Origin of the sequence: Streptomyces sp. NPDC002055 (genome assembly GCF_040296705.1) — a bacterium.
Lineage (GTDB): Bacteria > Actinomycetota > Actinomycetes > Streptomycetales > Streptomycetaceae > Streptomyces.
The window spans coordinates 1-56806 of sequence record NZ_JBEOXS010000020.1; the positions used below are offsets into that span (position 1 = coordinate 1).

The 56806-nt window shown below is 71.1% G+C and carries 53 protein-coding genes and 1 riboswitch (1 of these 54 cut by a window edge); of the genes, 36 read left to right on the forward strand and 17 right to left on the reverse strand.

Annotated elements, in window-relative coordinates:
* Window positions 1-106: 106 nt before the first annotated feature.
* Entirely contained in the window at window positions 107-1303 is a 1197-nt protein-coding gene (locus ABT112_RS14760) for a bifunctional adenosylcobinamide kinase/adenosylcobinamide-phosphate guanylyltransferase (RefSeq protein ID WP_351509388.1), read from the reverse strand.
* 127 nt (window positions 1304-1430) lie between these two features.
* On the opposite strand from ABT112_RS14760, the gene ABT112_RS14765 reads away from it, so the two are divergent.
* Window positions 1431-1640 (forward strand): hypothetical protein, encoded by a 210-nt coding sequence (locus tag ABT112_RS14765; RefSeq protein ID WP_351509391.1) that lies wholly within the window; start codon window positions 1431-1433, stop codon window positions 1638-1640.
* A 98-nt stretch (window positions 1641-1738) separates the two neighbouring features.
* On the opposite strand, the gene ABT112_RS14770 is transcribed toward ABT112_RS14765, so the two are convergent.
* The 3 genes from ABT112_RS14770 to ABT112_RS14780 form a co-directional block, all read right to left on the reverse strand.
* Window positions 1739-3781 carry an ABC transporter ATP-binding protein gene (locus tag ABT112_RS14770; protein ID WP_351509393.1) on the reverse strand — a complete coding sequence of 681 codons (2043 nt, stop codon included), beginning with the start codon at window positions 3779-3781 and terminating at the stop codon, window positions 1739-1741.
* A gap of 274 nt (window positions 3782-4055) precedes the next feature.
* Window positions 4056-4766 (reverse strand): class I SAM-dependent methyltransferase, encoded by a 711-nt coding sequence (locus ABT112_RS14775; RefSeq protein WP_351509601.1) that lies wholly within the window; start codon window positions 4764-4766, stop codon window positions 4056-4058.
* A 113-nt stretch (window positions 4767-4879) separates the two neighbouring features.
* On the reverse strand, window positions 4880-5473 hold the full coding sequence (locus tag ABT112_RS14780; protein WP_351509395.1) for a DUF3043 domain-containing protein: 594 nt from the start codon (window positions 5471-5473) through the stop codon (window positions 4880-4882).
* Between the two features lie 385 nt (window positions 5474-5858).
* On the opposite strand from ABT112_RS14780, the gene ABT112_RS14785 reads away from it, so the two are divergent.
* The 5 genes from ABT112_RS14785 to ABT112_RS14805 all read left to right on the forward strand — a co-directional run bounded on the left by ABT112_RS14785 (window position 5859) and on the right by ABT112_RS14805 (window position 13045).
* Complete coding sequence (locus tag ABT112_RS14785) at window positions 5859-6653, forward strand: PspA/IM30 family protein (protein WP_351509603.1); 795 nt, start codon at window positions 5859-5861, stop codon at window positions 6651-6653.
* A 34-nt stretch (window positions 6654-6687) separates the two neighbouring features.
* Window positions 6688-6966, forward strand: a complete 279-nt coding sequence (gene pspAA, locus ABT112_RS14790; RefSeq protein ID WP_351509396.1) for a PspA-associated protein PspAA — start codon at window positions 6688-6690, stop codon at window positions 6964-6966.
* 420 nt (window positions 6967-7386) lie between these two features.
* Complete coding sequence (locus tag ABT112_RS14795) at window positions 7387-8937, forward strand: sensor histidine kinase (protein ID WP_502975346.1); 1551 nt, start codon at window positions 7387-7389, stop codon at window positions 8935-8937.
* Window positions 8934-9629 carry a response regulator gene (locus ABT112_RS14800; RefSeq protein ID WP_351509400.1) on the forward strand — a complete coding sequence of 232 codons (696 nt, stop codon included), beginning with the start codon at window positions 8934-8936 and terminating at the stop codon, window positions 9627-9629. Before ABT112_RS14795 ends, ABT112_RS14800 begins: the two co-directional genes overlap by 4 nt.
* Before the next feature lie 185 nt (window positions 9630-9814).
* Complete coding sequence (locus ABT112_RS14805; RefSeq protein ID WP_351509402.1) at window positions 9815-13045, forward strand: efflux RND transporter permease subunit; 3231 nt, start codon at window positions 9815-9817, stop codon at window positions 13043-13045.
* An 87-nt stretch (window positions 13046-13132) separates the two neighbouring features.
* Here the strand turns inward: ABT112_RS14805 and ABT112_RS14810 are convergent, their stop codons facing one another.
* The 3 genes from ABT112_RS14810 to ABT112_RS14820 are packed head-to-tail and all read right to left on the reverse strand — an operon-like array spanning window position 13133 to window position 14481.
* The gene (locus ABT112_RS14810) at window positions 13133-13348 is read right to left on the reverse strand and encodes a DUF397 domain-containing protein (RefSeq protein WP_351509404.1); all 216 of its coding nucleotides are present in this window, start codon (window positions 13346-13348) and stop codon (window positions 13133-13135) included.
* 21 nt (window positions 13349-13369) lie between these two features.
* The gene (locus ABT112_RS14815; RefSeq protein ID WP_351509406.1) at window positions 13370-13612 is read right to left on the reverse strand and encodes a DUF397 domain-containing protein; all 243 of its coding nucleotides are present in this window, start codon (window positions 13610-13612) and stop codon (window positions 13370-13372) included.
* The gene (locus ABT112_RS14820; RefSeq protein WP_351509408.1) at window positions 13609-14481 is read right to left on the reverse strand and encodes a helix-turn-helix domain-containing protein; all 873 of its coding nucleotides are present in this window, start codon (window positions 14479-14481) and stop codon (window positions 13609-13611) included. Before ABT112_RS14820 ends, ABT112_RS14815 begins: the two co-directional genes overlap by 4 nt.
* 274 nt (window positions 14482-14755) lie before the next feature.
* Here ABT112_RS14820 and ABT112_RS14825 point away from each other — a divergent pair, with 274 nt between their 5' ends.
* The gene (locus ABT112_RS14825) at window positions 14756-15265 is read left to right on the forward strand and encodes an ATP-binding protein (RefSeq protein ID WP_351509410.1); all 510 of its coding nucleotides are present in this window, start codon (window positions 14756-14758) and stop codon (window positions 15263-15265) included.
* 303 nt (window positions 15266-15568) lie between these two features.
* On the opposite strand, the gene ABT112_RS14830 is transcribed toward ABT112_RS14825, so the two are convergent.
* Window positions 15569-15829 (reverse strand): DUF397 domain-containing protein, encoded by a 261-nt coding sequence (locus ABT112_RS14830; protein ID WP_351509412.1) that lies wholly within the window; start codon window positions 15827-15829, stop codon window positions 15569-15571.
* The gene (locus ABT112_RS14835; protein ID WP_351509414.1) at window positions 15826-16047 is read right to left on the reverse strand and encodes a DUF397 domain-containing protein; all 222 of its coding nucleotides are present in this window, start codon (window positions 16045-16047) and stop codon (window positions 15826-15828) included. The genes ABT112_RS14830 and ABT112_RS14835 overlap by 4 nt, the downstream gene beginning before the upstream one ends.
* 129 nt (window positions 16048-16176) lie before the next feature.
* Here ABT112_RS14835 and ABT112_RS14840 point away from each other — a divergent pair, with 129 nt between their 5' ends.
* From ABT112_RS14840 to ABT112_RS14895, 12 genes are all read left to right on the forward strand, one after another.
* Complete coding sequence (locus tag ABT112_RS14840) at window positions 16177-16506, forward strand: ATP-binding protein (RefSeq protein WP_351509416.1); 330 nt, start codon at window positions 16177-16179, stop codon at window positions 16504-16506.
* A gap of 85 nt (window positions 16507-16591) precedes the next feature.
* Window positions 16592-17131 carry a hypothetical protein gene (locus ABT112_RS14845; RefSeq protein ID WP_351509418.1) on the forward strand — a complete coding sequence of 180 codons (540 nt, stop codon included), beginning with the start codon at window positions 16592-16594 and terminating at the stop codon, window positions 17129-17131.
* A 130-nt stretch (window positions 17132-17261) separates the two neighbouring features.
* Complete coding sequence (locus ABT112_RS14850; protein ID WP_351509420.1) at window positions 17262-17609, forward strand: VOC family protein; 348 nt, start codon at window positions 17262-17264, stop codon at window positions 17607-17609.
* A 257-nt stretch (window positions 17610-17866) separates the two neighbouring features.
* Window positions 17867-19120, forward strand: coding sequence for a cytochrome P450 (locus ABT112_RS14855; protein WP_351509422.1), 1254 nt, complete (start codon window positions 17867-17869; stop codon window positions 19118-19120).
* Window positions 19121-19232: 112 nt separating this feature from the next.
* A complete protein-coding gene (locus ABT112_RS14860) occupies window positions 19233-20552 on the forward strand; it encodes a cytochrome P450 (RefSeq protein ID WP_351509424.1) in 1320 nt (439 codons plus the stop codon).
* Window positions 20549-21619, forward strand: coding sequence for a polyprenyl synthetase family protein (locus tag ABT112_RS14865; RefSeq protein ID WP_351509427.1), 1071 nt, complete (start codon window positions 20549-20551; stop codon window positions 21617-21619). Before ABT112_RS14860 ends, ABT112_RS14865 begins: the two co-directional genes overlap by 4 nt.
* 10 nt (window positions 21620-21629) lie before the next feature.
* Window positions 21630-22751 (forward strand): terpene synthase family protein, encoded by a 1122-nt coding sequence (locus tag ABT112_RS14870; protein WP_351509429.1) that lies wholly within the window; start codon window positions 21630-21632, stop codon window positions 22749-22751.
* Window positions 22748-24106 carry a cytochrome P450 gene (locus tag ABT112_RS14875; RefSeq protein ID WP_351509431.1) on the forward strand — a complete coding sequence of 453 codons (1359 nt, stop codon included), beginning with the start codon at window positions 22748-22750 and terminating at the stop codon, window positions 24104-24106. The genes ABT112_RS14870 and ABT112_RS14875 overlap by 4 nt, the downstream gene beginning before the upstream one ends.
* Complete coding sequence (locus ABT112_RS14880; RefSeq protein ID WP_351509433.1) at window positions 24103-24297, forward strand: ferredoxin; 195 nt, start codon at window positions 24103-24105, stop codon at window positions 24295-24297. Before ABT112_RS14875 ends, ABT112_RS14880 begins: the two co-directional genes overlap by 4 nt.
* Window positions 24298-24628: 331 nt before the next feature.
* Window positions 24629-25294, forward strand: a complete 666-nt coding sequence (locus ABT112_RS14885; protein ID WP_351509435.1) for a LuxR C-terminal-related transcriptional regulator — start codon at window positions 24629-24631, stop codon at window positions 25292-25294.
* 157 nt (window positions 25295-25451) lie between these two features.
* Entirely contained in the window at window positions 25452-26669 is a 1218-nt protein-coding gene (locus ABT112_RS14890; RefSeq protein ID WP_351509437.1) for a phthiocerol/phthiodiolone dimycocerosyl transferase family protein, read from the forward strand.
* Between the two features lie 72 nt (window positions 26670-26741).
* Window positions 26742-27926, forward strand: coding sequence for a cytochrome P450 (locus tag ABT112_RS14895; RefSeq protein WP_351509439.1), 1185 nt, complete (start codon window positions 26742-26744; stop codon window positions 27924-27926).
* Window positions 27927-28148: 222 nt separating this feature from the next.
* Here the strand turns inward: ABT112_RS14895 and nadA are convergent, their stop codons facing one another.
* The gene (gene nadA / locus ABT112_RS14900; RefSeq protein ID WP_351509441.1) at window positions 28149-29336 is read right to left on the reverse strand and encodes a quinolinate synthase NadA; all 1188 of its coding nucleotides are present in this window, start codon (window positions 29334-29336) and stop codon (window positions 28149-28151) included.
* A gap of 406 nt (window positions 29337-29742) precedes the next feature.
* Between nadA and ABT112_RS14905 the strand changes: the two genes are divergently transcribed.
* Complete coding sequence (locus ABT112_RS14905) at window positions 29743-30099, forward strand: iron-sulfur cluster assembly accessory protein (RefSeq protein WP_351509443.1); 357 nt, start codon at window positions 29743-29745, stop codon at window positions 30097-30099.
* A gap of 181 nt (window positions 30100-30280) precedes the next feature.
* Here the strand turns inward: ABT112_RS14905 and ABT112_RS14910 are convergent, their stop codons facing one another.
* Both ABT112_RS14910 and ABT112_RS14915 read right to left on the reverse strand, forming a co-directional pair.
* A complete protein-coding gene (locus tag ABT112_RS14910) occupies window positions 30281-31900 on the reverse strand; it encodes a hypothetical protein (protein WP_351509444.1) in 1620 nt (539 codons plus the stop codon).
* Window positions 31901-32041: 141 nt separating this feature from the next.
* Window positions 32042-32257: a hypothetical protein gene (locus ABT112_RS14915; protein WP_351509446.1), complete on the reverse strand. Its 216-nt coding sequence runs from the start codon at window positions 32255-32257 to the stop codon at window positions 32042-32044.
* A 182-nt stretch (window positions 32258-32439) separates the two neighbouring features.
* Between ABT112_RS14915 and ABT112_RS14920 the strand changes: the two genes are divergently transcribed.
* Window positions 32440-33414 (forward strand): carbohydrate kinase family protein, encoded by a 975-nt coding sequence (locus ABT112_RS14920; RefSeq protein ID WP_351509448.1) that lies wholly within the window; start codon window positions 32440-32442, stop codon window positions 33412-33414.
* A gap of 277 nt (window positions 33415-33691) precedes the next feature.
* Here the strand turns inward: ABT112_RS14920 and ABT112_RS14925 are convergent, their stop codons facing one another.
* Window positions 33692-35374 (reverse strand): cysteine desulfurase/sulfurtransferase TusA family protein, encoded by a 1683-nt coding sequence (locus tag ABT112_RS14925; protein ID WP_351509450.1) that lies wholly within the window; start codon window positions 35372-35374, stop codon window positions 33692-33694.
* Window positions 35375-35757: 383 nt separating this feature from the next.
* Here ABT112_RS14925 and ctaC point away from each other — a divergent pair, with 383 nt between their 5' ends.
* The 4 genes from ctaC (at window position 35758) to ABT112_RS14945 (ending at window position 40205) form a co-directional block, all read left to right on the forward strand.
* Window positions 35758-36720, forward strand: a complete 963-nt coding sequence (ctaC, locus tag ABT112_RS14930) for an aa3-type cytochrome oxidase subunit II (protein WP_351509452.1) — start codon at window positions 35758-35760, stop codon at window positions 36718-36720.
* Window positions 36717-38450: an aa3-type cytochrome oxidase subunit I gene (ctaD, locus tag ABT112_RS14935; protein WP_351509454.1), complete on the forward strand. Its 1734-nt coding sequence runs from the start codon at window positions 36717-36719 to the stop codon at window positions 38448-38450. Before ctaC ends, ctaD begins: the two co-directional genes overlap by 4 nt.
* On the forward strand, window positions 38447-38845 hold the full coding sequence (locus ABT112_RS14940) for a cytochrome c oxidase subunit 4 (RefSeq protein WP_351509456.1): 399 nt from the start codon (window positions 38447-38449) through the stop codon (window positions 38843-38845). The genes ctaD and ABT112_RS14940 overlap by 4 nt, the downstream gene beginning before the upstream one ends.
* Before the next feature lie 121 nt (window positions 38846-38966).
* Entirely contained in the window at window positions 38967-40205 is a 1239-nt protein-coding gene (locus ABT112_RS14945) for a L,D-transpeptidase (RefSeq protein WP_351509458.1), read from the forward strand.
* 314 nt (window positions 40206-40519) lie between these two features.
* Here ABT112_RS14945 and ABT112_RS14950 read toward each other — a convergent pair whose 3' ends face one another.
* Window positions 40520-40921, reverse strand: a complete 402-nt coding sequence (locus tag ABT112_RS14950) for a hypothetical protein (RefSeq protein WP_351509460.1) — start codon at window positions 40919-40921, stop codon at window positions 40520-40522.
* A gap of 272 nt (window positions 40922-41193) precedes the next feature.
* Here ABT112_RS14950 and ctaE point away from each other — a divergent pair, with 272 nt between their 5' ends.
* The 6 genes from ctaE to ABT112_RS14980 all read left to right on the forward strand — a co-directional run bounded on the left by ctaE (window position 41194) and on the right by ABT112_RS14980 (window position 48746).
* Entirely contained in the window at window positions 41194-41814 is a 621-nt protein-coding gene (gene ctaE, locus ABT112_RS14955; RefSeq protein ID WP_351509461.1) for an aa3-type cytochrome oxidase subunit III, read from the forward strand.
* Between the two features lie 75 nt (window positions 41815-41889).
* Entirely contained in the window at window positions 41890-42699 is an 810-nt protein-coding gene (gene qcrC, locus ABT112_RS14960) for a cytochrome bc1 complex diheme cytochrome c subunit (RefSeq protein WP_351509463.1), read from the forward strand.
* Complete coding sequence (gene qcrA / locus ABT112_RS14965; protein ID WP_351509465.1) at window positions 42696-43763, forward strand: cytochrome bc1 complex Rieske iron-sulfur subunit; 1068 nt, start codon at window positions 42696-42698, stop codon at window positions 43761-43763. The genes qcrC and qcrA overlap by 4 nt, the downstream gene beginning before the upstream one ends.
* The gene (gene qcrB, locus ABT112_RS14970; RefSeq protein WP_351509467.1) at window positions 43760-45376 is read left to right on the forward strand and encodes a cytochrome bc1 complex cytochrome b subunit; all 1617 of its coding nucleotides are present in this window, start codon (window positions 43760-43762) and stop codon (window positions 45374-45376) included. Before qcrA ends, qcrB begins: the two co-directional genes overlap by 4 nt.
* A 179-nt stretch (window positions 45377-45555) precedes the next feature.
* The gene (trpD, locus tag ABT112_RS14975; RefSeq protein ID WP_351509469.1) at window positions 45556-46623 is read left to right on the forward strand and encodes an anthranilate phosphoribosyltransferase; all 1068 of its coding nucleotides are present in this window, start codon (window positions 45556-45558) and stop codon (window positions 46621-46623) included.
* 287 nt (window positions 46624-46910) lie between these two features.
* Window positions 46911-47028, forward strand: a riboswitch (SAM riboswitch).
* 194 nt (window positions 47029-47222) lie between these two features.
* A complete protein-coding gene (locus ABT112_RS14980) occupies window positions 47223-48746 on the forward strand; it encodes an aminotransferase class V-fold PLP-dependent enzyme (RefSeq protein ID WP_351509471.1) in 1524 nt (507 codons plus the stop codon).
* A gap of 167 nt (window positions 48747-48913) precedes the next feature.
* Here the strand turns inward: ABT112_RS14980 and ABT112_RS14985 are convergent, their stop codons facing one another.
* Together ABT112_RS14985 and ABT112_RS14990 are read right to left on the reverse strand one after the other, a co-directional pair.
* Window positions 48914-49195 carry an Lrp/AsnC family transcriptional regulator gene (locus ABT112_RS14985; RefSeq protein ID WP_351509473.1) on the reverse strand — a complete coding sequence of 94 codons (282 nt, stop codon included), beginning with the start codon at window positions 49193-49195 and terminating at the stop codon, window positions 48914-48916.
* A gap of 219 nt (window positions 49196-49414) precedes the next feature.
* Window positions 49415-50260 (reverse strand): rhomboid family intramembrane serine protease, encoded by an 846-nt coding sequence (locus ABT112_RS14990; RefSeq protein ID WP_351509475.1) that lies wholly within the window; start codon window positions 50258-50260, stop codon window positions 49415-49417.
* A gap of 175 nt (window positions 50261-50435) precedes the next feature.
* On the opposite strand from ABT112_RS14990, the gene ABT112_RS14995 reads away from it, so the two are divergent.
* The 5 genes from ABT112_RS14995 to ABT112_RS15015 all read left to right on the forward strand — a co-directional run bounded on the left by ABT112_RS14995 (window position 50436) and on the right by ABT112_RS15015 (window position 55988).
* Window positions 50436-50675 (forward strand): hypothetical protein, encoded by a 240-nt coding sequence (locus ABT112_RS14995; protein ID WP_351509477.1) that lies wholly within the window; start codon window positions 50436-50438, stop codon window positions 50673-50675.
* Window positions 50676-50695: 20 nt separating this feature from the next.
* Window positions 50696-52054: an NYN domain-containing protein gene (locus ABT112_RS15000; RefSeq protein WP_502975347.1), complete on the forward strand. Its 1359-nt coding sequence runs from the start codon at window positions 50696-50698 to the stop codon at window positions 52052-52054.
* 317 nt (window positions 52055-52371) lie between these two features.
* Window positions 52372-53397, forward strand: coding sequence for a C40 family peptidase (locus ABT112_RS15005; protein WP_351509481.1), 1026 nt, complete (start codon window positions 52372-52374; stop codon window positions 53395-53397).
* 226 nt (window positions 53398-53623) lie between these two features.
* Window positions 53624-54667 carry a C40 family peptidase gene (locus tag ABT112_RS15010; RefSeq protein WP_351509482.1) on the forward strand — a complete coding sequence of 348 codons (1044 nt, stop codon included), beginning with the start codon at window positions 53624-53626 and terminating at the stop codon, window positions 54665-54667.
* 58 nt (window positions 54668-54725) lie between these two features.
* Entirely contained in the window at window positions 54726-55988 is a 1263-nt protein-coding gene (locus ABT112_RS15015) for a hypothetical protein (protein ID WP_351509484.1), read from the forward strand.
* 44 nt (window positions 55989-56032) lie between these two features.
* Here ABT112_RS15015 and ABT112_RS15020 read toward each other — a convergent pair whose 3' ends face one another.
* A protein-coding gene (locus ABT112_RS15020; RefSeq protein WP_351509486.1) for a glycosyltransferase 87 family protein crosses the window boundary here: on the reverse strand, window positions 56033-56806 show its end. Its footprint extends 849 nt past the window's final position; only the last 774 of its 1623 coding nucleotides appear in the window; its start codon lies beyond the right edge, outside the window; the stop codon is at window positions 56033-56035.

Here is a 56806-nt window from a genome sequence, read left to right on the forward strand (position 1 = left end):
ACATCCCGAAGGGCTACTTCCGCATGCGCACCTACAGCACCATCGCTGCTACCGCCACCCTTGTCCTCGCCCTCGGCACACCCGCCCTCTCCCCGCCCACCAAGCGTCAGCGAAGCGGCACAGCCTGCCCCGCCACCACCACCAGCACCTGCTCGCACTCCGCCGCGAACCCCGCATTGAGCCGCCCGAGTTCATCCCGGAAGCGCCGCCCGGAAGCCGTGGCCGGCACCACCCCCGACCCCACCTCGTTCGACACGGCGACCACCCGGCGCCGGGTCGCCCGTACCGCCGCCACCAGCGCGTCCGTCCGCTCCCGGAGTTCCCGCCGTCCCCCTGCCGCCCAGCGGTCGTCGTCCCAGGCCCCGACCGCGTCCATGGCGTCCGTCAGCCACAGCGCGAGGCAGTCGATGAGCAGCGGCGGCCCCTCCTCGGCGAGCAGCGGCACCAGGTCGCAGGTCTCGACGGTGCGCCAGGAGCCGGGCCGGCGCTCCCGGTGGAGGGAGACCCGGGCCGCCCAGTCCTCGTCCCCCTCACGGGTGCCGCTCGTCGCGACGTACACCACCTCCGGGAAGGACTCCAGGCGCCGTTCCGCCTCCACCGACTTCCCCGACCGCGCCCCGCCGAGGACCAGCGTGCGCCGCGGCGGCGCGGGCACCGTGGGGTGGTCGCCCACCCGCATCGTCTCCCCGTCCGCCACCGCGCGGGCCCCCGCCGCGGCCAGCCGGCGGCGCAGTTCGGCGCCCGGTGGCACATCGTGGTCGAGGTGCACGGCGACCACCTCGGTCGCCTCCGTGACCGTGCCCGCGGCCCGCAGCCGGGCGAGCCCGTCGGGCCGCCCGACGACGTCGAGCACGACCGTGTCGTACGGTGCGAGCCCTTCCGGAAGGCCCGCCGGGGCGGCGCCCGGCGGCAGATACAGCAGCCGTTCGCCGTCCGCGCCGGTGACCACGTAGCCGGTGCCGGGCACGTCCACCGCGACGGCCCGCACCCGGTGACCGCTGATCAGCGCGAGCTCCCGCCCGTCCGGCACCCGGCCCGGCGCGGGCAGGCCGGCCGGCACCTCGACGGCGGGCCCGTTCTGCGGATGGGACAGCAGGACCTGCCGCACCCCGACGAGTGACTGCCCCGCACGGGCGGCGGCCAGCGCCGCGCCCGGGGTCAGGTCGAGCAGCAGCGCCCCGTCCACCAGCAGGGAGGTCGCGGCGCGCGCGTCACCGCCGACGGCGGTCGCGCACGCGGCGCAGGGGCAGTCGGGGCGGGGCAGCCCGCCGGGGGCACCGGTGCCGAGGAAAGTGAGTTCCACGCCCCGATCGTCTCGCGTCGCCGCGCCCCGGGCGCGCGGGGGCACCCCCAGACCTCCGAGCGGTGGCCGCCGCAGGCCCATTAGGCTGCGGGGGAGCAGCTACTCGGCGGGACTTGAGGAGGCGGACATGGCGTGGACGTGGCGGTTCGAGAAGTCCGACGGGACGGAGACCGTGCCGGCGGTCGAACCGGAGGAGTTCAGCACGCAGGGCGACGCGGAGTCCTGGATCGGCGAGGTCTGGCGTGACCTCCAGGAGGGCGGTACCGAACAGGTGACGCTGTTCGAGGACGGCACCGAGATCTACGGACCGATGAGCCTGCAGGCCGAGGACGCCTGAGCCGTTCCGTTCGGAGCACCCCCGGGCCGGTCCGCAGGGATCGGCCCGGGGAGCCCGGGTTCCGGAGCACCGGGGGCCCGGACCCCGTCAACAGTCCCTCAGCCCGCAGCCACCAGAAACTGCGTGGCCGCCAGTTCACCGTAGAGGGCGTCGGACGCGACCAGTTCCGCATGCGTTCCCACCGCCCGTACCGTCCCCGCCTCCATCACCACGATCCGGTCGGCCGCCGTCACCGTCGACAGCCGGTGTGCCACCACCAGGACGGTCGTGTGCCGGGCGGTCTCGGCGACGACCTCGCGCAGGGCCAGCTCATTGGCCGCGTCGAGCTGCGAGGTCGCCTCGTCGAGCAGCAGCAGCCGGGGCCGGCGCAGCAACGCGCGGGCGACCGCCACCCGCTGGCGCTCCCCACCGGAGAGCTGACTGCCGCGATGGCCGACAAGGGACTCCAGACCGTCCGGCAGCCGTTCGACGAGAGCGGTCAGCCGGGTGCGCGCCAGCACGTCCCGGATCTCCTCGTCGGTGGCGTCCGGGGCGGCGAACACCAGGTTCTCCCGCAGCGTTCCGGCCAGCACGGGGGCGTCCTGCTCGACGTAGCCGATCGCCGCGCGCAGCCGGTCCAGCGGCCAGTCGCGGACGTCCTCGCCGTCCACGAGCACCCGGCCGTCCGTCACCTCGTGGAACCGCTCGATCAGGGCGAAGACCGTGGACTTCCCCGCGCCGGACGGGCCGACGAACGCCGTCAGACCGCCGCCGGGCACCACGAAGGAGACGCCGTCGTGCACGAGGGGGAGCCCGTCGCGGTAGCGGAAACCGACGTCCTGGAACCGGACGCTCGCCGGGCCACCACCGGACGGCACCGGTCCGCTCTGGGACCGCACCGGTCCGCCCTGGGACCGCACCGGTTCGCCCTGGGACCGCACCGGGCCACCGCCGGACCGAATCGGATCACCCCCGGCCTGTACCGGATCACTCTCGGGCCGCACCGGTCCGCCCTGACGCGGCACACCCCCGGCCCGCTCCCGTCCGTCCTCGACAGGCCCCGACCCGCCGGTCCCGCCCGTCCCCGCCTCCATATCGAGCCGCCCCGCACCGAGCCGCCCCGCACCGATCCGCTCCACGTCGAGCCGCTCCGCCGCGGAGATCCGCGCGATGGCCGCGGCACCCATCTGGTACTGCTCGGCCGCCCCGACCAGCTGGGACACCGGGTCCGCCAGATGGACCAGGAACAGCAGGAACGCGATCAGCGTGGAGATCTCGATCGCGCCGGACGCCACCCGGGCGCCGCCCACGCCGAGCACCGCGAGGAAGGACGCCTGCACCGAGAACCCGACGGCCGACGAGGCGATCGCCTGCCATTTCGCCGACCGCACGCCGTGCCGCCAGGCGTCCCGCGCCGCCTCCTCCAGCCGCGCCGTCTCCCGGACCTCCGCCCCGGAGGCTTTGATCGTGCGGAAGGCGCCGAACGCCCGCTCCAGCACGGTGGAGATCGCGCCCACCGCCTCCTGGGTGCGCTCGGCCGCCCGGGAGATCCGCGGCAGCAGAAATCCCAGCGAGCTGCCGATCAGCCCGATCACTCCGAGGGTGACGCCGAGCAGGACGGCGTCCATCAGCGCCATCATCACCAGGGTGGCGGCCAGGCTCAGGGTGCCGGTGACCGCGGAGACCACCGAATGCGTGGTGACCTGGTGCAACAGCGTGGTGTCGGAGGTGACCCGGGACATCAGGTCGCCCGGCTGGGCCCGCTCCATCTCCGGGATCCGCAGCCGCATCAGCCGTCCCATCAGCCGCCGCCGGGCCGCGAGCACCACCGACTCGGCGGTCCGCTCCAGCACGTACGCACCGGCCGCCTCGGCCACCGTGCCCGCCAGCACCAGCCCGGTGAGTAGCACGAGCACGCCGACGAGGGGCCCGTCGTCGGCGAGCCGGTCGACCAGCGCCTTGGCGGCGAGCGGCTGGCCGAGCGCGGTCGCCGCGCCGAGCAGCGACAACACGGCACCCACGGCCACCGCGGCACGGTGCGGACGCATGTGCCCGTACAGCTCACGCCAGGTGTCCCGGGCGGACGGCCGTTCAGCCGGGGAGGCGGGGGAAGCGGGGGAAGCGGACGGGGGCAATGCCGAGGGGGTCTCGGCTGCGGACATGGTCACTCCAGGGCCGGGGGCTGCTGTCACCCCTCAGGACGCGACGGAGCACTGATCACCTGAGCCGCGCCGGGCACAGCCACCGGCCGACCCGACCCGACCCGACCCGATCCGCTGGGTCACGTTCCGGCGCCGCCGCCCGGCGCCCGCTCAGCCCCGCACGCCGCCCGGCGCCCGCACGTCCGCAGGCCGCCGCGAGACGCACCAGCCCCGCAGCCGCGCGAGCCCCCGCGCGCCCACGATGCGCGTCAGCCCCCGCACACCGCGAGGCGCATCAGCCCCGTACGCCGCAGAGATGCAGCAGCGCCGCCACCGCGCGGTACGGGTCGGTGCGCCCGGCCCGGTCCTCGGCGGCGAGCAGCCGTGCCAGCTCCTGGCCCGTCGGCGGCTCCTCGTCCTCCGCGGCCTGGTCGGTGAAGACCCGCACCCCGTACCAGGTGTCCAGCGGCGCGCCGATCCCGGCGAGGGTGCCGGTGAGCGCGTCCAGCCGGTCGGCACGGACCGGGAGGCCGATGCGGTTGGTGTACGCGGGGGAGTCGAAGGACGCCAGCGCGCCCTCCCAGTCGCGGGCCAGCCCCGGCCGCATCGCCAGCGCGTCGGCGTTCCGGACGAGCAGCGACAGCAGCCCGCCCGGCGCCAGCACCCGGGCGAGGCCCGCCAGGAACGGATCCGGCTCCGGCAGGTACATCAGCACCCCGTGGCAGAGCACCACGTCGAAGCTGCCCGGCAGGAAGTGCACCCCGGTCTCGCGGCCGTCGCCCTCGATGAGCCGCACCCGCTCCCGGATGCCCTCGGGCTCGGCGGCGAGCGCGGTACGGACGGTCGACAGCATCCGGGGGTCGGACTCCAGCCCGGTGATCCTGTGTCCCGCGCGGGCCAGCCGGAGCGCCTGCGTGCCCTGGCCGAGGCCCACGTCGAGCACCCGCAGCCGCTGTCCCACCGGGAACCGTGCCGCTATCTGCTCCTCGACCTGGCGGGCGACCAGCTCCTGACGGACGGTGTTCCGCAGGCCCCCGAGCCCGCCGAGCCAGCCGCTCGCCCCGCCGGAGCTCCACTCCACCGAGGGAAGATCCCCGGCTCCCTGGGCGGTCGCTGCGTTCAGGGCCGCTCTCCCCGCTTGACCTTCGGCTTGGGCAGCCGCAGCCGGCGCATCTGCAGGCTGCGCATCAGCGCGTACGGCACGGCGCCGCGGAGGTTCTCGCCCGGGAAGCGGGTGCGGAGCTGCTTCTTCATCCGGATCGCGACACCGACCGAGTCGAGCACGATCAGCACGATGACGACCAGCCACAGCAGCAGCGAGAAGTTCTTGACCTGCGGCGACGGCAGCATGCTCAGCACCAGGATGAGCACCGCGAGCGGCAGGAAGAACTCGGCGACGCAGAAGCGGGAGTCGACGAAGTCACGGGCGAAGCGGCGGATCGGCCCCTTGTCCCTGGCGGGGAGGTACCGCTCGTCGCCGCTGGCCAGCGCCTCGCGCTGCTTGGCCAGGTCCGCGCGGCGCGCTTCGCGCTGCCGCTTGGCGGCGTCCTTGCGGTTGGTCGGCGTGGACGCCGTGCTCCGGCGCTGCGACTGGGCGACGCTGCGCTTCGGAGTGGGGCGGCCCTTGGGCGCCTGCGGGTCACGGGGCTGCTGCGGGTCCGCGGTCATCTTGGTGACGGCGGCCTGCTCGTCGTTGGAACGGCTTCGGAACACAAAGCCCAAGGGTACGGGGTCCGGCCGCGGACCCCCAGCCCGCACGGCCACGATCCGGCAACGGCACCGGTACCGGGCCCAACGGTGACGGGACCGGCCCCCGCGGCACCGGCCCCCGCGGCACCCGCCCCTGCGGACGCCGGTAGCCGCCTCCCGGAGCCTCCCGGAGGCCGCGGCCCGTTCGCCGGTCAGCGCGGTCGCCTCCGCCCGAGGTCCGTCACCTACTCCTTGGGCCGGAGACGACGCTCGTGTGATCGTCCTGGAGGAGGAGCGCATCGGCTCCCGAACAGTGCGGTAATGGAGCCAGGGCCCGTACTGTTGGGTCTGTAGAACAGAGTGCTGAGTCCGAGCCCGAAGGGGGCGCGCGAGGCCCATGAGCGGTGTCATGAAGCGGATGGGGATGCTGTTCCGCGCGAAGGCCAACAAGGCCCTGGACCGGGCCGAGGACCCGCGCGAGACCCTCGACTACTCGTACCAGAAGCAGATCGAGCTGCTGCAGAAGGTGCGCCGCGGCGTCGCCGACGTGGCGACCTCCCGCAAGCGGCTGGAGCTGCAGCTCGGCCAGCTCCAGGGGCAGTCGTCCAAGCTGGAGGAGCAGGGCCGCAAGGCGCTCGCGCTGGGCCGCGAGGACCTGGCCCGGGAGGCGCTGTCCCGCCGGGCCGCGCTCCAGCAGCAGGTCACCGATCTGGAGACGCAGCACCGGACGCTGCAGGGCGAGGAGGAGAAGCTGACGCTCGCGGCCCAGCGGCTGCAGGCGAAGGTGGACGCCTTCCGCACCAAGAAGGAGACGATCAAGGCCACCTACACCGCCGCCCAGGCCCAGACCCGGATCGGCGAGGCCTTCACCGGCATCTCCGAGGAGATGGGCGACGTCGGCATGGCGGTCCAGCGGGCCGAGGACAAGACGGCCCAGCTCCAGGCGCGCGCCGGCGCGATCGACGAGCTGCTGGCCTCGGGTGCGCTCGACGACCCCACCGGCACGGCCAAGGACGACCTCACGGCGGAGCTGGACCGGCTCTCCGGCGGTTCGGACGTCGAGCTGGAGCTCCAGCGGATGAAGGCCGAGCTCGCGGGCGGCAGCGGCGGGCAGCAGGCCATCGAGGGCGGCGCGCAGAACGAGGGCGGCGCACCGAACCGGAACGAGCAGCAGGCCCAGGGCCACAGGTTCGACAAGCAGTAGATCCCCGCCGGGCAAGGCGTACCGGGAGGCCGTCGTGATCGTACGGATCATGGGCGAGGGGCAGGTGGAGCTGGCGGACAGCCACTTCGCCGAGCTCAACAAACTCGACGACGAACTGCTCACCGAGATGGAGAGCGGCGACGAGGACGGCTTCCGCCGGACCCTCGGGGCCCTGCTCGACGAGGTGCGACGGCTGGGCGAGCCGCTGCCGGACGACTCCCTGGAGCCGTCCGAGCTGATCCTGCCCTCTCCCGACGCGACGCTCGCAGAGGTGCGGGACATGCTCCGGGACGACGGCCTCATCCCGGGGTAGGAGCTCCCGGCCGGACCCCCGCCGAGCCCGACACCCGCCGAGCCCGGCGCCTGGCGCCCAGCGCCGGGGAGCCGGGGGAGCCCGGGACCGTGAGCCCGGCAGCCGGCCGGGAACGCCGGTCCGGCAGCCCAGGACCCTGGGGCCTCGGCGCCCGGACCCCGGCCTGCTGTGGCGCCGGACCCCGGCCTTCCGCGGCGCCCGGACCCCGGCCTGCTGTGCCGCCCGGACTCCAGCCTGCTGCAGAGCCCAGCCGCCCGCCTTCCGTGGAGCCCGGAGCCGGGATCTCCACCCCCGCCCGGGCCCCGGGTAGCGCCTTGATGCACGGACCGGCGCGCAGGGCGGCGCGCGCCGCTCGGAGCCGCGGGCCGGTCCCCGGGAGCGGACCGGATGGTGTCTGCGCCCCCGCGCGAGCACTTACCGTTGCTTGTCGTGACCTCCCTCGCCGTCGGACCGGGCCTCGCCCGTCCCCAGCGCTGGCTGCGTGACCACCCGCTCGCGCTCGACGCGGCGCTCGCGGCGGTCGTGCTGGCGCTCATCCTCCTCACCCTGGTGACCGACCACAGCCCCAGCGGGCCGCGGATCGGCGCGCGCACGCCCACCCCGTCGAGCGTCGGCCTCGCACTCCTCGCCTGCTCGGCCCTGGTGTTCCGGCGCCGGATGCCGCGGCAGGTGCTCGGCGTCACCGGGGCGCTGACCCTCGTCGAGCTGTTCACCGAGCCCGACGAGCGGGGAGCGCCGATCGCCCTGTCCGCGGCCGTCGCGCTCTACACCATCGCCTCCCGCACCGACCGGTCCACCACCTGGCGTGCGGGCGCGCTCACCGTGGTGGCCCTCACCGCCGCCGCGATGTACAGCGGTCCCGGGCCCTGGTACGACCAGCAGAACATCGGGATCCTCGCCTGGACCGGCCTGGCCGCCGCCATCGGGGACGCCGTGCGCAGCCGCCGGGCCGTCGTCGACGCCATCCGGGAGCGCGCCGAGCGGGCCGAGCGGACCCGCGAGGAGGAGGCGCGCCGCCGGGTCGCCGAGGAGCGCATGCGGATCGCCCGGGAGCTGCACGACGTCGTCGCGCACCACATCGCGCTGGTCAACGTGCAGGCCGGGGTCGCCGCCCATGTCATGGACAGCCGGCCCGACCAGGCCAAGGAGGCCCTCGCCCATGTCCGGGAGGCCAGCCGCTCGGCGCTGCACGAGCTGCGCGCCACCGTCGGCCTGCTCCGCCAGTCCGGGGACCCCGAGGCCCCCACCGAGCCGGCGCCCGGCCTCGGGGTGCTCGATCAGCTCGTCGACGGGTTCGCCCGCGCCGGACTGCCCGTCGACGTCGAGGTGTCCTCGACCGCCCCGGAGGGCCCCTGGCACAGCCGCAGCGCGGACCGGGCGGTCGCGGTCATCGGCGACCTCCCCGCGGCCGTCGACCTCACCGCCTACCGGGTGGTCCAGGAGGCGCTGACCAACACCCACAAGCACGCGGGCGACCAGGCCTGTGCCACGGTCCGGATCGCCCGGGCCTGGGAGGCGCTGGAGATCACCGTCCTGGACGACGGCACGGCCGTGGCCCCCGAGCGGGCCGCGCGGCTGACCGGCCGGGACGGCGCCCGCGGCGACATCCCCCGCGGCGACAGCGTCAGGACCGCCGCGGGGAAGGCCACCGGCGGGAAGACCACCGGCGGCAAGGGCACGAGCGCGAAGACCACCGGCGGCAAGGGCGACGCCGCCCGGACCCCGGGCCCCCGGGACGGCCGGGGTGAGAAGGGCGACGCCGTCCGGAGCCGGGGCGCCCGCGGCGACGGCCCGCAGCGGCCCGGCGGCGGGTACGACGGAGCCGACGACGAGGGCGGCGGACACGGCCTGATCGGCATGCGCGAGCGGGCCACCGCGCTCGGCGGCAGCTGCGAGGCGGGTCCTCGGTACGGAGGGGGGTTCCGGGTCCACGTACGCTTGCCGCTCACGACCAGGGAGGGGGCGACGTGACGATCCGGGTGCTGCTCGTCGACGACCAGACGCTGCTGAGGAGCGCGTTCCGGGTGCTCGTCGACTCCGAGGACGACATGCAGGTGGTCGGCGAGGCGTCCGACGGCACGGAGGCGGTGCGGCTCGTCCGCGAACTCACCCCCGACGTCGTCCTCATGGACATCCGGATGCCCGGCACCGACGGCCTCACCGCCACCCGGGAGATCAGCGCCGACCCGGCCCTGGACGGCGTCCGGGTGGTCATGCTGACGACCTTCGAGGTCGACGAGTACGTCGTGGAGTCGCTGCGCGCCGGTGCCTCCGGCTTCCTCGGCAAGGGCGCCGAACCCGGGGAACTGCTCTCCGCGATCCGGGTCGTCGACGCCGGTGAGGCGCTGCTCTCGCCCGTGGCGACCAAGGGCCTGATCGCGACCTTCCTCGCCCAGGGGCCCGCGGGCGACGGCCCGGGCGGCACCGGCCGGCGCGCCGCCGACGGGGAGCGGCTGGCGGCGCTGACCGGCCGGGAGCGGGAAGTGCTCGTCCTCGTCGCGGGCGGGCTGTCCAACGACGAGATCGCCGAACGGCTCGTCGTCAGCCCCCTGACGGTGAAGACCCATGTGAACCGGGCGATGGCCAAACTCGGGGCCCGCGACCGGGCCCAGCTGGTCGTCATCGCCTACGAGTCGGGGCTGGTACGCCCAAGGGTGGAGTGACGGGGGAGAGGGCCGTACTGCGCCTGCGGTACTCGCCCGGAACGAGAACCGACCTGCGAGCGAGGAAAACACCCTCGCCGATGGCTGATCGTATAAGCGGGCCGTAAATGGCCCCGCCGGCCGGAGAGACTGCCCGGTCGCCGAGCCGTCCTGCCGATCAGCAAACAGAAGAGAGTTCTCCACCCATGTCCTGGCTGTCCAGAATCAGCCTCGTACAGCGGGGTTTGATCGCCCTCATGGCGATCGTCGCGGTCGCCTTCGGTGCCGTCGCCATTCCCCAGCTCAAGCAGCAGCTGCTGCCTCCCATCGAACTGCCCATGGTGTCGGTGCTGGCCCCGTATCAGGGGGCGTCCCCCGATGTGGTCGAGAAGCAGGTCGTCAAGCCGCTCGAGGACACCATCGAGACGGTCGACGGCATCACCGGCGTCACCTCGACGGCGAGCGAGGGCTCGGCCGTCCTCATGGCCAAGTTCGACTACGGCAACAACACCGACCAGATCGTGGCCGATGTCCAGCAGGCCGTGAACCGGGCCCGTCCCGAGCTGCCGGACGAGATCGACCCGCAGGTCATCGCCGGTTCCACCGACGACATGCCGACCGTCGTCCTCGCCGCCACCTCGGACAAGGACCAGAAGACGCTGGCCGACCAGCTCGACCGGTCCGTCGTCCCCGTCCTCAAGGACATCGAGGGCGTCGGTCAGGTCACCGTGGACGGCGTCCAGGACCGCATCGTGTCGGTCACCCCGGACGACGCGAAGCTGGCGCGGGCGGGTCTCAATGCCGCGGCGCTCGGCCAGGTGCTGGAGGCGAACGGTGCGTCCCTGCCCGCCGGTTCCTTCAGTGAGGACGGCAAGAGCAGGACCGTCCAGGTCGGCGGCGGCTTCACCTCGCTCGACCAGATCAAGGACCTCAGGATCTCGCCCGCGGCCGGCGCCGGCGCCGGTGGCGGCGGTGGTCAGGGTGGCGGCCAGGACGCCGCGGCCGGTGCCCCGGCCCCGTCCGGCGGCCAGGCGGGCGCGGCCAAGCCGGTGCGCCTCGGCGACATCGCCACCGTCAAGGAGGAGGCCGACATCCCGGTCTCCATCACCCGGACGAACGGCCGCCCGAGCCTCGGCGTCGTCATGACGATGGGCCAGGACGGCAGCGCCGTCGCGATATCCGACGCGGTCCAGGACAAGCTGCCCGAGCTCCGCGAGAGCCTCGGCTCGGACGCGAAGCTGACCGTCGTCAGCGACCAGGGCCCGGCCGTCTCCAAGTCCATCGACAGCCTCACCACCGAGGGTCTCCTCGGCCTGGTCATGGCCGTCGTGGTGATCCTGGTCTTCCTGGTGTCGCTGCGCTCCACGCTGGTGACCGCGGTGTCCATCCCGCTGTCCGTCGTGATCACGCTGATCGTGCTCTGGTCCCGCGACCTGTCGCTCAACATGCTCACGCTGGGCGCCCTGACCATCGCCATCGGCCGGGTCGTCGACGACTCGATCGTGGTGCTGGAGAACATCAAGCGGCACCTGTCCTACGGCGAGGAGCGGCAGCACGCGATCCTCACCGCGGTGAAGGAGGTCTCCGGAGCGATCACCTCCTCGACCCTCACCACGGTCGCCGTCTTCCTGCCCATCGGTGTCGTCGGCGGCATGGTCGGCGCCCTGTTCGGCCCGTTCTCGCTGACCGTGACGGTCGCCCTGCTGGCCTCGCTCATCGTGTCGCTGACCGTGGTGCCGGTGCTCTCGTACTGGTTCCTGCGCGCCCCCAAGGGCACCGACGTCAGCGACCCGGAGGAGCAGCGCCGCGCCACCGAGGAGAAGGAGGCGCGCAGCCCGCTCCAGCGGATGTACGTCCCGGTCCTGCGGTTCGCGACCCGTCGCCGCTTCACCAGCCTGGTGATCGCCGTGGTGGTCCTCGTCGGCACCTTCGGCATGGCGCCGCTGCTCAAGACCAACTTCTTCGACCAGGGCGAGCAGGACACCCTCTCGATCAAGCAGGAGCTGAAGCCCGGCACCAGCCTGGACGCCGCGGACACCTCCTCGAAGAAGATCGAGAAGATGCTCGACGGCATCGACGAGGTGAAGGACTACCAGGTCACCGTCGGCTCCTCCGGCATCATGGCCGCCTTCGGCGGCGGCACCGGCGCCAACCAGGCGTCGTACCAGCTCAAGCTGAAGAACTCGGAGGACTCCGAGGCGACGATCGACAAGATCCGTGACGGCCTCGACGGGCTCGGCAAGAGCATCGGCGACACCACGGTCAACGTCGGCGACGGCTTCGGCAGCCAGGACCTGAGCGTCGTGGTCAAGGCCCCCGACGCCGACGCGCTCGAGAAGGCGTCCGAGCAGGTCCGCGGCGAGGTCGACGAGATCAAGGACGTCACCGACGTCCAGAGCGACCTGGCGCAGAGCGTCCCGCGGATCTCGGTCAAGGGCAACGACAAGGCCGCCCGGTACGGCTTCACCGAGGCCACCCTCGGCCAGGCCGTCGCCCAGGCGGTGCGCGGCACCACGTCGGGCAAGGCGATCCTGGACGACACCGAGCGGGACGTCGTGGTGAAGGCGGAGAAGCCCGCCCGCACCGAGGCCGAGCTCAAGAAGGTGTCGCTGGCCACTCCGGCCGGCGCGGTGAAGCTCGGTGAGATCGCCGACGTCCGGACCGTCCCCGGCCCGGTGCAGATGACCCGCATCGACGGCGCGCGGGCGGCGAACGTCACCGCCAAGCCGACCGGCGACAACACCGGTGCCATCAGCCAGGAGCTCCAGAAGAAGATCGACGCGCTCGACCTCCCGGAAGGCGCCACGGCGGAGATCAGCGGTGTCTCGGAGGACCAGAAGGAGGCCTTCGCCTCCCTGGGCCTGGCGATGCTGGCGGCGATCGCGATCGTCTTCATGCTCCTCGTCGCCACGTTCCGTTCGCTGGTGCAGCCGATGATCCTGCTGGTCTCCATCCCGTTCGCGGCGACCGGCGCGATCGGCCTGCTGATCGCCACGGGCACCCCGATGGGCGTTCCCGCACTGATCGGCATGCTGATGCTGATCGGCATCGTGGTGACCAACGCGATCGTGCTGATCGACCTCATCAACCAGTACCGGGCGCAGGGCTACGGCATCGTCGAAGCGGTGGTCGAGGGCGGCCGGCACCGGCTGCGGCCGATCCTCATGACCGCCCTGGCGACCATCTGCGCGCTGCTCCCGATGGCGCTGTCGATCACCGGTGACGGCGGCTTCATATCGCAGCCGCTGGCCGTGGTGGTCATCGGCGGTCTGGTCACCTCCACGCTGCTCACCCTGCTGCTCGTGCCGACGCTGTACGCGATGGTCGAGCTGCGCAAGGAGCGCCGCGCCAAGAAGAAGGCGGCGAAGCGGGGCACGGGGCCGGACCAGGCCGACGAGCCCACGCCCGAGCGCGAGGCGGAACCGGCCGGGGTGTAAACACTCCTGCCGCACCGGAAAACGGCGCCCGTCCCCGAACAGGGGGCGGGCGCCGCGGTGTTCACCCGCGCAGGTGAACAGGGCTTCCTAGAAGGGGAACTCTCCTGCCGAGACGTCGGCTATGAAGGCCCGCCACGCATCTCCCGAGAAGGTGAGGACCGGACCTTCACGGTCTTTGGAGTCCCGCACGTAGGCAGTCCCAGTGGCGGTTCCGGCGATCTCTACGCAGTCGCCCATCCCTCCGCTGTAGCTGGACTTTCGCCAGTCGGATGGCTTCTTCGGGGGTGGCAGCCTGTATGTCATCTTCCCGACCTCCGTCGCGGCTCAGTCGGCAATCGGTTGGGACGTTCGTTCAAACTCTCCTGCGGATACACCCGTAACGAAAGCCTTCCACGCGGCCTCCGTGAACGTCAGGACTGCTCCGTCCGGATTCTTGGAGTCACGGACCGGAACGGTCCCCTGAACGCCAATGGCGACCTCGACACACTCGTTGTTGCCCCCGCTGAAGCTGCTCTTACGCCATACCGCGTGTGACGTGCCGTGGGTGGCGGCTATCCCCTGGGTCATTGAAGGTGCTCCTTGATTGAGTTGATCAACTGCACCGAATCCGCTGGGGACAGCGCACTTGTTCGTACGTCGTCCCAGAGCGTCCGGTACACGGCAACATCCTCGGCCTTCTCCAACCAGATGGACCCCGACGGATTGTCCAACAGCGCCACGTCCAGGGAGCCGTCATCAGGGAAGGAGAGAAGCACGTACGGCCCGCCCATGCTGGCGTGTGCTCCGGTACGGAAGGGCACTACTTGCACGGTGACGTGCTCCTGTTGAGCCCAATGCGTGATGTGTTCGAGCTGCGCCCGCATCACATGAGGGCCGCCCACGTGTTGCCGTAGGGCGCCTTCCGCGATGACGGCCCATACTCGCAGAGGCTCCTCGGAGGTCAGTCGCAACTGCCGTTTGATGCGCACCGCTACGAACTGCTCGATCTCTTCCGGACGCTTCCACCAGCGGCTGGCCACTGCGAGTGCTTGAGCGTACTCGGCAGTCTGCAGAAGAGCGGGGACCGTCTGGCTCTGGAAGGTGCGGACGAGCGATGCCTCGGCTTCCATGGCGATGAAGTCGCGGTATGTATCGGCGAGAAGAGTGCCGTACTCGTTCCACCAGCCTGCACGGCGCCGACGGTTCGCGGTCCGGGCAAGCGACCCGAGGCGTTCCGATGTCGACTCGTCCGCTCCGTACATCCGAAGCATGGCGACCAGGTCTGGGTTGCGCAGTGGAACCCTGCCGTTCTCGATGCGGGAGACCTTGCCCTTCGTGCACTCCAGAGCTGCGGCCACGTCTGCAGTGGACAACCCCTTCTGCTCGCGCAATGTCCTGAGCTCACCGCCCAGTTGGCGACCCAGCACGGTGGAAGGCGGATAGGACGACGCAGCCATGCAGTACCCCTTCGGTGACTCTGGGTCATTCTGCTGGGTCTGTGCGCGGCGGTACAACGCGCCCCTCTTTGGGATGCGTTTCCTCAGTAAACGTTGCACGGCGCCCGTCACTGTGTGAACACTGTTGGTGACGCGATGAGGTCGAAGCGGTAGCCGCATCGCCTTACGTCGTGCTGCCCGCACGGAGGGGACACAGGAGTTGTCGATGGCCCGCTCAAACACAACTGCCACTACTGCTGATACGCAACAGAGCTTCCGAGCACACGAGTTCGGCATGTCCTTCACCTCGTCCCCCAAGGGCGCCAGACTCGCCCGCCGACTCGTTGTAGGGCGCCTGGAGGGCTGGGGCTATGGGGCCGACACGGCCGCGCTGCTCGTCGGTGAGCTGGCCGCCAACGCGGTCGCCCACGGGCACGTGCCGGGAAGGGAGTTCCGGGTCCGGATCGCGGTGCTCGTCACTAATGATGGGCGCAGTGCTCTTGCGTCGTCCGACCGGCAGTCGGACGACCGCAACGACGCGGGCTCCACCCCCCTCCGCCATGAAGTTCTACGCGTCGGAGGATCGGCAACGCTGCGGATCGAGGTCTCCGACGCAGGCACCGAACACCCCAACCTCCACAAGGCGTCCGAGGGCGAGGAGTCGGGCCGAGGCTTGTTCCTCATCGATGCCCTGGCCACCGCCTGGGGCAGCCACGACCGTTCCCCGGGGATCGGAAAGACGGTGTGGGCGGAGTGCGTCCTGCGGCCCGTAGACGCTGTGGCGTCCGCGCTCGGTCCCCAGTAACCCTGCTCGTCCGCCTGATCCGGGAGCGTGCAATCAGTTGGCCCCAGGTCGGGAAGTGGCTCGGAGTGGGCACCGCAGCCGATCGCCGAGTCGTGCCCGGTATCCGGTCCGAGGTCATGGGGGAGAAGGGGCGCCGCGCCAAGAAGAAGGCGGCGAAGCGGGGCACGGGGCCAGGCCGGACCGACGAGCCCGCGACCGAGCGCGAGACGGAATCGGCCGGGGTGAAATGCCCATGCCGCCCGTTTCGCAACGCCGATGGCGCCCGTCCCCGGACAGGGGAGAGGGCGTCATCGGCGTTTTCGCTCAGTAGCCGGGGCGGTGGGCAGCCGTTACGTCCGCTTCCGGTCCGACGAACTCACCCGCGCTCACAGCGGTGACGAACGACGACCACGCCTCGGCCGTCACCAGCAGTGCGGGGCCGGCCGGGTTCTTGGAGTCGCGGACATAGCAGCCCCCACCGGCAGCACGGGCCCACTCGACGCAGTTGTTGTTGCCACCGCTGAAGCTGCTCTTCCGCCATGCCGCTTGTGGGGCATCAGGCTCCGCCGTTGCTGAGGTTCTCACATGGACTCCCTGAATTCGCCTGCCTCCAGGCCGGCCACGAAGGCCCGCCAAGCATCACCGGAGAACGTCAGCACGGGTCCTTCGCGATGCTTGGAGTCGCGCACATGGGTGACTCCTCCACCCGCTCCGGCGACCTCGACGCAGTCGCCCTCTCCTCCGCTGTGGCTGGACTTCCGCCAGGTGTGGGGTGCCCGCGTGTGGGACTGGGTGTCCACCATCTCTCTCACCCTTCGCTACAGCTCGGTCAGCAACTCGGCCATCATGTCGCGTGACCTACGGGACTGAGCCCCGCCGCGCAGAGTGCGTTGAAAGCCACGAGGTGCTGCTTCACCTCTTCCACGCTGTCCATGGAGACCGACGTCAGCAAGCTTCTGTGTGACCACACCGACCCGCGCCACGAGCGTCTCTGCGCCGGAGGAACGGCAACGCTGCGGATCGAGGTCTCCGACGCCGGCACCGAACACCCCACCCTCCACAAGGCGTCCGAGGACGAGGAGTCCGGCCGCGGTCTGTTCCTCATTGACGCGCTCGCCGGCGCCTGGGGCAGTCACGACCGTTCTCCGGGGATCGGCAAGACGGTCTGGGCCGAGTGCGCCCTGCGGCCCGCGGGTCCCGTAGGTCCCGTTGACGCCGTGGCGCCCGCGCCCGGCACCCAGCCGTCCTCCTCGCCCGCCTGAGCCGGGGAGCGTGCCATCAGTCGACCCAACTGTGCCGAAAAGCTACTTGCGCACTCTTCGTCGGCGCCGAGTAGGTTCAGTGATCATGGAATGGTCGGAAATAGCGCGTGTCAGCCTGAGTTACGCAGCCGTCCTGACAGGGCTGGCCACCGTGGTGATCCTCGGCTCCCTGCTGGTCGCCCGGGACGCGTTGCTCTCCGACTATCCGCCCGCGATCCAGGAGCGGTACGGCGAGCAGAGCGCTCGCGGCAAGCGGACCGCGGCGGTGGCCGGCGTGCTGAACCTCCTGGTCTTCGTCGGTGTCCCGGTGGCCGGTGTGCTCGAACTCCAAGCCCGCACGGACGGCGCGCTCGGCTTCTGGCCGCCGTTCGTCCTGGGCGTCACCGGCTTCCTCGCGCTCGTCCTGTTCGACCTGCTGGTCATCGACTGGCTGCTCTTCTGCACCGTGCGCCCGAGGTTCATGGTCCTGCCCGGCACCGAGGGCATGGCCGAGTACCGCGATCTGGCCTTTCACGCCAAAGTGCTCGTCCCCCGGCCCGTGCCGTGGCCCCTCATCGCCATTCCCGTCTACGGGGCAGTGGTCGGCGGCCTCGCCTGGCTCGCCGAGACGCTCCTCGCTTCGTAGCGTCCGCCGACGGGGGACCTCGGGTGTGGACCGAGCCGCGCGTACTCCCCACCGTTGTCGGACCCCGGTGGCAGGATCGGGCCGACGCCGCCCCTCACCCTGGCCGCCCCTCACGCCGTAGGAGACGCCGATGTCAGTTCGCCGAGTCGTGCCCGATATCCGGTCCGAGGCCCTGGGGGAGAGCCGGGACTTCTACGGCCTGCTGGGCTTCGAGGAGGTCATGAACCTGGGCTGGGTCATGACGCTCGCATCTCCCACCAACCCCACCGCCCAGGTGACCTTCATGGGAGAGGACCGGACAGCACCCGTCGTACCCGACATGAGCGTGGAGGTGGACGACGTGGACGCGGTGTACGCGGCCGTGGTGGGCAGCGGCGCGGAGATCGTCCATATGCTGCGGGACGAGGAGTGGGGGGTCCGCCGGTTCTTCGTCCGGGACCCGAACGGCCGCGTGGTCAACGTCCTCGGTCACCGATAGCCGGGTCCCCGGCCTTTTCCGCACCCGGGGACCCGTCACCGCGGCATCCCGCCCGCCGCGGCATCCCGCGTTCGGGCCGCCCGGCCAAGGGCCAGGTTCACCCTCCTCCCACGACTTCGGTCCGGCACCGGGACCCTGGTCTCCCGACCGAAGACACCGGGCCCGGTTCGGACGATGCTGGACGCCGGTACGTACGAGTGGTTCAGCCCTCGTGCCGGTGGCGTCGAAGGAAACTGGTGGGGGGCAGGAAACCGAGCATGTCGACAACGAACCCGGTGTCGTCCGAAATACCTGTGGAGAAGCTCTTCGATCCGCAGGCCGAGAGCTTCATCGAATGCCCGCACGCGGCCTTCGCCGCAACGCGCGGGACGAACCCCGTCGCACATCACGCCGACCTCGACGAATGGATCGTCACGGGGAAGGCGGAGATCGAACAGGTCCAGCGGGACCACGAGCGGTTCACCAGCCGCTACAACCTGGACGGTTCCTACCCGTTCAGCCCCGAGGCGCAGGCGGTCCTGGACGGTTCGCTGTTCTTCCGGGTCGCGCTCTACAACGTGGACCCGCCGGAGCACACCCGGTTCCGCACCCTCATCGGCGAATACTTCTCGCCGCGGACCCTGCGCACACTGGAGCCGTCGATCCGGCGCACCGCCCGGCGGCTCGTGGAGGGGTTCTCCGCGGCGGGCCGCGCGGACCTGCTCCAGGAGTTCGCGTACCCGCTGCCGATGACGGTGATCTGCGACATCATCGGCATCCCGCCGGAGGACCGCGACCAGGTCAAGGCCTGGAACAACGAGTGGCTGGCGCTCCAGGTGGTGCCGATGCCCCCCGAGCAGCAGCTGCACTGCGCGAACAGTGTCGTCGCCTACGAGCAGTACGTCCTCGGGCTGCTCCGGGACCGCCGCCGTGAGCCGGCCGACGACCTCCTCACCGCTCTGGTCAACGCCGCGGACGAGGAGAACCCGGTGTGCGAGGACGAGGACGCGGTGGTCGCGCTCCGCGTCATGATCGCGGCAGGGCATGAGACGACGACCAACCTGATCGCGAACACCATGTCCCACCTTCTCGGCGACCGGCAGCTGTGGGAGTCGGTGATCGAGGACCGTGGGCTCGTGGCCGCCGCGGTGGAGGAGGGGCTCCGTTTCGACTCGTCCGTCCAGGGCGCGCCCCGGGTCGCGACCGAGGCGACGACCGTGGGGGCGACCGACCTCCCGGAGGGCGCGCGGATGCGGGTGATGTTCGCTGCCGCCGGGCGTGATCCGGAGTGGGTCGAGGATCCCGACACCTTCCGCCTCGACCGTCAGGGACCGCCCCGGCACCTCGGCTTCGGCTACGGCATTCACTTCTGTGTCGGTGCGTCGCTGGCCCGGCTGGAGAGCCGTATCGCCCTGGAGACGCTCGCCGAGATGCTGCCCCGGCTGCGGCTGGAGGACGGGTTCGAGCCCCGTCACCTGCCGGGCGGCTTCGTGTTCCGCGGACTCGCCGCCCTCCCGGTCGTCTGGAGCTGACCGGCGCGGCATCCCGGTGCCCTTCCGCACGGCGCATCCGACGCGCAGCGACCACCCCCCCCCACGAAGGAAGACGATGGCTCTCGCCCCTGCCGTTACATCCGTTCCCCCCATGCCCGGGAGGGTTCCGCTCGCAGGCCATGCGGTGCGGATGTTCCGGAACCCCCTCAAGTTCTTCCAGTCCGTGAGCGAGCAGGGCGGGCTGGTCCGGATCTGGCTCGGCACCAAGCAGGCCTATGTCGTCAGTGACCACGACATGCTGTACGACATTCTCGTCCGCAAGGCGAAGGCCTTCGAGAAGGGAATGCAGTTCGACCAGGCCCGTCCGCTGCTCGGCAACGGAATCCTGCTCTCCGAGGGGGATTTCCACCGCCGGCAGCGCCTCCTCATGCAGCCCGCCTTCCACCACAGCCGGATCGCCTCGTACGTCGACGTGATGCGTGAGTCCGCCTCCGACGTCTTCGACGGCTGGCGGGACGGCCAGCGGGTGGCCATGTACGACATGTTCTACGAGCTGGCCGTGCGGATCGTCATCAAGGCGCTGTTCTCCACCGACATGGTGGAGCAGGACGTCGCCGAGGTCTACAAGTCGATGCCGGTCGTGATCTCCGGCGTCGAGAAGCGCGCGGCGATACCTCCGGCCCTCCTCGACCGCCTGCCCACCAGGACCAGCCGGGAGTTCCACAGCGCCATCGCCCGGCTCTACTCCATGGGCCGGCGCATCATCGCGGACTACCGCTCCCGCGGAAACCTCCAGGACAACGACGACCTGATGACCCTCCTGTTCACCGCACGGGACGAGGGCAACACGTCGATGACCGACAAGCAGATCCAGGACGAGTTCATGACCCTGCTCACCGCGGGGTCGGAGACCACTCCCAGCGCCATGAGCTGGAGCTGCATGCTGCTGGGCCGGCACCCGGAAGTCCAGCGCAGGATGCAGGACGAGGTCGACCGGGTCGTGGGGGACCGCCCCGTGGCCGCGGACGACCTCCGGGAGCTCGACTACACCCGCCGGGTGATCCAGGAGGCGCTGCGCCTCTACCCGCCGGTCTGGGCACTGGGCCGCAAATGCGTGCGGGACGTCGAGCTCGGCGGGCACCGCATCCCGGCCGGCACCGAGGTGCTCTACTCCATCTACGCGGTGCACCACGACCCGAAGCTCTACGACAACCCCGAGGCGTTCGACCCGGACCGCTGGCTCCCGGAGCGGGCGAAGGGAGTGCCGCGCAGCGCCTTCATGCCCTTCGGCGCGGGCGTCCGCAACTGCATCGGTGAGTCCTTCTCCTGGTTCGAGACCCAGACCGTGCTCGCCACACTCGCCCAGCAGTGGACCGTGCAGCCGGTCTCCGGCGAGCCGGTGCGGCCGGTCGCCATGGGGGCGCTGGTGCCCGGGCCGCTTCCGATGAAGGTCGTGAGGCGGAAGAAGTGAGCGTTCTCGACGACCTGACGACTGATCACCTGCCGCTCAGAGCGCGGGTGGACGCGTTCCTCGACGCGTTCCTCCAGGAACGGATCGAGGCCGAGCCGGACCAGGAGACCAGGGAAGCCCTGGCGGAGCTGCGGGAATTCGCGCTTCGCGGGGGCAAGCGGATCCGTCCGCTGTTCTGCTACTGGGGCTGGCGAGGGGCGGGCGGAGCACCCGACGACCCGGGCGTCGTGGCGGCCGCCGCCGCGCTCGAACTCTTCCACACGGCGGCTCTGATCCACGACGACCTCATCGACCGGAGCGACCTGCGGCGCGGCCGGCCCACGATGCACGTGGCGATGAGCAGGCGTCACCGGTCGGCGGGCTGGCGCGGCGACAGCGGGCACTTCGGGCTCAGCAGCGCGCTGCTCGCCGGGGACGCCTGCCTGGTGTGGTCCGAGGAGATCTTTCACGACAGCCCCCTCGTGCAGCGCAGCAAGCCGGCGAGGGCGCTCTTCGCCCGGCTGCGCAGCTCGGCGGTCTACGGCGAGTTCCTCGACCTGGTCGGCGAGGCCCGAGGCGGGGCGCTCCAGGACGCGCTGAAGATCGTCCGTCACAAGACGGCGAGCTATACCGTCCGTTACCCGCTGCAGATCGGCGGAGCCCTCGCCGGAGCCGACGAGGCGGTGCTCGCGGCGTACGACTACTTCGGCCTCCGGGTCGGCGAAGCGTTTCAGCTCCGGGACGACCTCGTCGGATTCCTGGGCTCCCCCGAACAGTCGGGCAAGAACGCTGCGGACGACGCCCGGCAGGGCAAGCCGACAGCGCTGATCGCCGTCGCTCGTGAGCTGGCCGGGGAGGACCAGAGCGCCCGGCTCCGCGATCTCTACGGTGCCTCCTGGATCGGGGACGAGGAGGTCGCCGAGCTGCGCGACCTCGTGGCGAGCACCGGTGCTCCCGCGGTCGTCGAACGGATGATCAGTGACCGGTACGCCGAGGGGGTCGCCCGGCTGCGGACGGCTGCCGTCCATGAATCCGCGCTGACCGAGCTGGAACAGCTGGCGACGGCATCACTGAATCGCACCTGCTGAAGGAGTGGGCATGTCCAAGATCCCGGCGCCGTTCGCGCCCGGCACCCGCATCTATCTCCCGGAGTTCCCCTACCTGCTCCCCGCCCGCTCCCACCCGCTGACCGAGGACATCCGCGCGGAGTCGGACGCCTGGGTGCGCGAGAGCATGGGGTTCGCCCTGGACGGCTCCCGGGAGATGGCGCTCCTGCTCGAGGAGACCGCCTCGCTGTGGACCTGCCATGTCCTGCCCACGGCGCGGGACGACAGGTTGCGGCTCCTGTGCAAGTACACCGAGTACCTGTCCGTCTTCGACAACGCCATGGTCGACCGGACGAAGATCGGGAAGGACCCCGAGGCCGCGAAGGAGCTCTTCACCCGGATCGCCGGCATCCTCAGCGATCAGGCCGAGGGCGCGGACTTCGCGTGGGGGAGCGTGCTGCAGGGTCTCTGGAAGGAGATGTGCGCCGACACCTCGCCGGAGCTGTGGAGCCGTTTCATGACGGAGGTCCACAAGTTCCTCTCCGGCTGTGTCTCGGAGATCACCTCCCGCAGCGACGACCGGGTCTTCGACTACGAGACCTACCTCACCGTGCGCCGGGACAGCGTCGGCATGGGCATGTACTTCGTCCTCGGTGAGTACGGGCTGGGCATCGACCTCACCGATGACCTGACCGCGCACCAGGAGCTGCGCGACATCATCGACACGGCCCTGGTGCACATCATGCTCACCAACGACCTGTTCTCGTTCCGGGCCGAGGCGATGATGGACGACTACGTCAACGCGCTCGCCGTGCTGCACCTCAGCGAAGGCCTGGAACTCCAGGAGGCGACGGACCGGCTCTTCGCGCTGATCGATGGAAAGCGCGCGGACTTCATGGCGGCGAGGGCCGCCATCGAGGCGAGCGAGCTGGGCGCGAGGCCGGATATCCGGGCCTACCTCGACGCGCTGTGGCACATGATGGCCGGCAACCTGCAGTGGTCGTACCTCACTTCCCGGTACAACGGCTCCGGCCACCGATGGAACGGCGTGCGCTCCGGAGTCATGACCCTGCACGCCGACCGCACCGAGTTCAGCGACCGGGGGTACTGGACACTGCGCTCCCCGGCGGAGCAGGACCGGCCGTCGGCGCTCCCCGCGGCGGTGGGCACATGACGATCACGTACGCGACGGCTCCCGGCCGGCTCCCGGGGGCCGGCCACGCCCTGTCGCTGATGCGGGATCCGCTGGGGTTCCTGCAGTCGCTGCGGCACCACGGCGATCTGGTCCGGGTGGACCTGGGGCCCATGCCGTCGCTGTTCGTCACCTCTCCCGCCCTGATCCAGTCGGTTCTGACCGACCGCAAGGACCTGCTGGACAAGGGGAGGTTCTACGACAAGGTGCGGCCGCTCACGGGCAACGGCGTCATCCATGCCCACGGGGATGAGCACCGTCGCCAACAGGCCATGATCAAACCGTCGTTCCACCGCGAGCAGATCGCCCGCTACGCGAAGGTCATGCACGAGGTCACGGCCGAGAGGTCCGGCTCGTGGCGTCCGGGCGAGTGCATCCCCGTCGACAAGGCGATGCGCGACATCACCTTCAACATCCTGGCCGCCACCATGTTCGGCTCGGCGGTGGGCCGGGCGGCGCACGAGGAGCTGGCGCAACTGCTGCCGGTGGTGCTCGAAGCCATCATGTGGCGCACGGTCTCGCCGGGGGACCTTCTGGAGAAGCTTCCGCTGCCCATGAACCGCCGTTTCGACCGGGCGTTCACCGGTCTGCGCGAGGCGATCAGCCGGGTGATGCTGGCGTACCGGAGCAGCACCGGGGGCGGGGACCGGTCGGACATGCTCTCCATGCTCCTCGAGGCGCGGGACGAGGAGACGGGCCTGCCGATGACCGACGAGGAGGTCTGCAACCAGATCGTCTCGGTCACGATGGCCGGCTCGGAGACGGCGGCGACCGCGATGGCCTGGATGTTCTACGAACTCGCACGCCATCCCGACATCGAGCGGAAGGTGCGCGAAGAGGTGCGGGAGGTGATGGGCGACCGTGACTTCGAGATGGCCGACGCCGGGCGGTTGCCGTACTGCCGACAGGTGTTGCAGGAGGTCATGCGGGTTCGCCAGCCGATCCTGGTGATCTCCCGGCGCGCGGTACGGGACTTCCCGCTCGGCGGCGGCCGGGTGAAGGCCGGTACGGAGCTGTTCTACAGCCCGTACGCCGTGCACCGTGATCCGGACCTGTTCAACGACCCGCTGCGGTTCGACCCGGACCGCTGGCTCGACCGCCCGGCCGCCTCCCTGCCGAAGGGCGCGTACACGCCGTTCGGCGCCGGTCCCCGGCACTGCATCGGAGAGCAGTTCGCCTGGGCCATGATGCACGCGGTACTGGCGGTGGTGGTACGCCGCTGGCAGCTGGTCCTGTCCCCCGGCACGAAGGTACGGGAGATGCCCTGGGCCACCGTCAACCCGAACCGGATGCCGATGACGGCACTGCCCGCACCCGGCCGGGGAGGCCGTGCGTGAACGTCGCTGTCGACCCCGAACGCTGCTGCGGGTCGGGGATGTGTGCCCTCACCGCACCGGCGGTCTTCGACCAGCGGAGAGGCGACGGAACGGTCCTGCTGCTCGATTCCGCTCCCGGAGAGGAACGGTCCGCCGAGGTGGAGGCCGCCGCCCTGAACTGCCCGTGCGAGGCCATCACGATCACCCCGTGACCCGTGCCATGGAGGGGGACGCCGAACTCGTCGCCCACGGCGCCGTGATGGGGTTCTCCATCTTGTTCAGTTTTTAACTGTTGCCGATTGGAGCATTCCTGAAATCCCTTGTGCCGGCCGAATCCGCTCGCTAATGTGATCTAGGATCTCGGCTCGGCGTCGAGGATTACGGGGACAGTAGGTTTTTTCGCTTCAGTGAGGCATGTGCGCATATGTCGTGCGCCGTGCTGCGCCGGAGCGCCGGCGCGGAGTGCGCATTCGGCATCCCCTTTTTCTCGCGACCGACTCACGGTTGACCTAGGGGGTTTGTGTGGCTCGATTCTGTGACAAGATGCCGGTCAGTGTCGTCATCTGTGACGGGAATCAGCACGCAAGATTCGGGCTGAGAATGATCCTCGACAGAGACCCATCCATTTCGGTGGTGGCTGATGTCGCGAATGCCGAGGAATGTCTGCAGCGGCTCGATGAGGGGCCGGTCGACGTGGTGCTGCTCGAAGCGGGCTTCTCGGGCCTGGTCCGTGGCATCGGCAGGGCGCGGGGCGGGTTCGCCCCGGCCACCGTCATTCACGGGATCACGGGCCGGGCCTCGGAAGAACTGGTCTCCCTGGCCCGGGCGAATGTGTGCGGCATGGTTCATCGGGACGCTCCCCACGACGACCTCATCCACGCCGTACGGGCGGCGGCCGTCGGCGACGGGTTCGCCTCACGCGCCTTGACCGGGCTGCTCTTACAAGCCATCCGCTCCCGCTCCACGCAGTTCGGGGGCGATCTGCCGGTCTCCGGGCGGCTGACGGAACGTGAGCAGGACGTCGTCCGGCTCATCTGCCGGGGGCTGTCCAACAAGGCGATTGCCGCGGATCTGTCGGTCAGTGAGAAGACCGTCAAGTTTCATGTATCGAATGTTCTGGCCAAAGCGGGACTGAGTACGAGAGCGCAGCTCATAGCCTCCTCCGTCGCCCTGCCCTTCCGGCGTACCGAGGAACCGGTCTGCACCTGAGCCGGGGTGCCCGGTTCCTGTCCTGGTCGATCGTCCAGGTATCGGCATTCGGCCCTTCGGCGGAAGACGTGCCGCGGGTGCTCGTGAATACTGGCGGCCGATGGATGAAATGACTCGTAGCCGTCTTCCGGCTCGGTCCGTGCGAGATGAGTGACAGATGTCGGAACGGCGTTATCTGGACCCGAGCGAGGCCTACCACGCATTCGTCGACTGGTCGGGTTCGTATTCGGTCACATGTGATGGAGCAATCGATTCCGGGCTGCTGATCCAGTCCTTCGAGGCGCTGTGCGACAGCCGCCCCTTGCTGCGCGGGTATCTCGGCAGGGATGAACGGGGATTCTTTTTCGACACCGCCGGCAAACAGGCCGTCGAGACGGTGGTCCGTGAGGGCGGTGAAGCGGAATATCTCGACGAGATGCGCCGACCGCTGGATTCGTCACGATCGCTCTGCCGCTTCGTTCTGGTCAGGGGCGACGAGCGCAGTCACCTCGTACTCGTCGTCCATCACAGCATGACGGACGGCCGCGGCGGCATCACGCTGCTCGAACGGCTGCTGCGGCACTACACGGCCCTGGTGCGCGGTGAGATACCGGAGACGGCCGCGGTGGACGCTCTTCCCGCCTCGGCCGAGCACCTGCTGCGCGAGCGCGGAGCGGCGAGCGCCGCCGAGCCGGCCGTGGACCGGGCCGCCCTGCGCCAGGTGCTGGCCACCACTCCGTCTCCGGAGCACCTCGTGGTGGTCCCGGACCGCATCCGGCTCGACGAGGACGCCACGGCCGAGCTGGTCGGCGGTCTGCGCGCACAGGGGCTCTCCGTTCATGCGTTCGTCGCCGGCGTGGCGACGGTCGCGCTCAGGGAGGAGCTCGGCGGTGACGGCGGAGCGCGGTCCATGGTGTGCGGATGCCCGGTGGACCTGCGTCATCGAGTCCGGCCGGCCGTGACCGTCGACGAGTCGACGGTCTTCGTGAGCGGCATCGAGACCGAGGTCGAGGTGCCCGAGGATGCCGACCCGAGGGCGGTCGGCCTCGCCATCAAGGCCCGTCTGGACGCGGCGATCGCCGGGGGCGAGGCGGAACGGGCGATTCTCGAAGCAGGGCAGTTCGCAGCCTCCGAACCGCGCACCGTGGACCTGGTGGTGTCCAATTTCGGGTCGATTCCGTCGTTCGTCACGCCGGAGGGCCTGCGGGTCACCGACTTCCGTGGCTTCACCACCACGACCATGCCGGGGCTTCGGCTCTTCGTCCTCTCCTCGTGCGACGGCAGGCTGAGCGTGGAGATCATTTCACCCGGGGGTTCTCTCACCGCGGAACAGCGCTCCGAGCTGATGCGGCGAACCGAGGAGATCCTGAAGACCGCTGTCACCGTCGCGCCGTAACACGCCGACGCGCCGAGCACCGTCCCGGACATCTCAGGAAGAGCGAACATGACAGCGGAAGACCTTGCACCGATGAGAATCCCGACCCGGCGCGAGAGGGTTCTCGACCCGCCTCCCCGCCTGGCCGAACTGCGCGAGCAGTGCCCCATCACCCCCCTCACCTACGCGGACGGCCACATCGGCTGGATGGTCACCGGTCACGGCCTGGCCCGGACGGTGCTGACGGATCCCCGCTTCAGCTCACGACCCGAACTGCGGCACTCGGCCGTGCACGAGGTCCTGGGCGACGGCCAGCCTCCCGAGGAGGATGTGCCCGGAATGTTCGTCGGGATGGATCCGCCGGACCACACCAAGTACCGCAGGCTGCTGACCGGCGAGCTCAGTGTGCGGCGCATGCGGGAGCTGGAAGCCGGGATCGCCGCCACCGCGCACGAGCTGATCGACCGGATGCAGGAGACCACTCCGTCCGGCCCCGCCGATCTGGTCACCGGCTTCGCCCTCGCCCTCCCCTCCCGGGTGATCTGCGACCTCCTCGGGATTCCGTACGAGGACTGGCGGAGCATTCAGCCCGTGTCCGAGCGGATGCTCCGTATCGACTCCTCCGCCGCAGAGGTCAAGGAGTGCTACCGGATCATCTTCGAGTTCCTCGCCGACATCGTGTCCCGGAAGCGGAAGGACCCCACGGACGACTTGCTCGGCGGGCTGGTCGAGTCCGGTGAGCTGACCGACGCGGAGCTGACCAGCGTCGCGTTCCAGCTGTTCACCGCCGGGCACGAGACCACCGCGAACATGCTGTCCCTGGGGACCTACACCCTGCTGACCCATCCCGAGCAGCTGCGGGCCCTGCGCGCACGCCCCGAGCTGATGGACGGTGCCGTCGAGGAACTCCTCCGGTATCTGACCGTCATCCAGTTCGGGATCTCCCGCGGAGCGCTGGAGGACGTCGAGCTGGCCGGGCACGTGGTGCGGAAGGGGCAGACGGTGACGGTGTCGCTGCCGGCCGCGAACCGCGACCCCGAACGCTTCGCCGATCCCGACGCCTTCGACATCACCCGCCGGCCCTCCGGCAGCCTCGCCTTCGGATTCGGCGTCCATCAGTGCGTCGCCCAGCAACTGGCGCGCAGCGAGATGAGGATCGGCTACGGCGTGCTGCTCGAAAGGCTGCCCGGGCTGCGCCTCGCGATTCCGGCGAAGGACGTGCAGATGCGGGACGGAGCCATCGTGTACGGAGTCGAGGCCCTGCCCGTCGCCTGGTGACGGGCGTCCCGGCGGCCTCCCCGGCTCCGGACGCCGGCCGGCGCTGGTGGCCGAAGCCCCTCCCCGGCGGCGCCGCGGAGTGCGTCGGCGGCCGGTGAGCTGCGTGGCGGACGGCGGGCTGAGCGTCACCGCGCCGCTCCGCCGTCCTACCGCGCCCTGACAGGCTGTGGGGCCACGGCAGCACCCGGACGGCGCTGCCGTGGCCCCACACGACGGGCCGGCCTACGGCAGCGCCAGCATCCGCTCCAGCGCCAGCTTGGCGAACTTCTCCGTCTCCGGGTCCACCTGGATGCGGTTCACGAGATTGCCCTCGGCCAGCGACTCCAGCGCCCAGACCAGGTGCGGCAGGTCGATCCGGTTCATCGTCGAGCAGAAGCAGACCGTCTTGTCGAGGAAGACGATCTCCTTGTCCTCGTCCGCGAACCGGTTGGCCAGCCGGCGCACCAGGTTCAGCTCGGTGCCGATCGCCCACTTCGAGCCGGCCGGGGCCGCCTCCAGGGCCTTGATGATGTACTCCGTGGAGCCGACGTAGTCGGCGGCCGCGACGACCTCGTGCTTGCACTCGGGGTGCACCAGCACGTTCACGCCCGGTATGCGCTCACGGACGTCCCGTACCGACTCCAGCGAGAAGCGGCCGTGCACCGAGCAGTGGCCGCGCCACAGGATCATCTTCGCCGCGCGCAGTTCCTCGGTGCTCACGCCGCCGCCCGGCTTGTGCGGGTTGTAGACGACGCAGTCCTCCAGCGACAGGCCCATGTCGCGGACGGCGGTGTTGCGGCCCAGGTGCTGGTCGGGCAGGAAGAGGACCTTCTCGCCCTGCTCGAAGGCCCAGTCCAGCGCCCGCTTGGCGTTCGAGGAGGTGCAGATGGTGCCGCCGTGCTTGCCGGTGAATGCCTTGATGTCGGCGGAGGAGTTCATGTACGAGACGGGCACCGTCACATCGGCCACACCCGCCTCGGCCAGCACGTCCCAGCACTCGGCGACCTGCTCGGCCGTGGCCATGTCGGCCATCGAGCAGCCCGCGGCCAGGTCGGGGAGGACGACCTGCTGGTCGTCCGTGGTGAGGATGTCCGCGGACTCGGCCATGAAGTGGACGCCGCAGAAGACGATGTACTCGGCCTGTGGCCGGGCGGCGGCGTCCCGCGCGAGCTTGAAGGAGTCGCCGGTGACATCGGCGAACTGGATCACTTCGTCGCGCTGGTAGTGGTGACCCAGCACGAAGACCTTCTCCCCGAGCTTCGCCTTGGCCGCACGGGCCCGCTCCACCAGGTCCGGGTCGGACGGGGAGGGCAGGTCGCCGGGGCACTCCACGCCGCGCTCGCTCTTCGGGTCGGCCTCCCGGCCGAGCAGGAGGAGGGCAAGCGGCGTCGGCTGGACGTCGAGCGTTTGGGCCGTGGTCACTGCACGCACCCTTTCTGTGTTCCGCAGACAAGCCTTTTCGTCTGATTGACGTTATCTATCATAACTGCTTCGTGTCAGTTTGACGATGGTCATCGCGTCGATGTGACGCATTCCCGGGCGACCCCGGCCATCGGCCCCGGATCGGCGTGGGGGAGCCCGGGCGGGAACCCGCCCCGCACGTCCCGACCGGCCCCTTCCCGCGCCCCGGCAGGATCCGGCCCCGTCGCACACCGCTCCACGGCCCTCCCTCGCGGCCCGCCCCCTCGGGCGAAGCCCCACCGGGCAGCCCGTGCCCCGAGCCGCCGCTGTGTGCGAGCATGAAGGCGAAGAGAACGTGCCAGGCCCGGAATGAATCCGCGGCCCCGTCGGTTGCAGCCGACGGCAAGCAGTCCGTACGAACCCGGGAGAGAAGCAGATGTCCGTTCAGGACGAGAAGACCACCGCGAGTGACGGCATCCTCCTGTCCGACGCCGCCGCGGCCAAGGTCAAGGCCCTGCTGGAGCAGGAAGGCCGCGACGATCTCGCGCTGCGCGTGGCCGTCCAGCCCGGTGGCTGCTCCGGCCTGCGCTACCAGCTCTTCTTCGACGAGCGTTCGCTCGACGGCGATGTCGTGAAGGACTTCGGCGGCGTCAAGGTCGTCACCGACCGGATGAGCGCCCCGTACCTGGGCGGCGCCTCCATCGACTTCGTCGACACCATCGAGAAGCAGGGCTTCACGATCGACAACCCGAACGCCACCGGCTCCTGCGCCTGCGGCGACTCCTTCAACTGAGCATCGCGGGCCGCTGAGCATCGTCGGCCACTGAGCATCGCGGGCCGCCCCAGGGCGGCCCGCGCGACAGACGCCGAGGGCGGCGGACCACCAGGTCCGCCGCCCTCGGCGTCTTCGTGTGCCGTCCGCAGGGGCCGGAGCCGGCGGCCGGAACGGCCGTCCGGACCCCGTCGCCCGGCCGCTACTTCTTCGCCACGGTCTTGCCGTCCGAGGCGTCCACGACCTTCCGCTCACCGAGCGGCTTGTCGAGCTCCACCTTCTTCTCGTACTGCTTCGCGATCTTGATGCACTTCTCGCCGGGGTTCTTCTCCTCGCCCCGGATCTCGGCCTGCACCGACCCGTCCGAGGTGTTCACCGACGCCGTGTAGGTGTGGCACACCCCGCCCCAGAACTTCAGGGTCAGCGTCCGGCCGTCGGCGCTGTACGACTCGATGTCGGCCTGCGTCCCGCTCCCGGCCTTGCCCGGCTTCCCGGGCTTCTCCGGCTTCGCCGTCGGCCCGTCATCGGACGAGGAGCCGGCGAGGTACTTCGGCTGCACCGCCGGGTGGGTCACGGTGTAGCTGTCGTCCGGGGTCTTCGTGCCCGGCTGCTCCACCTCGAACATCCAGGACGGCACCAGCGCCTGCTTGCCGTCCACGTAGTGGATCGCCAGACCGAAGGTCGCGTCGCGCACCGTCAGCGGACCCCGGTCCGTCGGGCGCTTGCCGCCGGCCGGCGGGCAGTTCTCCTCGCCGGGCTTCTCGCCGCCTTCGATGCCCATCGAGCCGTCGTGCGGAACGGCCGATGCGCAGCCGGCGATGCCGACCTTGCCGCCGCCGCCCATCGCGTTCAGCCGCTTCAGCGCCTCCTGGGCGCTGAGCACCGGGTAGTCGGCGCCCTTCGTCATCCGCGTCAGATGCCCGCTGCCGCCCACCACTTGCCCGTCGGCGCCGACCTGGAGGCCGGTCTGCCAGCCGTACGTCGGCAGACCGTCGAACTTCGGCTCGGCGTTCACCATCCGCATCGCGCCGACCGTCTCGCTCGCATCCAGCTTGGCGTCGCTCAGCCCGATGCCCTTCAGCGCCGGGCCGACGGCCTTCTTCGCCTTCTCCTCGGAGACCGGACCGGACCCCTTGTCCTTGTCGTCCTTCGGAGCCGGGGCCTCACCGGGCGCCGCGCACCGGGGCGAGGCGCCCTTCTTGTCGCCGGGGCCGTCCTCCGGGCCGGGCTCCGCGCAGTCGGTCGTGGTTCCGTAGCGCACGTACGTCCAGGTGCCGGGCGCCTTGGAGTTGATGTCCAGCGTCGGGCCCGCGGTGTCCGGGGTGCCGAACTTCCAGGTGCCCGCGTCGAGCCGCGGCGCGCCCGGCACATCGAGCGCCTTGGCCAGCTTCTCGGCCTGCGCCCGCGTCACCTCGCCCTGCGCCCGGTACACATGGGCCGAGCCGGGTGCCTCGGGCAGCCGGCCCTCGGCGCGGTATTCGTTCCCGGACGGGTCCGGCTCGCCCGGCGCGATGCCCGCCGGGCCCTCGTGCTTCGCGCTCTGCCCGTACCCGTCCAGCTTCAGCGGGGGCGGGTCACCCTGACCGGCGGCCGGAGTGCCCTGGTCCCCGCCGCCGTCACCGGCGGTCGAGGCCCAGTACGCACCGCCGCCGCCGGCCAGCAGCACCGCTGCCGCGACCGATACGGCCACCAGCGTGGAACGCCGCTGCCGCGGGTTGTCGGAAGCACGGTTCTCCGGTGTGCCCTCGGTGGGGGAGCTCCCCTTGGCGCCCTCGGTGACGGGCTCGTCGCCGGACGCGGGGGGAGTGTTCTCGGTGCTCACCGTTTTTGCTCCTTCGACTCCGCTCGACAGTTGAATGTCGAGTCCCTCATCCGAGGGACGCGGGTTGGACGGAGCAGTGGGGCATCCGGTTCCCCGGTGCCGCGGGGAGGGCTGGGGAGGACCCGCGGCACCGGTGGTGCGTCAGTCCCCGTACTCGGACATTCCGTCCAGCAGCCGGGCGTAGGCGGGCGGTACGGAGACGCCGTGGATCCGGGACGGCGGGACGGGCTCGGACGAGGCGTGCGGGTGGGGCACCCAGTGGGGCGCCATCCGGGCGCAGTCACCGCGCAGCTCGGCGAGCGACTCGGGCTCGGCGGTGAGGGGCAGGGGAGCGGTCTCTACGTGCTGCTTCGGCATGTGTACTCCCGGTCCGAGGGGGCCGCCTCGTCGCGGACCCCGTACATCCGAAACCGTATGCGTCCGCAATGCGGTGGAGAAAGACCTACTATCGGGTAGATTTGCCGGGTCGGAGAGGCGGGCCGCAACGGGTAGCGTTGACTGTCCCCTCATCTTCTTACCGTCACGGGAGCAGATCCGCTGTGCGAATCGCTGTCACCGGTTCCATCGCCACCGACCACCTGATGACCTTCCCGGGCCGTTTCTCGGAGCAACTGGTCGCGGACCAGCTGCACACGGTCTCGCTCTCCTTCCTGGTCGACACCCTCGACGTACGCCGCGGCGGCGTCGCCCCCAACATCTGCTTCGGCATGGGGCTGCTCGGCCTCCGCCCGATACTGGTCGGCGCCGCGGGCAACGACTTCGCCGAGTACCGCGCCTGGCTCGACCGCCACGGTGTGGACACCAGTGCCGTCCGGATCTCCGAGGTGCTGCACACCGCGCGCTTCGTGTGCACCACCGACACCGACCACAACCAGATCGCGTCCTTCTACACCGGCGCGATGAGCGAGGCCCGCAGCATCGAACTGCAGCCGGTCGCCGACCGGGTCGGCGGGCTGGACCTGGTGCTCGTCGGAGCCGACGACCCCGAGGCCATGATCCGGCACACCGAGGAGTGCCGCTCGCGCGGCATCCCGTTCGCCGCGGACCCCTCCCAGCAGCTGGCCCGCATGTCCGGCGACGACATCCGGGTGCTCGTCGAGGGTGCGGACTACCTCTTCACCAACCAGTACGAGAAGGCCCTGATCGAGTCCAAGACCGGCTGGACCGGGGACGAAATCCTGGCCAAGGTCGGCACCCGGGTGACGACCCTCGGCGCGCAGGGCGTCCGGATCGAGCGGCAGGGCGAGCAGCCCATCGAGGTCGGCTGTCCCGAGGAGGACGCCAAGGTCGACCCGACCGGTGTCGGTGACGCCTTCCGGGCCGGCTTCCTGGCGGGCCTGTCCTGGGACCTCTCCCTGGAGCGGTCCGCCCAGCTCGGCTGCATGCTGGCGACCCTGGTCATCGAGACGCTCGGCACCCAGGAGTACGAGCTGCGGCGCGGTCACTTCATGGACCGCTTCACCAAGGCCTACGGCCAGGACGCGGCAGCCGAGGTCCAGGCCCACCTGAGCTGACGGCCCGGCGCACCTGAGCCGGCCCGGCACCGACGGCCGGTCCCCGAACGCACCGGGGGCCGGCCGTCGTGCTGTGGACCGCGCGCCCTGCGTCCGCCGAGCTGAGCGGGGCGGTACGGGTGCGGGGCCGAACGGCTCAGTGGCCGGACGGACGGATCAGCCGCCGGAGCCGTCCGGCCCGGTCGCCGGACCGGACGGCTCCGCCGGTACGGGTGGTTCGGCCGCCGGGCTCCATACGGCTCAGCCGAGGCGGCGGACCGGACAGGCGGTGCCGTGCTCAGCCGAGGCGGCGGATCAGATAGGCGGTGCCGTGCTCCGCCGCCCGTTCCCCCACGTACTCCTGCTCCCGCATCGCGCACCACGCCGGGATGTCCAGCCGCGCCGCCTCGTCGTCCGAGAGCACCGCCAGGACCGAGCCCACCGGCACGTCGTCGATCACCTTCGCCAGCTCGATCACCGGGATCGGGCAGCGTTTCCCGAGCGAGTCGACGGTCAGGGCGGGCTCCTCCTCCGCCCGTGCGTTCTCCGGCGCGTCCGCCGGGACCCCTCCCGGCGAGCCCTCCGGCGCCGCCGCGGCCGATGGCGTGCCGGACGATGCGGTTCCGGCCGGTGCTGCGGTGGCCGGAGTGTCGGCGGCCGGTGCGGTGGCAGTCGGCGTGGTGGCAGGCGGTGCTGCGGCACCCGATGCGGCGGCACCCGATGCGGTGGCCGTCGGCGCACCCGCGCCCTGCCCTTGCGGCGCACCCGCGCCCTGCCCTTGCGGCGCACCCGCGCCCTGCCCTTGCGGCGCACCCGCGCCCTGCCCTTGCGGCGCACCCGCGCCCTGCCCCCGCGGCGCGCCCAGCCGTTCCCGCACCGCCCCCACGGTCTCCGGCAGGACGGAGAGGAAGCGCTCCACCTCCTCCTCCGGGGTCCCGGCGGGCAGCGACACCCGGACGTTGCCCTCCGAGAGCACCCCCATCGCCCGCAGCACATGGCTCGGGGTGAGCGTGCTCGAGGTACAGGAGGAGCCGGACGACACGGAGAAGCCCGCCCGGTCCAGCTCGTGCAGCAGCGTCTCCCCGTCGACATAGAGACACGAGAAGGTGACCAGGTGCGGCAGTCGGCGCAGCGGATCGCCGACCACCTCGGCGTCCGGCACCAGCTGGGGCACCCGTGCCCGGATCCGGTCGACCAGGGACCTCAGCCGGGCCGCCTCGGTGGACGCCTCCTGCTGCACGGCCCGCAGCGACGCCGCGGCCGCGACCACCGCCGGGATGTTCTCGAAGCCCGGGGCGCGGCCCGACTCCCGTTCGTCCGCCGGGCCTTGCGGAGCGAACCGGACACCCTTCCGCACCGCCAGCAGCCCGACACCGGCAGGTCCGCCCCATTTGTGGGCACTTGCGGTGAGCAGCGACCAGTCGCCCGCGACCGGCCCCCACCCCAGCGACTGCGCCGCGTCCACCAGGAGCGGCACGGCTGCCCCCTGGCACGCCTGTGCGACCTCCGCGACCGGCTGCTCGGTGCCCACCTCGTGATTGGCCGACTGCAGACAGGCCAGCGCGGTGTCCGGCCGCAGGGCCCGTGCGTAGGTTTCGAGGTCCACCCGGCCCGCGCGGTCCACCTCCACCTCGGTGAGCACCCCGCCGCCCGCCTCGTGGGCCGTGGCGGCGTGCAGCACGGAGGAGTGCTCGACCGCGGAGAGCACCAGGTGGTTCCCGGTGCGCCGGCGGCCCGCCAGCGCACCGGCGATCCCGCTGTGCACGGCCAGGGTGCCGGACGGCGTGAAGGAGATCTCATCCGCCCGGCAGCCCACGGCCTCGGCGGCGGCCTCCCGGGCCGCGTCCAGCAGCATCCGGGCCCGCCGCCCCTCCCGGTACAGCCGGGCCGGGTCGGCCCACCCCTCGTCGAGGGCGGCGAGCAGCGCCTGCCGGGCGACGGGGTGCAGCGGAGCGGACGATGCCGAATCGAAATAGGCCACGGGAAAACGCTAACGCGCCGGGGTGCCCCGCATCCTTCGTCCGGGGAGCGGGGCCGGGCCCGGGGACGCGCGGCCGGTCCGGGCGGCCCCGCTGTACGGTGGGCCCGGCCGGTGGGCGCGGCACTGCGCACACCGGTCCGCGGGGGCCGGCGCACCGCAGGTGGGAGGGGAGGCGAGGACGTGTCAGAAGGCTCGCGGAGTCCTCTGTTCCACCCCTTCGGGGTGCGGCGCGCCGCGTTGGGCACCCTCCCCGCGCGACCCCAAATAGCGTCCAGTAGGGTTTGGTCCGCATAAACATCCAAACCCCTGCCCGCGCCAGGGCCGGCGACCGACCAGGACGGCCGCAACCGGCCGCGCGGGCGAGACTCTCGGGAAGGCGCTACGTGAGTCCCAACGGCTCCGACCGCTCGTCGCGGCGCCCGATGCGGCGGAAGCTGCCGCAGGCGCTGGCCGCGGGCCTGGTCCTTGCGACCGCCACCGGTTGCACATACAAGGACTTCCCCCGCCTCGGAATGCCCACCCCCGTCACGGAGGAGGCGCCGCGGATCCTTTCCCTGTGGCAGGGCTCCTGGGCGGCAGCACTCGCCACGGGCGTGCTGGTGTGGGGCTTGATTCTGTGGTCGGTCATGTTCCACCGCCGCAGCAGGACCAAGGTGGAGATCCCTCCGCAGACCCGCTACAACATGCCGATCGAGGCCCTCTACACGGTGGTCCCGATCATCATCGTGGCGGTGCTCTTCTACTTCACGGCCCGCGATGAGAGCGCGCTGCTGAAGACCTCCAAGAAGCCGGCCCACCTCATCAACGTGGTGGGCTACCAGTGGAGCTGGGGCTTCAACTACGTGGAGAACGTCGACGGGAACCCGCGCACTCCCGCAAAGGTCCCGGCGAATCTGCAGTCCATTCCCGACCGGGAGCTCGAGGCCGCCCCGAACGGCGCCGAGGGCGTCTACGAGACGGGCACCCCGGGCGAGCGGAACCCGCAGACCGGTGACCCCGGTCCGACGCTGTGGCTGCCGAAGGGCGAGAAGGTCCAGTTCATCCTGACCTCCCGGGATGTCATCCACTCGTTCTGGGTCGTGCCGTTCCTCTTCAAGCAGGACGTCATCCCCGGCCACACCAACGTCTTCGAGGTGACGCCGAACAAGGAGGGCACCTTCCGCGGCAAGTGCGCCGAGCTCTGCGGCGTCGACCACGCGCGAATGCTCTTCAACGTCAAGGTCGTCTCTCCGGAGCGCTACCGGGCCCACCTCAAGGACCTGGCGAAGCAGGGCCAGACCGGCTACATCCCGTCCGGCATTCCGCAGACGGCAGCCGAGAAGAATGCGGAGACGAACACCGAATGAGCATCCTCAACGATCCCCAGGGTGCCGACACTCCAGCCTCGTACGAGGACGAGCTGCCGGTTCGCCGCCGGCAGCCCGGCAATGTCGTGGTGAAGTGGCTCACGACCACCGACCACAAGACGATCGGCACGCTCTACCTCGTCACGTCGTTCGCGTTCTTCTGCATCGGCGGACTGATGGCGCTGCTCATGCGCGCCGAACTGGCCCGTCCCGGCACGCAGATCATGTCGAACGAGCAGTTCAACCAGGCGTTCACGATGCACGGCACGATCATGCTGCTGATGTTCGCGACGCCGCTGTTCGCCGGATTCGCGAACTGGATCATGCCGCTGCAGATCGGCGCGCCCGACGTGGCGTTCCCGCGGCTGAACATGTTCGCCTACTGGCTGTACCTCTTCGGCTCGCTGATCGCGGTCGGCGGCTTCCTCACCCCGCAGGGTGCGGCCGACTTCGGCTGGTTCGCCTACTCCCCGCTGTCGGACGCCGTCCGCTCGCCGGGCATCGGCGCCGACATGTGGATCATGGGTCTGGCCTTCTCCGGCTTCGGCACCATCCTCGGCTCGGTCAACTTCATCACCACGATCATCTGCATGCGCGCTCCGGGCATGACGATGTTCCGGATGCCGATCTTCACCTGGAACGTGCTGCTCACCGGCATCCTCGTGCTGATGGCCTTCCCGGTCCTGGCGGCGGCGCTGTTCGCCCTGGAGGTGGACCGGAAGTTCGGGGCGCACATCTTTGACGCGGCCAACGGCGGAGCGTTGCTCTGGCAGCACCTCTTCTGGTTCTTCGGCCATCCAGAGGTGTACATCATCGCCCTGCCGTTCTTCGGCATCATCTCCGAGATCGTCCCGGTCTTCAGCCGCAAGCCGATGTTCGGCTACATCAGCCTGATCGGCGCGACGATCTCCATCGCGGGTCTGTCGGTGACGGTGTGGGCGCACCACATGTACGTCACGGGCGGTGTACTCCTGCCGTTCTTCTCCTTCATGACCTTCCTGATCGCGGTCCCGACCGGTGTGAAGTTCTTCAACTGGATCGGCACCATGTGGAAGGGCTCACTGAGTTTCGAGACGCCGATGCTGTGGACGGTCGGCTTCCTGGTCACCTTCCTCTTCGGTGGTCTGACCGGGGTGATCCTGGCGTCGCCGCCGATGGACTTCCACGTCTCGGACTCGTACTTCGTGGTGGCGCACTTCCACTACGTGGTGTTCGGCACCGTGGTGTTCGCGATGTTCGCCGGCTTCCACTTCTGGTGGCCGAAGTTCACCGGCAAGATGCTGGACGAGCGGCTCGGCAAGATCACCTTCTGGACGCTGTTCATCGGCTTCCACGGCACGTTCCTCGTCCAGCACTGGCTGGGTGCCGAGGGCATGCCGCGGCGTTACGCGGACTACCTCGCCGCCGACGGCTTCACCACGCTGAACACCATCTCGACCATCGCGTCGTTCCTGCTCGGTCTGTCGATCCTGCCGTTCCTCTACAACGTCTGGAAGACCGCCAAGTACGGCGAGAAGATCGAGGTGGACGACCCGTGGGGCTACGGCCGCTCGCTGGAGTGGGCGACGTCCTGCCCGCCGCCGCGGCACAACTTCCTCACCCTGCCGCGGATCCGTTCCGAATCCCCGGCGTTCGATCTGCACCACCCCGACATCGCCGCGCTCGACCAGCTCGAGCACGTCGCCGCGGGTGACACGGCGCTGGCCGGTGGCAAGGAGGCCGGGAAGTGAAGACCCAAGGGCGCATGTTCATCTGGCTGGCCGTCTTCATCCTGGCCATGGCCATCGTCTACGGCGTGTGGTCGAAGGAGCCGGTCGGTACGACGGCGCTGTTCCTCGCCTTCGGCCTGAGCATCATGATCGGCTTCTACCTCGCCTTCACCGCCCGCCGGGTGGACACCGGGGCGCAGGACCGCAAGGACGCGGAGATCGCCGACGACGCCGGTGAGCTGGGCTTCTTCAGCCCGCACAGCTGGCAGCCGCTGTCCCTGGCCATCGGTGGCGCCCTGGCCTTCATGGGCGTCGTCTTCGGCTGGTGGCTGCTCTACTTCTCGCTGCCGGTCATTCTCGTGGGCCTGTTCGGCTGGGTCTTCGAGTACTACCGCGGCGAGAACGCCAACCAGTAGCACCCGCGGCTCCCCGCGGAGCGGCACGGCGTGAGGCCCGGCAACCTTCCAGGTTGCCGGGCCTCACCCGTTTGCCCGCGCTCGGCGCGCCGACCCGTCCCGTTTTTTCTAGTTTGTGACCATGAGTCACACTACGCGATTCCGGACGGCAGCGAGCTGCGCTCTGCTGATAGCCCCCCTGGCGGTGTTCTCCACCGCCTGCGACGGCGACGGGCACCCACTGTCCGCGACGCCGTACGACGCATCCGGCCAGGTCACCCTGAACGCGGTGGAGGGCGGGCGAATAGACCCCGACAAGCCGCTGGAGATATCCACCAAGGACGACGACGGCCGAATAACCGACGTGACCGCCACCGATGCCGCAGGGCGCTACGTGCGCGGCGAACTCTCCGCCGACGGCACCCGCTGGCGCAGCACGACCCCCCTGGCGGCAGGCGCCCACTACACCGTCCGGGTGAGTACCGAGGACGAGGACGGCGCCCCCGGCCGCCGCACGGTCGCCTTCGAGACCAGGCCCGCCGACAAGCTCCTCCGGGTCCGCTTCGGCCCCGACAGCGGAACGTACGGCGTGGGCCAGCCGGTCACCGCCGAGCTCAGCGCCCCGGTCAAGGACCGCGCGGCCCGCGAGACCGTCGAGCGGGCCCTGAAGGTCGACTCCCAGCCCCGGGTGGACGGCGGCTGGCACTGGGTGAACGACAAGACCCTGCACTACCGCCCGCGCGAGTACTGGCCCGCGCACACGAAGGTCCAGGTGCGCAGCGCACTGGCCGGCATCAGGGTGGGGGACAAGCTGCACGGCGGCTCCTCGGCCCCCCTGAAGCTGACGATCGGCGACCGGATCGAGGCCGTCACCGACGCCGGATCCCACCAGATGACCGTGAAGCGCAACGGCGAGGTCATCCGCACCATCCCGGTCACCACCGGCAAGCCCGGCTACGACACCCGCAACGGGGTCAAGGTCATCCTCGCCAAGGAATCCTTCGTACGCATGACCAGCGCCAGCATCGGGTCGTCGGACTTCTACGACCTCGGTGTGTACTGGGCCACCCGGGTCACCTGGAGCGGCGAGTACGTGCACGCGGCCCCCTGGTCCGTGGGCTCCCAGGGCGCGGCCAACGTCAGCCACGGATGCACCGGCATGAGCACCGAGAACGCCAAGTGGTTCTTCGACACCGTGAAGCTCGGTGACATCGTCGAGGTCGTCAACAGCGGCGGCACGATGATGACGGCCTTCGACAACGGCTTCGGCGACTGGAACGTCGACTGGGCCAAGTGGCGCAAGGCCAGTGCGATCGTCCCGGCCGGGAGCCACGTGGGAAGCACGCCCGCCGACGCGGCCCGCCTCCGGCCCCAGGTCTGAGACGCCGCGGACGCCGGGAGCCCGGCGGACCGCACGGGCCGGTGCCTTGCCGACGGTGCCACGGGCACCGCTCCGGCCCCCTGGCGATCACCCCGAACCCGTTCTCCGGGCCTCCCGTCCCGGCTCCCGAGAACGGCCGCTGAACCGGACAGGACGGCCCGCACCGACCGGTGCGGGCCGGTGCGGGCCGTCCTGTCCACCTGCTTCTGCCCGGAGCCCCCGGGGAGCGAGGCTCCGGGGAGGGGCTCCGGGCGTTGTCGTGCGGATCGGGCTCTTCAAGGCCCCCGAGGGTCCTCGGGGCCCGGAGGGAGGCGTCAGGCCTCGACGGCCAGCCGGGTGCGCAGCAGCCCGGCCAGCGCCTCAGCGAACTCCATCGGGTCGATCGGGTGCGTCACCGCGGCCTCCGCCCGGCTCCAGGTGGCCAGCCAGGCGTCCTGCGGGCGGCCGATGATCAGCAGGACCGGCGGGCAGCGGAAGATCTCGTCCTTGATCTGCCGGCAGACGCCCATGCCGCCGGCCGGCGCCGACTCGCCGTCGAGCACGCAGACGTCGATCCCGCCCTCCTCCAGGGCGCTGAGGACGGCCGGGAGGGTCGCGCACTCCACGAACTCCACCGGTGGCAGCCCGGCGGCGGGGCGTTTGCCGGTCGCCATCCGTACCTGGAGACGCGTGTCGGCGTTGTCGCTGTAGACCAGCACCGTGGCGGTCGGCTGCATCGTTCCTCCATGCTTGTCGTCAGCGCAGTCCCCGGACGGGCGACTGTCGCGGATGCTACTCCGCGACCGGCCCGCCGGAGGAGGGTTCCTGCGCATCCGGGAGCGGGTGAACGGCCCATCAGGACTGGTCCCGGCGGCACCGGGCGCGGTGCGCGGAACCCTCGCTTCCCACCTTCGAGCTACCACCCCAATGGGCCGTACGAGCAGGGCACACGTGCCGGACACACCGAACGGCACCCCCGGGGGTGAGGGCGGGATAAGCGACCGACATAATGTCGGTCGTGGCGACAGCAACGACAGTAGAAACCGGGCACGCGCACCCGTCGGTCAATCGGCCGAACCTCACCAGCGTCGGAACCATCATCTGGTTGAGTTCCGAGCTGATGTTCTTCGCGGCCCTCTTCGCGATGTACTTCACCCTGCGATCGGTGACCGGGGCCGAGCACTGGAAGGAAATGGCGTCCGCGCTGAACTTCCCGTTCTCGGCGACGAACACCACGATCCTGGTGCTCTCCTCTCTCACGTGCCAGCTCGGCGTCTTCGCCGCCGAGCGCGGCGACGTGAAGAAGCTGCGGGCCTGGTTCGTGGTCACGTTCGTGATGGGCGCGATCTTCATCGGCGGCCAGGTCTTCGAGTACACCGACCTGGTCAAGGAGGAGGGCCTCTCGCTCAGCTCCGACCCCTACGGTTCGGCGTTCTATCTCACCACCGGCTTCCACGGCCTGCACGTGACGGGTGGTCTGATCGCCTTCCTCCTGGTCCTGGGCAGGACGTACGCCGCCAAGAGGTTCACCCACGAACAGGCCACGGCGGCCATCGTCGTGTCCTACTACTGGCACTTCGTCGATGTCGTCTGGATCGGCCTCTTCGCCACGATCTACATGATCAAGTAACGGGGGCCCGTACCGGACCCGCGCTCCACACAGCCATAAGCATCGACGCAGAAGATCCTGACACCGGGGTAATCCGTGAAAAAGCTCTCCGCACGACGGCGCCATCCGCTGGCGGCGCTCGTCGTCCTACTCTTCGCGCTGGCGGTCACCGGGGGGCTGTACGCCGCGTTCGCGCCCGCGGACAAGGCACAGGCCGATGACACCGCGCAGTCCCTCGCCATCGAGGAGGGCAAGAAGCTCTATTCCGTCGGCTGCGCCAGCTGCCACGGCACCGGCGGTCAGGGAACCCCGGACGGCCCGAGCCTCGTCGGCGTCGGTTCCGCCGCCGTCGACTTCCAGGTCGGCACCGGCCGTATGCCGGCCCAGCAGCCCGGCGCCCAGGTGCCGAAGAAGCCCGAGGTCTACACGCAGGCCGAGATCGACCAGCTCTCCGCGTACATCTCCTCGCTCGGCGCCGGCCCGGTCACGCCGACCAAGGAGCAGTACGACCCGCAGGGCGCGGACATCGCGGAGGGCGGAGAACTCTTCCGCACCAACTGCGCCCAGTGCCACAACTTCGCCGGCAAGGGCGGCGCCCTTACCGGCGGCAAGTACGCGCCCGAGCTGGACGACGTCCAGCCGAAGCACATCTACGAGGCCATGCTGACCGGCCCGCAGCAGATGCCGTCCTTCCCGGACACCGTTCTCGGTGAGAAGGAGAAGAAGGACATCATCGCCTACCTGCACACGGTCAACAGCAAGGACTCCGCCTCCCCCGGCGGCTTCGAGCTGGGTGGACTCGGCCCGGTCAGTGAGGGTCTCTTCGGCTGGATCTTCGGCATGGGCGTGATGATCGTCGCCGCCATCTGGGTCGCCGCGCGCACCGCAAAGGCCAAGAAGTCATGAGTCAGAGTGGATCCAACAAAGACGTGTCCGAAGAACACCTGCCGAGTGAGCAGGCAACGGCCGAATCCGGTGCGGTAGCCGTCGCGGACAGCCCGTTCGCCGACCCGGGCCTGCCGCCTCACCAGCACCGCATCCAGGACATCGACGAGCGGGCCGCCAAGCGCTCCGAGCGCACCGTCGCCCTCCTCTTCATGCTGTCCATGGTGGCCACCATCGGCTTCATCGCCGCCTACGTGGCCGTCCCGATCGAGAAGATCGTCTACATCTTCCCGATCGGGAACATGAGTGCCCTGAACTTCTCCCTGGGTCTCACCCTCGGTGTGGCGCTCTTCTGCATCGGCGCCGGCGCGGTCCACTGGGCCCGCACCCTGATGTCGGACGTGGAGAGCATCCAGGAGCGGCACCCGATCGCGGCCGAGCCCGAGGTCAAGGCCAAGGTCATGGCCGACTGGCAGGCGAGCGCCGACGAGTCCGGCTTCGGCCGCCGCAAGCTCATCCGCAACACCATGTTCGGCGCGCTCGCCATGGTGCCGCTCTCCGGTGTGGTGCTGCTCCGCGACCTGGGCCCGCTGCCCGAGACCAAGCTCCGGCACACCCTGTGGGCCAAGGGCAAGCTCCTGGTGAACGTCAACACCAACGAGCCGCTCCGCCCGGAGGACGTGGTCGTCGGTTCGCTCACCTTCGCCCAGCCCGAGGGGCTGGAGGAGGAGGACCACGACTTCCAGGACCAGATCGCCAAGGCCGCCCTGATGATCGTCCGGCTCCAGCCGGAGAACATCAAGGACAAGCGTGAGCTGGACTGGTCCCACGAGGGCATCGTCGCGTACTCGAAGATCTGCACCCACGTCGGTTGCCCGATCAGCCTGTACGAGCAGCAGACGCACCACGTGCTCTGCCCGTGCCACCAGTCGACGTTCGACCTCTCCGACGGTGGCCGAGTGATCTTCGGCCCGGCAGGTCACGCCCTCCCGCAGCTGCGGATCGGTGTGAACAAGGACGGTTACCTCGAGGCCCTCGGCGACTTCGCGGAGCCGGTCGGCCCGAGCTTCTGGGAGCGCGGATGAGTAACGACAAGCGCCAGGCGCCGCGCGGTGAGCGGCTCGCCGACTGGGCGGACGGCCGGCTGGGCATCTACAGCCTGGCCAAGGTCAACATGCGCAAGATCTTCCCGGACCACTGGTCCTTCATGCTGGGTGAGGTCGCGCTCTACAGCTTCATCATCATCATCCTCACGGGTGTGTATCTGACGCTGTTCTTCCACCCCGCGATGAACGAGGTCGTGTACCACGGCAGCTACGTTCCGCTGCAGGGTGTGCGGATGTCCGAGGCCTACGCCTCCGCGCTGGACATCAGCTTCGACGTGCGCGGCGGTCTGCTCATCCGGCAGATCCACCACTGGGGCGCCCTGATCTTCATCGCGGCGATGACCGTGCACATGATGCGCGTGTTCTTCACCGGTGCGTTCCGCAAGCCGCGCGAGGTCAACTGGCTCTTCGGCTTCCTGCTGCTGGTGCTCGGCATGTTCACCGGCTTCACCGGCTACTCCCTGCCGGACGACCTGCTCTCCGGTACCGGTGTCCGGTTCATGGAGGGCGCGGTCCTGTCGATGCCGATCGTCGGCACCTACATCTCGTTCTTCCTCTTCGGTGGCGAGTTCCCCGGCATGGACTTCGTGCCGCGGTTCTTCTCCATCCACGTCCTGCTGCTGCCGGGCATCATGCTCGGCCTGCTGGTGGCGCACCTGATCCTGGTCTTCTACCACAAGCACACGCAGTTCCCGGGCGCCGGCAAGACCGAGAAGAACGTCGTGGGCATGCCGCTCATGCCGGTCTACGCGGCCAAGGCCGGAGGCTTCTTCTTCCTGGTCTTCGGTCTCATCGCGGCGATCGCCGGTATCGCGAGCATCAACCCGATCTGGACCATCGGCCCCTACCGCGCGGACCAGGTGTCCACCGGTGCCCAGCCCGACTGGTACATGGGCTTCGCCGAGGGTCTGATCCGTCTGATGCCGGGCTGGGAGATCAACTTCGCGGGCCACACCCTCGCCCTGGGCGTGTTCATCCCGCTGATGCTCTTCCCGCTGTTCCTGGTCGCCATCGCGGTGTGGCCGTTCCTGGAGTCCTGGGTCACCGGGGACAAGCGCGAGCACCACATCCTGGACCGCCCGCGCAACGCCCCGACCCGGACCGCCTTCGGCGCGGCCTGGCTGAGTGTCTACTTCATCCTGCTCGTCGGCGGTGGAAACGACATCTGGGCCACCCACTTCCACCTGTCGATCAACGCGATCACCTGGTTCGGCCGGATCGGCTTCTTCGCGCTGCCGGTGCTGACGTTCCTCGTGACCAAGCGGATCTGCCTGGGTCTGCAGCGGCGCGACAAGGAGAAGGTGCTGCACGGTCGCGAGACCGGCATCATCAAGCGCCTGCCGCACGGTGAGTTCATCGAGGTGCACGAGCCCCTCTCGCAGGAGCAGCTGCACACGCTCACCCAGCACGACCAGCACCGGCCGCTCGAAGTCGGCCCCGAGGTCGACGAGAACGGCGTGCGTCGCAAGATCAAGCGCTCCGAGAAGTGGAAGGCGAAGCTCTCCAAGGGCTTCTACGGCGAGGAGAACCAGATCTCCAAGCCCACCGTCGAGGAGTACCAGGAGATCACCAGCGGTCACGGCCACCACTGAGCCACGGCCGTCCGTCGTCACACACGAGGGCCCCGCACCGACCCGCCCGGGTCGGAGCGGGGCCCTCGTGGCTGTCCGCAGTACGGGCGCCGGGTCACTGCCGTGCGCCGCGCGGATAGGCTTGCGCCAGGCCCCCGGGGCCGGCAAACCCCTGTTCACCACGGATCCAGGAGCGGACCATGGACATCGTGACCTCAGTCGGAAGCGACAGTGGCGCGGCGGCCCGTACCTGGCCGGACGTCCTGAGCTCACTGCTGGCCGGCCGGGACCTGGACGCCGACGACACCGCCTGGGCCATGGACCGCATCATGCGGGGCGAGGCGACGGACGCCCAGATCGCGGGCTTCGTGGTCGCCCTGCGGGCCAAGGGGGAGACCGTCGCCGAGGTCTCCGGCCTGGTGCGGACCATGTACGAGCACGCCAACCTCATCGAGGTGCCGGGGCCCAGCGTCGACATCGTGGGCACCGGCGGGGACCGTTCCAAGACGGTGAACATCTCCACCATGTCGGCCGTCGTCGTCGCCGGCACGGGCGCCAAGGTCGTCAAGCACGGCAACCGCGCCTCCTCCTCGGCGAGCGGCGCCTCGGACGTACTGGAGAAGCTCGGCGTCAATCTGGACCTCTCGCCGCGGCGGGTCGTCGAGGTCGCCGAAGAGGCCGGCATCACCTTCTGCTTCGCCGTCAAGTTCCACCCCGCGCTGCGCCATGTCGCGCCGGCCCGGCGCGAACTGGGCATCCCCACCACGTTCAACATCCTCGGGCCGCTGACCAACCCCGCCCGGGTGCGGGCCCAGGCCACCGGCGTGGCCGACGCCCGGATGGCGCCGATCGTGGCCGGGGTGCTCGCCGAACGCGGCACCTCCGCCCTGGTCTTCCGCGGTGACGACGGGCTGGACGAGCTCACCACCACCGCCACCTCCCGGGTCTGGGTCGTCCGCGACGGCTCGGTGCGGGAGGAGGCCTTCGACCCGCGCGACGTGGGCATCCCGATCGTCCCGGTGGATGCCCTGCGCGGCGCGGACGCCTCGTACAACGCCGATGTGGCCCGCCGTCTGCTGGCCGGCGAGGAGGGCCCGGTACGGGACGCGGTGCTGCTCAACTCCGCCGCGGCCCTGGTCGCCCTGCGGCCCACCGACGCCCCGCTGACCGAGCAGATCGCGGCGGGCATCGAGAAGGCCGCGGACTCGGTCGACACGGGCGCGGCGCGGCGCACGCTGGAGCGCTGGGTCGGCGCCAGCAACGGGTAGCCGTCCGCCGCCGGTTCGCCGGTGGTGACGCAGGGGGTCCGGGCTCGTCCCGGGCCCCTGTGGGTTTCTCGGGGGCGTGGGGGCCGGGGGCCGCCGGGGGGAGGGCCGGCGCTGTGCGGGCGGCGCTGGGTGGAGTGCTGTGGCCCGGGTGCTGCTGCCCGCGGGGTGCCGCTGTGGGTGGGCGGGCGCGGATTCGGGGCGGGGGTGCCGTCCCACCGGACCGGGATGCCGTCCCGCCATGCGGACACGGTGGTGCCCGCGGGTGATCACCTGCCATACTCGCTCCAGGTCACGAGTGACAGCGACACAGGCCCCGGCCCGCTGTCCGGCAACCCTCCGTCCGTGGCGGGGTGCCCCGGGTGATGACCAGGCCGCAGTCAGCAAGGTCTGCGGCAAGCGCGGACCCCTCGCGATCCAGGGGTCCTGGTTGTCGAGGGAGATCTCGCGTGAGCAAGCGAATGCGCTAGGGCCGAAGGCCCCGTTTCCATCACCCTCCGTGCGGTGCCGTCCGCATGTCGAGGCCTTTCCGCACTCCGTCCGCTGTCCGGGCCGGGTGCGTCGACGCAGCCATTCCGCCGTTCCCACCGGGAGACTCCGCCATGTCCGTGCGCCCTGCCGCCGCCACGACCGCCACTGCCACGACTGCCGCTGCCACGACCGCCTCTGCCGCGACCGCGACCGCGACCGCGACCGCCACCGGCCTCCGCGCCGATTCCGTGCGCGCCGGGGCGAGTTCGGCCGATGACGCGGCCTCCCCCGAGGCCGCCTGTCCCACCGGCCCGCTGCCCGTCCTCGGCCGGGACGTCCTCGTCCCGCTGGTCACCGGGGGAGAGGTGGAGTACGCGGCGCTCGACTACGGGGCCAGCGCCCCCGCCCTCCAGCGGGTCTGGGACGACGTCGCCGCCTACGCGCCCTACTACGGCAGCGTGCACCGCGGTGCCGGCTACCTCTCGCAGCTGTCCACCGACCTCTTCGAGAACAGCCGCGCCACGGTCGCCGGCTTCCTCGGCTGCCGCGAGGACGACCAGGTCGTCTTCACCCGGTCCACCACCGACTCGCTCAACCTGCTCGCCGCCGCCCTGCCGCGGAACACCCGGGTGTTCGTGTTCGAGACCGAGCACCACGCCTCGCTGCTGCCCTGGCAGCAGCGCGAGGGCATCACCGTCACCTGCCTCGACGCGCCCCGCACCCCGGCCCAGGCCGTCGAGACCCTGGAGCGGGCGCTCGCCGACCGGGAGCCGTACGGCCCGGCGCTGGTGTGCGTGACCGGCGCGTCCAACGTCACCGGTGAGCTCTGGCCGGTCCGCGCACTGGCGGCGGCGGCCCATGCGCACGGCGCGCGGATCGTCCTGGACGCCGCACAACTCGCCCCGCACCACCCCGTGGACATCGATGCGCTGGACGTCGACTGGGTCGCCTTCTCCGGGCACAAGCTCTACGCGCCGTTCGGCTCCGGTGTGCTCGCCGGCCGGGCCGACTGGCTGCGTTCCGCCGAGCCCTACCTCGCCGGCGGCGGCGCGAGCCGTACGGTCTCCCGGCGCGCCGACGGCGGCGTGGACGTCGAGTGGCACACCACCGCGGCCCGGCACGAGGCCGGTTCGCCGAACGTCATCGGTGTCCACGCCATCGCCTCCGCCTGCAAGGCGCTGTCCGAGGCGGGCTTCGACTCCCTCGTCGAGCGGGAGCAGCGGCTCGTCGCCCGCCTCCGCGCGGGGCTGGCGGAGGTGCCCCAGGTGAAGGTGCTGTCGCTGTTCGGCGACGACGCCCCCCGCGTCGGCGTGCTCTCCTTCGTGGTGGAGGGCTGGAACAGCTCGCACTTCGCGGCCGCCCTCTCCGCCGAGTACGGCATCGGGGTGCGCGACGGCCTCTTCTGCGCCCACCCCCTGGTCCGGACCCTGCTCGGCGGCGCGGCCGACGAACCGGGCGAGTGCGGGGCGCCGGACGCGGCACCGGGGGAGCGGTCCCTCAACGCCATCCGCGTCAGCTTCGGCGCCGGCACCCCCGACGAGCACATCGACCGCTTCGTCGGCGCGGTGAAGGAGCTGGTCCACGATGGTGCGCGGTGGAGCTACCGCACCGAGGACGGCCGCTGCGTCCCGGACCGGAACGCCGGGGCGGCCTGACACGGGAACCCCGGGCCGGCCTGACACCGGGGTGCCCTGCCGGACCGCGCCGGGGCGCCCGTACCGGACCGCGGCCGGGCCCGTCGCTCACCGGGGCGGCGGGCCGGGCCGCGTATGCCGGGCCGCGTACGCCGGGACAGTGCGGGACAGGGGGTGTGCGGGCGGAGTTACGCGTCGAGACCGATCGCGAAGGCGGCTTCCAGGTCGTGCTGGGAGTACGTGCGGAAGGCGACGTGGGTGTCGGTCCCGGCAACCCCGGGGATCTTGCTGATCCGGCCCGGGATCACATCCGCCAGATCGTCGTGGCGCGCCACCCGGACCATGGCCACCAGGTCGTAGGTACCGGTGACCGAATAGACCTCGCTGACCCCCTCCAGAGCGGCGATGGACTCGGCGATCTCGGGGATCCGGTCCACGCTGGTCTTGATGAGCACGATCGCGGTGATCACGGCTGGCTGTCTCCCTCGGTCGCCCTGAATGCGCTGCTCACTCTAGCTCTCCCGTCACCCACGACCACCCTCAACGGAAGACGCCCCCGAGCTCTCCCGTCACCCACCACCACCCTCAAAGGAAGACGCCCCCGACACTCCCTTGCTCCCATACGGGCTGCCGTCGGGAGCGCGCTGAACTCCTCGTCTTCCACCGCCCCGCCCCGACGCCGTCCCGCGCTATCCCTCCTGGCCCGCGCTCCCCTCCACGGCGCGGGCTCCCCCCTCCACCGCGGGTGTTCCCCCTTCCGCGGCGGACGTTCCCCCCTCCGTCGACAGCGCCTCCGCCGGCAGCGCCTCCGCCGGCAGCGCCTCCTGCCACGGCCGGCTGCGCCGGTAGCGGGCCCACGCGTAGAGGAAGCCGAGGCAGAAGCCGATCAGGTGGGCGAGGTAGGCCACCCCGGGCTGGTCCGAGTCGGCCTTCCCGGCGGCCAGCCACTGGAGCACGAACCAGAAGACCAGCACCATCCAGGCGGGGAAGCGCAGCGGCAGGAAGAAGAGGAACGGGAAGAGGCTCGTGACGCGGGCGCCGGGGAACAGATAGAGAAAGGCTCCCAGGACCCCGGAGATCGCTCCGGAGGCCCCGACCAGGGTCTGGGAGGAGTCGGCGTGGACGGCCGCGTAGCCGGCCAGTGCCAGGCAGCCGACGGTGAGGTAGAAGAGCGCGTAGGCCGCCCGGCCCATCCGCTCCTCGGCCATCCCGCCGAAGACGAAGAGAAAGAGCATGTTGCCCAGCAGGTGCAGCCAGTTGCCGTGCACGAAGAGGGCGGTCAGCGGGGTGAGGAGCGCGCGTGGGTCCCCGCTGAGCAGCTCGCTGGGGATGACGCCCCAGCGCTCGAAGTGCGCGACCTGCGCCGCCGTCGCATCTCCCGCGGAGCCGTGCGCGGGCACCAGCCCGGAGGCCGGTCCGAGGGCGAAGAACAGGCAGCACGAACCGATGAGCGCATACGTGACCAGGGGCCCGTTGCGGGCAGCCCGCAGGGCCCCCGCTGCCGCCTGCTTCACCGAGTGCGCCGTGGGGATCATGCACAGAGCATGGCCTAACCGGATCAACCTGCCCAGAGTGCCTCGCCGGGCCCGCGCTGCACGCCCGGCCCCGGCGCCGGTGGCCTCCCAGGCCGTAGGGTTACGGCAAGCACCCCCGCGGTTCGACGGCGCACCGTGGCGGGCAAGCGCAGACGATGAAGACGAGGACGACACGATGGGCGTTCCCCAGCCGACGGCCGAGACCCGCTGGCGCTGCACCCTGTGCGGCAACCTGACCCGTTTCGACGTGACCCGCTCGACCCGCGCCGTCGAGTACGTCCACCTCGACCTGGCCGGAGAGCCGAGCGTCGAGGAGCGCGACGTGCTCAGTGAGACCATCGAGGCGGTGCGGTGCCGTTGGTGCAACGCGGTGGACCAGATCGAGCTGGTGGACCGCCCCGGCGCGAACGCCTGAGAACGGAGCGGTGACAGGTGGTGGAGCGGAGCGACGGTACCGGTGAGGGCCCTGAGGCCGCCGGTTCCGCTGAGGTGCTCGACCGCCCGCTCCCCGAGGGTGTGCGGCGCAAGGTCGTCACCATCGCCGGGGACGCCTTCGGCGGTCTCACGATGGCCGAACTCCCGCCGCAGCTGAGGCAGTACGCCCGTTTCACCCCGACCCGCCGGGCCAAGTTCGCGGGCAACGCCATGGCCGCGGCGCTGGAGAGCCACCCGCTCTTCCGGCAGCGCATCGGGGAGAAGTTCCGCGAGGCGCAGCCGGAGCTGGCCGAGGCGCTGGAGTCCGGCTCGCCGCCCGCAGCGGCGGACCCGCTGGACGTGGCGGCGGCGGCGTACGTGCTGCGCCCGGCGGGCTGGGTGAAGCTGGTCGCCGCGGCGAGCGAGGAGGCGCAGCGTGCCCGGGCCGAGCGGGCCGACGAGGACGCCGCCCGCGAGCTGGAGCGGCTGCGGGCCGAGCTGGCGGACGCCCGGAGCGCGGCCCGTGCCGACGCCGACCGGATGCGGGCGGAGCTGGACGCGGCCCGCAAGGAGGCCGACACCCTGCAGCGCAAGCTGCGCAGCGCCGTGAGCGATGTCCGGCGCGGCGAGGCGGCGGTGCGCAAGGCCGCGGCCGAGCTGGAGGACGTGCGGTCCGCCGCCGCCACGGACAAGGCGGCCGCGGACAGCGAGGCGCGGCGGCTCAAGGCGCGGCTCGCCGAGACGGAGGGCGCGCTCGAGGCGAGCCGCCGTGCCGTGCGCGAGGGCCGCAGCGTCGAGGACATGCGGCTGCGGCTGCTGCTGGACACCGTGCTGGACGCCGCGCAGGGGCTGCGGCGCGAACTGGCGCTGCCGCCCGCGTCGGTACACCCCGCCGACACCGTGGAGGCGGTGGAGCCGGGGCGGATGACACCGAAGGACGTGGCCACCCGTGCGCTGTCGGAGACCGATCCGGCGCTGCTCGACCAGTTGCTCGCCCTGCCGCAGGCCCATCTGGTCGTCGACGGCTACAACGTCACCAAGACCGGCTATCCCACGATGCCGCTGGAGAAGCAGCGGTTGCGGCTGCTGGGCGGGCTGGCGGTGCTGGCGGCGCAGACCGGCGCCGAGATGACCTGTGTCTTCGACGGGGCGGAGCTGGCCGCGCCGGTCCTGCTCGCGCCGCCGCGCGGTGTGCGGGTGCTGTTCAGTAAACCGGGGCAGACCGCCGACGAGTTGATCCGGCAGCTGGTGCGTGCCGAGCCGCCCGGCCGACCGGTCGTCGTGGTCTCCACCGACCGCGAGGTCGCCGACGGCGTGGCCCGCGCCGGCGCCCGTCCGGTTGCGTCCGCCCTGCTGCTGAAGCGGCTTTCGCGCACCTGAGCAACGTCTGGGCCTTGTGCCCGAATTGACGGAACGTAGCGTCAGTCGCCCGCTACTGGCTGTATGACGTTTGTAAAGAATGCGCGGCACAATCGAGTTTTTTCTCATCAGGATTTGAACCGATCACAAGAAGGTCACTAAGGTCGGCCCTCGAACCTTCGCGCGGTTGACCATCCATCCGGGATGTCAGCGGAGGAACCGCCGAGTCCGCGGCGCTCTGCAGGCTTCAGGGGGAGGCCGGGGGCATCCGGAGCCGGGGTCCGATGACCCCCCACTCGCACCCGGTAGGCGGCTGAAGGAAGAAGGAGCTCGCCCCCGTGGCGTCCCACCGTCGACCCAAGCAGCCCAGCCGCACCCGCGTGACCGTGCTCACCGCAACTGCCGCAGCCGCCGTCGCTCTCACGTCCCAGGCCGCGCAGGCCGACCCGAAGCCGACCAAAAAAGAGGTCAAGGCCAAGGTCGACAAGCTCTACGAAGAGGCCGAGGTCGCGACCGAGAAGTTCAACGGCGCGAAGGAGAAGCAGGAGGAGCTCGAGCAGCAGGTCGGCGACCTCCAGGACAAGGTGGCCCGCGGCCAGGAGGGGCTGAACGAGCTCCGCAACGGCCTGGGTTCGATGGCGACCGCCCAGTACCGCTCCGGCGGCATCGACCCGTCCGTGCAGCTGATGCTCTCCTCCGACCCGGACAGCTACCTCGACCGGGCCTCCACGCTCGACCAGTTGAGCGGCAAGCAGGCCGACGAGCTCCGGAAGATCGCCGACAAGCAGCGCGCGCTCAAGCAGCAGCGCGAGGAGGCGTCCGACAAGCTCGAGGAGCTGGCGGACACCCGCAAGGCGCTCGGCGGCAAGAAGAAGGAGATCCAGGGCAAGCTCTCCGAGGCCCAGTCCCTGCTCAACAGCCTGACGGCGAAGGAGAAGGCGGCCATGGCCGCCGCCGACGCCCGCGCCAGCCGCGCCAGCAGCAGCCGGGTGGACCTCGGCAACGACGTTCCGGAGTCGCAGCGCGCCGCCGCCGCCCTCAACGCCGCCAAGACCAAGATCGGTTCGCCGTACGTCTGGGGCGCCACCGGCCCGAGCTCCTTCGACTGCTCCGGCCTGACCTCGTGGGCGTATTCGCAGGCCGGGGTCTCCCTGCCGCGCATGTCCCAGGACCAGGCGAACGCCGGCACCCGCATCGGTCAGGCCGACCTCAAGCCGGGCGACCTGGTCATCTTCTACGGCGACGCGCACCACGTCGGGCTCTACGCCGGCAACGGCCAGGTGCTGCACGCGCCGAAGCCGGGTGCCAACGTGCGCTTCGAGGCCATCGGCAACATGCCGTTCAGCACGGGCGTCCGCATCTGACGCTCCGGGACGCGCCCGCCCATCCGGGCGAATTGCATAACGCGCTGTAACTCCACGCCCCGCCGGTGACCTGCGTCTCCGGCGGGGCGTCGCGCTGTGTGCCCGGCAACGGTCTTTGGACGCTCCGGGGTTGCGCGGCTACTGTCTGCGAGCGCAGTTCCCGGACCGACGCTCCGCCCGACCGGGCGGCAGGGGCTGCACACCGTGAAAGGGAGTGCGGCGTCCTGTGGCATCCCATCGACGTCCCTCGCCGTCGGGCCTCGGCAGGACGGCCCGGGTCTCGGTGCTCTCCGCAGCCGCGGCGAGCGCGGCGGCAGCCCTGTCGGCCGCGCCCGCCGGGGCCGATCCGCACGACGGCCCGGCCGGTGTGCGGGCCCGGGTGGACCGGCTGTACGAACAGGCCGAGCGGGCCACCGAGCAGTACAACGCGGCGACCGAACGCCGCGAGCGGCTGCGCACCCGCGCCGAACGGATCCAGGAGTCGGTCGCCCGGGGGCAGCAGCAGGTCAACCGGATGCGGGACGGCCTCGCCGGGCTCGCCGGAGCCCAGTACCGGGCGGGCGGTATCGACCCGGCCCTCGCGCTGCTGCTCTCCGGGGACCCGGAGACCTATCTCGACAAGGCGTCCACCCTCGACCGGATCGGCAGCCGTCAGGCCGGCCGGCTGCGCGCCCTGCAGGAGGCCCAGCGTTCGCTACGGCAGCAGCGCACCGAAGCGGCCACGCGGATCGCCGAGTTGGAGCGCAGCCGGGCCGACGTCGCCCGGCACAAGAAGGCCGTCGAACGGCGTCTGGCCGTCGCCCGCCGGCTGCTGAACTCCCTCCCCGCCGAGGCGCGGGAGGCGTTCGCGCGGTCCTCCCGGGACGGCGGCCGCGCCGACGGGGCCGGGGGCCTCGACGCGCTCACCGGCCAGGCGCCCGCGTCCTCCCGTGCCGCGGCCGCGGTCGCCGCCGCCCGCGCCGCCGTCGGCCGCCCCTACGTCTGGGGCATGGCGGGTCCCGGCGGCTTCGACTGCTCGGGGCTGACCCAGTGGTCGTACCGCCAGGCGGGGGTGGCGATTCCCCGCACCTCCCAGGCGCAGCGGCACGCCGGACGGCAGGTGCCGCTCTCCCAGGCCCGCCCCGGGGACCTCGTCACCTACCGCTCCGACGCCAGCCACGTCGGGATGTACATGGGCAACGGGCAGGTGGTGCACGCCCCGTACCCCGGCGCGCGGGTGCGGTACGACCCGGTCGGCATGATCCCCGGCGCCACGGTCACCCGCGTCTGACCGGTCCTCGCCCCGGTGCCGTGCCGCCCCGGCCGCGGGCGCACGTACGATCGACGGCGTGGCGCGAGCGGGGACCGGGACGAGAGGCGCGACAGCGCTCGGTACGGTGCTGCTGCTCGTCCTGCTCGCCGCCCTGACCGGCTGCGGCGGGCCGCCCGTCGGCCGCGACGGCACGGAACGGGCCGTCCAGCGGATGCTCGACCGCCGCGCCGCGGCCCTGCTGGACCGGGACGCCGGCGCCTTCCTCTCCGCCGCGGACCCCCGTGCCACCGGCTACCGGGCCGGGCAGCGCCGCCTCTTCCGCAACCTCGCCGAGGTGCCGCTGCGCAGTTGGCAGTACCGGCTGGTCCGCACCGGCGGATTCGAGCCCGCCCGGGGCGACGGCCGCCGGGTCGCCGCCGAGGTCCGGCTCCGCTACCGCCTCGACGGGTTCGACACCGCCCCGGTCACCACGGTGCAGCGGCTCACCGTCAGTGAGCGGGACGGCCGGTGGTACGTCGCGGCCGAGGAGTCCCGGACCGCCGACGGCCGGCGCCCCGCCCGGAACCTGTGGGACCAGGGCCGGGTCGACGCGGTGCGCGGCCGGCACAGCCTGGTCCTCGGCGTCGGCCAGGCCCCGGACCGGCTGCGGGAGATCGCGCGCACCGCCGACGGGGCGGTGCCCGAAGTGAACGGCGCCTGGCCGGGCCGCTGGGCCCGGCGGGTGGTGCTGCTCGTACCGGGGTCGCTGGACGGCATGGGGGACCTCCTGGGGGCACCCGCCGCCGGCTACCGCGGCATCGCCGCCGTGACCACCGGGGAGGCCGGGGGATCGCCGCACGCACCGGCGGACCGGGTGATCGTGAACCCGGACGCGTACGGCGTCCTGGGCGCGTTCGGGCGGCGGGTGGTGCTCACCCATGAGACGACCCATGTGGCCACGCGCGCCGCGACCTCCTCCGCCACCCCGCTCTGGCTGTCCGAGGGCTTCGCCGACTGGGCCGGCTACCGCGGCACGGGCCGTACCCCCAAGGAGGGCGCCCCCGGACTCGCCCGCGCGGTGCGGGCGGGCCAGGCGCCCCGGGGCCTGCCCTCGGACGAGGACTTCCGGTTCGGCGGCGACCCGGACCGCCTCGGCCGGGCGTACGAGAGCGGCTGGCTGGCCTGCCGCATGATCGCCGAACGGTGGGGCACGGACCGGCTCGCCCGCTTCTACCGGGCGGTCGGTGCCCACGAGGGGCGCACGGGCGCGGTGGAGGCGGCGCTGCGCGGGACGCTGCGGACGGATCCGCGGGAGTTCACGGCGCTGTGGCGCGGGTACGTCCGGGCCTGGCTGGGCTGAGCGGGCCGCGGCTGTCTCCCCGGGCCCCGCCGGAGGGTGCCCGGTCAGCGCTTCTCGCGGGCCGGCCGCGGCAGGCTCCGTCGAAGATCCACCGGCAGGTTGCCCCCGAGCCCCTGCGGGAGGCCCCGCCCGAGGTCCGGTGGGAGGAAGAGGCGCGGCTCGCGGGCCGCGGCGCGCCACAGCCGGGCGCACGCGAGCAGCGCGGCGGCCACCAGCAGACCGTTGCGGGCCGCCAGCACCGCGATGCCCAGCGGGTCGCCGGCCACCACATGGGAGAACCAGATGGGGAACTCCAGCTGGGTGGCTCCGGCCGCCAGGAGGACCAGGACCGCCGGAACGGTCATCAGCGTGCTGTGCAGGGTCAGGCAGACCGCGGCGAGTCCGAGCAGCCAGAGCAGATACTGCGGACTGATCACCCGGCTGGTCGTGGTGAAGAGCAGCACGGCCGTGAACGCCGCGTCCGCGGGCAGCGCCGCCGGACCGCCGTGCCCGTCGGCCCACGGACTGCACCGATGCCCCGGCCGGCATCCGCGGGCGGCCCGGACCGCACGCCGCCGCCAGAGCAGCAGCCAGCCCAGCGCCGCCGCGGTGAGGGCGAGGGAGACACCGCTGACCAGGCCGACGTACGGGCCGAGGTACTCCACCGAGCCGTAGTTGAGCAGCACCTGGCCGTCCCACCCGAGGTGCCGCGCGACATGGAAGACCAGCGAGCCCAGGGACTCGACCTCGGTGCCCCGGTCGCGCTGGAACGTGAGGAAGGCGAACGCCCCCGGCACGGCCGCGGCGCAGAGCAGGGTGAGGACGGTCCCGGTGACGGC

What these genes read in the sequence shown, in the direction of transcription:
- ABT112_RS14765 (WP_351509391.1), top strand. Translation starts at nt 1,431, where the DNA reads ATGGCGTGGACGTGGCGGTTCGAGAAGTCCGACGGGACGGAGACCGTG.
- ABT112_RS14770 (WP_351509393.1), bottom strand. Translation starts at nt 3,781, where the DNA reads ATGTCCGCAGCCGAGACCCCCTCGGCATTGCCCCCGTCCGCTTCCCCC.
- ABT112_RS14785 (WP_351509603.1), top strand. Translation starts at nt 5,859, where the DNA reads ATGAAGCGGATGGGGATGCTGTTCCGCGCGAAGGCCAACAAGGCCCTG.
- ABT112_RS14805 (WP_351509402.1), top strand. Translation starts at nt 9,815, where the DNA reads ATGTCCTGGCTGTCCAGAATCAGCCTCGTACAGCGGGGTTTGATCGCC.
- ABT112_RS14810 (WP_351509404.1), bottom strand. Translation starts at nt 13,348, where the DNA reads ATGACATACAGGCTGCCACCCCCGAAGAAGCCATCCGACTGGCGAAAG.
- ABT112_RS14815 (WP_351509406.1), bottom strand. Translation starts at nt 13,612, where the DNA reads ATGACCCAGGGGATAGCCGCCACCCACGGCACGTCACACGCGGTATGG.
- ABT112_RS14820 (WP_351509408.1), bottom strand. Translation starts at nt 14,481, where the DNA reads ATGGCTGCGTCGTCCTATCCGCCTTCCACCGTGCTGGGTCGCCAACTG.
- ABT112_RS14825 (WP_351509410.1), top strand. Translation starts at nt 14,756, where the DNA reads ATGTCCTTCACCTCGTCCCCCAAGGGCGCCAGACTCGCCCGCCGACTC.
- ABT112_RS14835 (WP_351509414.1), bottom strand. Translation starts at nt 16,047, where the DNA reads ATGGTGGACACCCAGTCCCACACGCGGGCACCCCACACCTGGCGGAAG.
- ABT112_RS14840 (WP_351509416.1), top strand. Translation starts at nt 16,177, where the DNA reads ATGGAGACCGACGTCAGCAAGCTTCTGTGTGACCACACCGACCCGCGC.
- ABT112_RS14845 (WP_351509418.1), top strand. Translation starts at nt 16,592, where the DNA reads ATGGAATGGTCGGAAATAGCGCGTGTCAGCCTGAGTTACGCAGCCGTC.
- ABT112_RS14850 (WP_351509420.1), top strand. Translation starts at nt 17,262, where the DNA reads ATGTCAGTTCGCCGAGTCGTGCCCGATATCCGGTCCGAGGCCCTGGGG.
- ABT112_RS14855 (WP_351509422.1), top strand. Translation starts at nt 17,867, where the DNA reads ATGTCGACAACGAACCCGGTGTCGTCCGAAATACCTGTGGAGAAGCTC.
- ABT112_RS14860 (WP_351509424.1), top strand. Translation starts at nt 19,233, where the DNA reads ATGCCCGGGAGGGTTCCGCTCGCAGGCCATGCGGTGCGGATGTTCCGG.
- ABT112_RS14870 (WP_351509429.1), top strand. Translation starts at nt 21,630, where the DNA reads ATGTCCAAGATCCCGGCGCCGTTCGCGCCCGGCACCCGCATCTATCTC.
- ABT112_RS14875 (WP_351509431.1), top strand. Translation starts at nt 22,748, where the DNA reads ATGACGATCACGTACGCGACGGCTCCCGGCCGGCTCCCGGGGGCCGGC.
- ABT112_RS14885 (WP_351509435.1), top strand. Translation starts at nt 24,629, where the DNA reads ATGCCGGTCAGTGTCGTCATCTGTGACGGGAATCAGCACGCAAGATTC.
- ABT112_RS14890 (WP_351509437.1), top strand. Translation starts at nt 25,452, where the DNA reads ATGTCGGAACGGCGTTATCTGGACCCGAGCGAGGCCTACCACGCATTC.
- ABT112_RS14895 (WP_351509439.1), top strand. Translation starts at nt 26,742, where the DNA reads ATGAGAATCCCGACCCGGCGCGAGAGGGTTCTCGACCCGCCTCCCCGC.
- ABT112_RS14905 (WP_351509443.1), top strand. Translation starts at nt 29,743, where the DNA reads ATGTCCGTTCAGGACGAGAAGACCACCGCGAGTGACGGCATCCTCCTG.
- ABT112_RS14915 (WP_351509446.1), bottom strand. Translation starts at nt 32,257, where the DNA reads ATGCCGAAGCAGCACGTAGAGACCGCTCCCCTGCCCCTCACCGCCGAG.
- ctaD (WP_351509454.1), top strand. Translation starts at nt 36,717, where the DNA reads ATGAGCATCCTCAACGATCCCCAGGGTGCCGACACTCCAGCCTCGTAC.
- ABT112_RS14945 (WP_351509458.1), top strand. Translation starts at nt 38,967, where the DNA reads ATGAGTCACACTACGCGATTCCGGACGGCAGCGAGCTGCGCTCTGCTG.
- ABT112_RS14950 (WP_351509460.1), bottom strand. Translation starts at nt 40,921, where the DNA reads ATGCAGCCGACCGCCACGGTGCTGGTCTACAGCGACAACGCCGACACG.
- ctaE (WP_351509461.1), top strand. Translation starts at nt 41,194, where the DNA reads ATGTCGGTCGTGGCGACAGCAACGACAGTAGAAACCGGGCACGCGCAC.
- qcrA (WP_351509465.1), top strand. Translation starts at nt 42,696, where the DNA reads ATGAGTCAGAGTGGATCCAACAAAGACGTGTCCGAAGAACACCTGCCG.
- qcrB (WP_351509467.1), top strand. Translation starts at nt 43,760, where the DNA reads ATGAGTAACGACAAGCGCCAGGCGCCGCGCGGTGAGCGGCTCGCCGAC.
- trpD (WP_351509469.1), top strand. Translation starts at nt 45,556, where the DNA reads ATGGACATCGTGACCTCAGTCGGAAGCGACAGTGGCGCGGCGGCCCGT.
- ABT112_RS14980 (WP_351509471.1), top strand. Translation starts at nt 47,223, where the DNA reads ATGTCCGTGCGCCCTGCCGCCGCCACGACCGCCACTGCCACGACTGCC.
- ABT112_RS14990 (WP_351509475.1), bottom strand. Translation starts at nt 50,260, where the DNA reads ATGATCCCCACGGCGCACTCGGTGAAGCAGGCGGCAGCGGGGGCCCTG.
- ABT112_RS14995 (WP_351509477.1), top strand. Translation starts at nt 50,436, where the DNA reads ATGGGCGTTCCCCAGCCGACGGCCGAGACCCGCTGGCGCTGCACCCTG.